Source organism: Pseudoclavibacter helvolus (assembly GCF_014191305.1).
Taxonomy (GTDB): domain Bacteria; phylum Actinomycetota; class Actinomycetes; order Actinomycetales; family Microbacteriaceae; genus Pseudoclavibacter; species Pseudoclavibacter helvolus.
This window is the reverse complement of record NZ_JACHWJ010000005.1, coordinates 336,890-392,188: the sequence shown is the minus strand read 5'-3', so window position 1 is coordinate 392,188 and position 55,299 is coordinate 336,890. Positions and strand designations below refer to the sequence as shown.

Below are 55,299 nucleotides of genomic sequence, written 5' to 3'. Positions count from 1 at the left end.
CCACGAGCACAAGATCGACCACGTCGCGCACCTCGGCCCGTCGGCCGCGGCCGGCATCGGCACACTCCTCGGCCTCGACGCCGAGACGATCTTCCAGGCGGTCGGGCAGGCGCTCCACACGACCACCGCGACTCGGCAGTCGCGCAAGGGCGAGATCTCCACGTGGAAGGCGCACGCGCCGGCCTTCGCGGGCAAGATGGCGGTCGAGGCCGTCGACCGCGCCATGCGCGGACAGACGAGCCCGACCCCGATCTACGAGGGTGAGGACGGCGTCATCGCCTGGCTCCTCGGCGGCGTGGATGCTCGCTACCAGGTTCCGCTCCCCGCGGCCGGCGAGGCGAAGACCGCCATCCTCGACAGCTACACGAAGGAGCACTCGGCCGAGTACCAGGCGCAGGCCTGGATCGACCTCGCCCGCAAGCTCCACAACGCCCACCCTCAGCTCGTCACGGCCCCCGACCAGATCGAGCGCATCCTCATCCGCACCTCCCACCACACGCACTTCGTGATCGGCTCGGGGGCCAACGACCCGCAGAAGTACGACCCGACTGCGAGCAGGGAGACGCTCGACCACTCGATCCCGTACATCTTCACGGTCGCTCTGCAGGACGGTGCCTGGCACCACGTCGGCTCGTACGCGCCGGAGCGCGCGGCGAGACCGGACACGGTCGAGCTGTGGAAGCGGGTCGTGACCGAGGAGGACCCGGAGTGGACCCGCCGGTACCACTCGCTCGACATCGCCGAGAAGGCGTTCGGCGGGAGCGTCGAGATCCGTCTCACCGACGGGACCGTCATCCGCGACGAGATCGCGGTCGCCGACGCCCATCCGCTCGGCGCCAGGCCGTTCGCCCGGGCTGAGTACATCAGCAAGTTCCGCACCCTCGCGGAGGGGGTCGTGGACGACCACGAGATCGAGCGCTTCCTCGACACCGCACAGCGCCTCCCCGAGCTCGCGCCGGGCGAGCTCGGCCAGCTCGGCTTCGTCGCGCTGCCCGGCGTCGTCGAGTTCAACGAGGGCGGAGGAATCTTCTGATGCTGTACGCCAAGACCAACCCAGCCCACAAGCGCGCCGCCTTCCGCGCGAGCCTCGCGAGCGGCGAGTTGCTGCGGTTCCCCGGCGCCTTCAACCCGCTCTCGGCCCGCCTCATCGAGCAGAAGGGCTTCGAGGGGGTCTACATCTCAGGCGCCGTGCTCTCGGCCGACCTCGGTCTGCCGGACATCGGCCTCACGACGCTCACCGAGGTCGCCGGCCGCGGCAAGCAGATCGCCCGCATGACGGAGTTGCCCGCCATCATCGACGCCGACACGGGCTTTGGCGAGCCCATGAACGTGGCCCGCACGGTGCAGGAGCTCGAAGACGCGGGCCTCGCCGGAATGCACATCGAAGACCAGGTCAACCCGAAGCGTTGCGGGCACCTCGACGGCAAGCAGGTCGTCGACGAGGAGACGGCGCTCAAGCGCATCAGGGCGGCGGTGGATGCGCGGCGCGATCCGAACTTCCTCGTCATGGCCCGCACCGACATCCGCGCCGTCGAGGGCCTCGGCGCCTCCATCGACCGCGCGAAGAAGCTCGTGGACGCCGGCGCCGACGCGATCTTCCCCGAGGCGATGGCGACGCTCGAGGAGTTCGCCGCGATGCGCGCCGCCGTTGACGTGCCGCTGCTCGCCAACATGACCGAGTTCGGCAAGAGCGAGCTCTTCACGGTGCAGCAGCTCGCCGATGTCGGCATGAACCTCGTCATCTGGCCCGTCTCGACCCTCCGCATCTCCATGGGGGCGACGGCCGGCGCGCTCGACGAACTCATCGAGCACGGAACCCTCACCGGCAAGCTCGACGAGATGCAGCACCGCTCTGAGCTGTACGAACTTGTCGACTACGAGGGGTATAACCACTTCGACAGCGGAGTGTTCAACTTCACCGTCAAACGCTGACAACCGCAGCACCCGTCTCACCAGGACACATCACAGTCCCACCAGGACACATCACAGGAAGACCAGGTCAACGATGACTGAGCAGGAGATCTACAAGGGGCTCGCAGGGGTGCCCGTCGACTACAGCGCCATCTCGAAGGTCAACCCGGAGACAAACTCCTTGCTCTACCGGGGCTACCCGGTGCAGGAGCTCGCGGGGCAGAAGAGCTTCGAGGAGGTCGCCCTGCTGCTGTGGGGCGGCGAGCTGCCGAGCGAAGACGAGCTCGCGGCGTTCGTGACGCAGGAGCGGGCTGGCCGTGCGCTCGCGGGCAACGTGCGTGCCGTCATCGACGCGCTGCCGACCAGCGCGCATCCCATGGACGTCGTGCGGACGGCGGTGAGCGTCATCGGCGCCAACGACCCGGACGCCGAGGACCCCTCTCCCGAGGCTGAACTCGCGAAGGCCAAGGCCCTCTTCGCGGCGCTGCCCGCCATCGTCGCGTACGACCAGCGTCGCCGGCACGGGCTCGAGCTCGTCGAGCCCCGCGACGACCTCGACTACTCGCAGAACTTCCTCTGGATGACCTTCGGGGAGGAGGCGGCCCCCGAGGTCGTCGACGCGTTCCGCGTCTCGATGGTGCTCTACGCCGAGCACTCCTTCAACGCCTCGACGTTCACGGCCCGCGTGATCACCTCGACAACGGCCGACCTCTACTCGGCCGTTGTCGGCGCGATCGGCGCGCTCAAGGGCGCCCTGCACGGTGGCGCGAACGAGGCCGTCATGCACACGTTCGACGAGATCGGCGAGGCCGCGAACGTCGAGGCGTGGCTCGACGATGCGCTCGCCAGCAAGAAGAAGATCATGGGGTTCGGGCACCGGGTCTACAAGAACGGCGATTCACGAGTCCCGACCATGCACGCCGCCCTCGAGCGCCTCGTCGAGCACTACGACCGGCACGACCTGCTCGAACTCTCGGAGGTGCTGCAGAAGAGCTTCGGCGAGCGCAAGGGCATCAAGCCGAACCTCGACTACCCGGCCGGCCCCGTCTATCACCTCATGGGCTTCGACACCTTGACCTTCACGCCGCTCTTCGCTGCGGCCCGAATCACCGGGTGGACGGCTCACATCATGGAGCAGGCGGCGGCCAACTCGCTCATCCGCCCGCTCGCCGTCTACAACGGCGTCGACGAGCGTCACCTGGAGGGCTGAGGGTCGGAGCGACTCAGCGGGGGCGGATACTGGCGGCCGTCTCGAGGAGCTTCTGCGCTTCGAGGCGGTACAGCCCCCACGTTCCGCTGCGCTCGTAGCTCAGGTAACCGCCGTCGACGAGGATCCGCAGGTGGTGCGAGGCCGTGGACTGCGCGCATCCGAGTGCAGAGACGAGCTCGGTCACGGTCGTCGGCCGGTCGGGGTTCGCCGCGACGAGCGAGAGGATGCGCAGCCGCGTCGGGTCGGCGAGGACCTGGAGGCCGTGTGCGAGCCCGTTCGCGGCGGCCGCGTCGAGCGGGGCCTGGGAGGGGTCACCGGCCCACGCGAACTCAGGCGTCGTGGTCACGCCCACGCCCGCCAGCCTGCCCGAGGCGGAGCTTCGTGCAGAGGTATTGCAGGGTGCGCAGCTCGTCGGGATCGAGTGCGCCGGTCATCCGCTCCTGGATGTTGCGCATGTGGGTGCGCGCCGCACGCGTGAACTCAGCGCGGCCGTCCGGTGTGATCTCGATGAGCGTCGAGCGGAGGTCGAGCCGATCGTCGATCTTCACGAGGAACCCTCGCTGCACGAGCCGGTCGACGAGCCTCGACACGGAAGACTGGGTGATGAGCACGTTCCGGTTCAAGTCGCGCAGGCGGATGCGTCCCTGCGGTTCGCGGATGACGTTGAAGAGCACGTCGTACTCGTTCATCGACATCGAGTTGCTGGAGAACCCGCCGCGCAATTCGCGCATGATCGAGACCTGCGCGCGGAAGAGCGACTCCCAAGCTTCCACTGGGTTGCTCGTCGGCATCATCGGGCCTCCAACTTCTTCGTCTCGGCAGCTTCCGTCGAGTGTACTGGCCAGTACATCCAGCAACGGAATCCGGCGCGACGAACGGGCAGGACTGCCCGAATCGCTGGAGATCTATGCGGAGAACAGTCCCCGTGATGCGATTCCAGCGGCTCAGAGGCGGTCGGGAGACTGCGCGTTCGGGTAGAGGACGTCGACGTCAGCGTGACGGTCGAAACGGTAGCCGGTGCCACGTACCGTGCGCACGATATCGCCGTACGCACCGAGCTTCGAGCGGAGGCGACGCACGTGCACGTCGATGGTGCGCTCGTTCGGGCGCTCCTCGTCGCTGTCTCGCCAGAGGATGTCGATGATCTCCGTGCGGTCGACGGTGCGGCCCTCACGCAGCACCAGTGCCTGCAGCAGCTCGAACTCCTTGTAGGTGAGGCCGGCGTTCTCGCCAGACACGCTCACGCGCTTGCGGGTCGTGTCGATCGTGACACCCTCGGCGGAGTCTGGCTGGTCGTCCTCCTCGACACCTCGGGCGGCGAGCGCTTGCGGGTCCTGGAGAGCGAGGCGGACGACTTCCACGTCGCGGCCTCCTGCGCCCTTCGGGGCGAGCGCGACGGCAGCGTGCGTCTCGGCGTGCGGGGCCACTTCGGCGGTGACGCGCTTGAGCGCTTCGACGAGCTCGGTGAGCGTCGTCCCGTCGAGGTTCGCCTTGGCTTCATCGAGGCCGACGTAGAGGACAAAGCCGCGCGCTTCAGGCGCGGCGGGGACCGCCTGGACGTAGGCGGGGCGGGGGGTTTCAGGAATCTGAGTCACGGCATTCAGGGTGCGGGGGCGGCGGAAGTCGGTTGCGAGAGACATGGGTGGAAGTCCTTTGAGGTGATGATGCTCATGACACCCGACTGTGAGCGGGTGCGGTTCGCGACGGTTCGCGAACGGTGCCGAGGGGCTGGAGCCCCGGCGGGATGCGGTGAAGCGCAGTGCTTGGGAAAGCAGAGGGCGCTTCGACCACGCTGGCCCAAGGGGCGCAGGCGTCCTTCTTCACGAGAGAGAGCTTCACGAGAGAAGGGGGCGAAGAATGCGGCGACTCGACGGAGGAGATCCGGAGTCAGCGGCACATTCGACAGCACATCGCGTTGCTGGGCATCATCACGCCAGCTGTTCCCGTCGCCGAAAAGGCGGTCAGGGTTCGCGAGTGGTTCGTCATGCCGCCAGTATGTTTCCTCGTGACGGCACATGTCAACAGGTGACGCGAAGTTTATTCCGCGACGCCGTACAGACGATCGCCCGCGTCACCGAGGCCCGGCACGATGAAGCCTTCCTCGTTGAGGCCCTCGTCGAGTGCCCCGACAACGACCGTGACGTTCTTGTCGGCGAAGGCCTCGCGCATCCGCTCGATGCCCTCAGGGGAAGCGACGATGCAGATGGCCGTGACGTCGACGGCACCCGCGTCGAAGAGGAAGTCGATTGCAGCTACAAGTGAACCCCCTGTCGCCAGCATGGGGTCGAGCGCGAAGCACTGGCGGTTGGCCAGGTTCTCCGGAAGACGCTTCGCGTAGGTCTCCGGCTGCAGTGTCTCCTCGTTGCGGCGCATGCCGAGGAAGCCGACCTCGACGTTCGGGACGAGCTTCAGGAAGCCGTCGAGCATGCCGAGTCCGGCGCGGATGATCGGCACGACGAGCGGGACCGGGTCGGTCATGCGGAGGCCGGTCGTCTTCGCGACGGGGGTCTGCAGTTCGTACGACTCCGTGCGGACGTCGCGCGTCGCCTCGTAGCTGAGCAGCGTCACCAGTTCCTCGACGAGCGAGCGGAACTGCTGCGACGAAGTCTTCTCATCCCGCAACACCGAGAGCTTGTGGGTGATGAGCGGGTGGTCGGCTACGTGCAGGCGCATGAAATACAGAGTAACGAAGCCGGAGGCATCCCGGTGACATTCGGACAGCCCGATGCGGTCGCAGTGGGAAGATGGCAGCGTGTCACTCCACGTCGACGATCGCTTCAGCGAGCTGATGGGCATCGCCCTCGGCGAGGCCGAGCTGGCGCTCGCGAGTGACGACGTGCCCATCGGGGCGGTCGTGACCGACGCATCCGGTGTTGTCATAGCCACCGCGCACAACGAGCGTGAGCTGACGGGTGACCCCACGGGCCACGCAGAGGTGCTTGCCCTGAGGCGCGCCGCCGAGCGGCTCGGCACTTGGCGACTCGACGGATGCACGCTTGTGGTCACCCTTGAGCCGTGCGCGATGTGCGCGGGAGCGATCCTCTCCTCCCGCATCGCGACGCTCGTCTACGGGGCCTGGGACGACAAGGCCGGCGCAGTCGGGTCTCGCTACGACCTCGTGCGTGACCGGCGGCTGCCGGAGCGCGCCGTTGTCATCGCGGGCGTGCGCGAAGCCGAGTGCGCGGCGCTTGTGCGCGGGTTCTTCCGGGACTGAGGCTCGCTCGCCTCCTCGTCGACGGAGCTTGCCTCGTCGACCGAGCTGGCCTCGTCGACCGAGCTGGCCTCGTCGACCGAGCTGGCCTCGTCGTCGGTGCTGGCCTAGTCGACCGAGCGGATGACGATCGACTCAGTGCTCACGTGCACGTTGTGTCGCTCCGTCACATCTGGCTCGACGAAGATCGCCTCGGCGTGCGGGGCGGCCTCGCGTACAAGAGCGCGGAGCTGCGCGAGCACGGGAGGAAGGTCGAGGACCTGGGGGAGGTTCAGCACCGAGACACGTACGCCGACGAGCGTGACCCGGTCGTCGACTTCCACGCTGCGCACTTGGAGCACTTCACCCACGTGCTGGTTTTCGAGCAGCAGTTCGCGAATGTGTGCGGCGAGTTCCGGATTCGGCACGAGTTCCCCTTCGACGGCGACGAGTAAGGGCCAGCATACCGAGGTCACCCTGACGGCTCTCAGAGCAGATGGTGCATTCGGAGACTGTCGGTGGTGCATCCGTACAATCCGGGTATGACGGCACTGACATACGCGTTCCTTGGCGGCGGCAACATGAACGGCGCGATCCTGCGCGGGCTGCTGGCTGCGCCCCTCGGCGAGGGGGCACGCGTGCGTGTCACGACGAGGTCGGCAGCTTCGGCCGCCGCGGCGGAGACCGACGACAGAGTCACGACGACGGCGCTCGAGAACGACCCGCGCGCGAACCTGGTCGCGGTCGAAGACGCAGACGTGATTGTCCTCGGCGTCAAGCCCTACCTCATCGGCGAACTGCTCGACGAGATCGCCGCTTCGATCAAGCCGGACGCCGTGGTCATCTCGGTGGCTGCCGGCGTGCGCCTCGAGAGCCTGGCGGCCCGGCTGCCAGGCGGCGCCCAGATCGTCCGGTCAATGCCGAACACCCCCGCGAGCATCGGGCTCGGCGTCACGGGCCTCGCCGCCAACGATTCGACAAGCGAGGCGTCCCTCGCCGTCGCGGTTGCGCTCTTCGAGAGCGTCGGTCGCGTCGCGACCATCGACGAGGACCGCATCGACGCGCTCGCGGCAGTTTCGGGTTCTGGGCCAGCGCACGTCTTCCTGCTCATCGAGCAGTACCTCGACGCGACGAAGCGGCTGGGCTTCGACGACGACCTCGCGAGGCAGCTTGTTGTCGGCACGTTCGAGGGGGCCGTTGGCATGGTCGTCCGCGACCCGGAGACGGAGCCGTCCGAGTTGCGCCGCCGAGTGACGAGCCCGAAGGGCACAACTGAGCGTTCCGTCGCTGTGCTGCAGGACGCGGATCTCGCGGGACTCTTCGAGCGGGCGTTCGACGCCAACCAGCGCCGCTCGGCGGAACTCGCGGCCGAGAACTCCTGAACGCACGCTCGGCTTCTCCCGCACGGCGACGGGTGACGGTGCGATCGGTGCGTAGTCTTGGGAACTTGAACCAGCAGCGGGAGGGGCGGCCATGAGCGGTCGGAGGCACGTCTTCACGGAAGACCTGTACCTCGTGCTTGGCATCTCCCGCACCGCGTCCCTCGAAGAGATCCGCAGGGTCGGGCGTGCGAGGCAACGCGAGTCGCACCCAGACCTCGGCGGAAGCTCGGACGACTTCGTCCGAGTGCGCCTCGCGGTCGAAGTGCTCACGGACGAGACCACCCGCCGAGAGCACGACGCTTGGCTCGCCGGTGGCGGCTCGCGCCGCGTGCGCTCGCAGCAGCGAACCCAGTGGGCGCCGACCAGCAGACGCTCGGCCGGAGGTGGCGGTCGCTTCCGAACGCCCCCTCGTTCCGGTGCGTCGAAAGACTCCACAGCCTCCGCGCCGCGCCGCAGCGCCCACGCCGAGCCGGCCACGCGTGACGCCCCGCCACCCGCTCGCATTCCGGCGCAGGTCTTCGACGTCCGGCGCATGGCCTGGTTCCGTACCCGCTGGCAAGAGCAGCCCGTCTATTGGCCGCCCGCTGTCGCGGCGAAGCGCGCCTTCACCCGCCGCGAATTGACGGCGGTCTCCGTGCACGCCGCGATCGTCCTCATCGGCGCGCTCCTGCTGCTGCTCGACTTCTCGTTCGCCCGCCTCACCGTGCCGACCTTCGGCACGGGAACAGAGCCCACGATGTGGCCCGCCGTCCTCTTCTACGTGGCATTGAGCGCAGCCTGGCTGACGCTCCGGCTGAGGGTGCGCGCGCAGCGTTGGGCTCTCGTGCTCTGGCTCGCGACGCTTGTGATCGCCATCGTGGCCGGCGTCCTGTCGGCGACCCTCGGCGTCATGTCGTTGTTCGCGACGACGGCGGGCATGCAGAACCCGGCCTTCGCGAGCCTCCTGACCCAGGCCGCCATCTACCTCACCGCGGCCGTGTCCGGTTACTTCGCGTGGTCGAGCCTCACGCAGCGCCGCGTCGCGGTCACGCGCGAGCGGCTGCTTGTGCAGCTCGCGAATGAGTCTGCCCCGCCCGCGGGCGACGGCAAGCGGGTCTGGGGCGAGCCCGGTCAGACCGCGATGGATGCAGGCGGCACGGCCGGCGGCACGAATCCCATGCGCGCGTTCCTCGCCCAGCGATCGGTCGGCGAACCGCTCGCCCAGCTCCTCCGGATCCCCGGCGTGCGCATCCTGCACGGGCTGCGCCTGCCAGGTCAGAGCTCAGGCACGATCGCGCACGCCGTCATCAGCGGACGAAGGGTTGCGCTGATCAACGACGAGCTCTGGGCGCCAGGCACGTACGGCATCTCGCGCGACGGCGAGCTCACCCACGACGGCGTCGCCTTCTCGTCGCCGGCCGCCGAGTTCCCGCACGCCGTCGAACGGTTCCACGAGCTGTTCGGCGAGATGTCCGCCGTTCGAGGCTGGATGACGGTCGTCGCGGAACGAGAGGGCCCCCTCGAGGTCGACAACGCGCTCACCTGGCAGCGAGTCCGCCTCGCCACCACGGAGTCCCTGCTGCGCGAGGTCGGCGATTGGCTGGCCGGCGACGGCAACCGAGTCGACCGCCTCCTCCTGCGCGACCTCGTCGCCCACAAGCGCTGACGCATCCCGCAGCAGCCCGGCTCCAGCTCCGGCCTCGGCTCTGGGCTCGCCTCCGCCGCGCAGCCGAGCGGCGCAGGGGCGGAATCATTCCTGCGGCCGATCCCCGGGCATCCCCCGCTGAGTAGCGTCGAGGCATGAGCAACCACAGCATGACTCCGACCCCGACCGGCAGTGCTCCGCTCACCGCGCAGCCAACCGGCAGCAGCAGACTCACCTACGACCACGCACTCAGCCCGATCGGGCGTGGGAAGGGATGGTGGAGGGGCCTCCTCTTCATCGTGTTCCTCATCGCCGGGTTCTTCGTCACGTCCATGACGATCGGCGCCGCGGGCATCCTCATCTCCACGCTCACCGGCGAGCTCACCCAGGAAGCGCTCGGCGAAGCCGTCGAGACCGGCGTGATCCCCATGACGCCCGCCATCTTCGTCACCAACAACCTCGCGCTCGCGGCGCTCCTGCCGCTTGCGTACCTCGGCCAGCGCATGCTCTTCGGCGTGAAGCCGGGCACCATCTCGTCGGTCGCCGGCAGGTTCCGCTGGGCGTGGTTCCGCAAGCTCGCGCTGGTCATCGTCCCGGTCTTCGCGGTTTACTCGGCGGCGCTCTTCCTGCTCGAGCCCGCCGAGGTCAACGTCGACGGCACGGCCATCCTCATGCTCGTCTTCGTGCTGCTTACGACCCCGTTCCAGGCGGCGTCCGAGGAGTACGTGGCGCGCGGCGGCTTCCAGCGGGCGGCCGGCTCCTGGGTGTCATCGCCGCAGTTGTCGTTTGTCATCGGCACTGCCGTCTCGGCGACACTGTTCTGCCTCGCACACGGCGCAGGCGACTGGTGGCTCATCGGCTACTACTTCTTCTTCGGCGTCATCATGTCGGTCACCGTCAAGTACACGGGTGGCCTCGAGAGCGCCGTGCTCATCCACGCCTCGAACAACGTCATGCTGTTCATCCCCTCCGTGCTGACGGGCCAGCTCAGCGAGGGCATCGACCGCTCCGCAGGTGCTGGCGGGCCGATCATGCTCATCCCCGCCGTGTTCCTCGCGGTCGTCGCAGCGTTTGTCATCTGGCGCGCGAAGAAGGAAGGCATCGAGACCACGACGGCCCCGCTCGTTACCGCGAAGCAGCGTCGCGAGGAGGAGGCCCGAGCTGCATACGAGGTGTATGCGCAGCAGCAGGCGCAGCTCGCCCAGCAGGCGGCGCAGCAGCCCATGCAGACCTACGGCCAGGCTCCCGGCCAGCCCTACGGTCAGGTGCCGAGCCAGACCCACGGCCAGCCTTACGGCCAGACCCAGGTGCAGCAATACTCCCAGCCCCACCAGCAGGTGCCTGGGCAGCAGTACGGCCAGGGAGCCGGTCAGCCGCAGCAGCCGCCCGTAGCTCCCCAGCAGCCGCCCTACTCGCCGCCGCCCGAACCCCGCGACTAGCGCCGAGCATCCCGAGTGCACAAACGCTGCCTGAGTTTCGAACCCTCCGACAAGCGGGAGGTTCGAAACACAGGCAGCGATGGTGCTTGAGTGGGGAAGAACTACGTGAGCGCGGCGAAGCGCTCCACGTCGGAGGCCGAGCCGGACACGATCACGAGGTCGTGGTTCGAGACCACGGTGTCAGCCATCGCGTAGGTGAACGGCTTCCCGGGGCTCTTCACGCCAACGACCGTCACGCGGTACTTGGTGCGCACGCCAGACTCCATGAGCGGCACTCCGCGGATCGCCTTCGGTGGGTAGAGCTTCACGAGCACGAAGTCGTCGTCGAACTGGATGAAGTCGAGCATCCGCCCCGAGAGCAGGTGCGCGATGCGCTCGCCTGCCTCGCGCTCCGGGTAGATGACGTGGTGCGCGCCGATGCGGCCGAGGATCTTGCCGTGCGTCGCCGACATCGCCTTCGCCCAGATCTGCGGCACCTTCAGGTCGGAGAGGTTGGCCGTGACGAGCACGCTCGACTCGAGCGAGGTGCCGACGGCGACGACGGCGACCGCGAACTCGTGCGCGCCGATCTGCCGCAGGGCCTCGATGTTGCGCGCATCCGCCTGCACGGCGTGCGTCACCCGCTCCGCCCACTTCTGGACGAGCCCCTCGTCGGTGTCTACCGCGAGGACCTCGCGGCCCTGACGCTGCAGCTGGCCAGCAGTCGCAGCGCCAAACCGGCCGAGGCCGATGACAAGCACCGGCGCATTGTGTGGAATCGGCTCACCCAACGATGATCCTTTCTTCAGGCAGCCTGAAGAGCTGCTTGTGCTCGCTGGAAGCGAGGGCTGCGGCCATGGTGACCGTGCCGACGCGGCCGAGCCACATGGTGATGGAGAGAATGTACGCGCCCTGCTCCGGTAAATCACCGGTGAGGCCCGTCGAGAGGCCGCAGGTCGCGAACGCGCTGATCGCCTCGAAGAGCGCCTCGTCGAACGGAACCGAGGCGAAGTGCATGAGGGAGATGGACGAGACGGCAACGATCGTCGCGCCCCAGAGCGTCACGCTGACCGCAAGGCGGAGCACGTCGTTCGGGATGCGGCGGCCGAACGCCTGGATGTCGTTGACGCCCTTCGCCTCGGCGAACGCCGCAAGGAAGAGGATGGCGAGCGTCGTGACCTTGATGCCGCCTGCCGTGGATGCGCTGCCGCCGCCAACGAACATGAGCATCTGCATGGCGAGCATCGTGGCGGGGTCGGCGTCTGCGAGGTCGATCGTCGAGAACCCGCCGGAGCGCGTCATGGCCGACATGAATCCGGCCGTCACGGGCCGGAACCACGGGTTCTGCGCGCCGATCGTCTCTGGGTTATCGCCCTCGAGGAAGTAGATCGCCACCGCGCCCAGGACGAAGAGCAGGACGGTCGTCGACAGGGTCAGCTTCACGTGCACCGAGATGCGCTGCTTCGTCTTCACCCAGCGCGTGAGGGCGAAGATGACGGGGAAGCCGAGGCTGCCGAGGAAGACGGCGGTCGCGAGGCACGTGAGCATCCACGCGTCGGTCGCGAACGGCTCGATGCCGGTGCTCGTCGGCATGAAGCCCGTGTTGGTGAAGGCCGAGGTCGCCCAGAAGAAGCCGTCGAGGATCGCGTCCCACAGGGGCTCGCCCGCGATGAGGAGGCGAGGGATGATGAGGAGGGCAATGCACGTCTCGATGATGACGAGCGAGATCGCGACGGTTGTGAGGATGCCGCCGATGTCGCCGAGCTTCACGGCCTGCGACTCCGAGACGGGGCCAGCGTGCGTGCGCAGGGCGTTGCTGTCGCTCGCCGCGACGAGCTTCTGCCTCAGGCCGAGGCGCCGCGTCACGATCGCGCCCATGATGCTCGCGAGCGTGAGCACGCCGATCGCGCCGACCTGCATGCCCAGGAACACCATGAAGTGGCCGAAGCCGGACCAGTGGGTCGCCATATCGACGACGGAGAGCCCCGTCACGCAGATCGTGGAGACGGCCGTGAAGAGCGCCTCGTGGAACGGCGTCACAGTTCCGTCCGCCGACGAGATCGGCAGCATGTAGATCGTCGTCCAGAGCAGGATGATGCTCGTGAAGATGATCACGGCGAACCGTGAGGGCGTGTGGTGTGCGAAGTCGTCGATCTTCCGACCGACGGCCGAGACGATGCGCCGAAGCAGCCCATCCGTGTCAACGGGTGCGGGGATGCTCGAGGCCCGCGGAGTGCGCATCACATCCCCAATTCACAGCACAGTTGTCGATGCCTCACGTGCGCGAGGCGTCGGTCATGCTACTCCTCGCGGGTGGAATCGCGAATCCGTGGCACAGGATGATTGGCTCTGCACCTTGTTTCTGCAGTGCTCTGGGCCATAAGGTATTCAACTGACACTCACTTCACTTCCGTAACGCGCGGATCATCCGTCACCTTGGAGCTGCAACACATGGCAAACGACCTGTCTGATGTGCGGTTCTTGACCGTTGCCGAGGTGGCAGAACTCATGCGGGTCTCGAAGATGACGGTGTACCGACTTGTGCACTCCGGTGAACTTCCCGCGGTGCGCTTCGGCCGCTCGTTCCGGGTGCCCGAGTCGGCGGTCTCCGAAGCCATCAAGCAGTCCGGCCGCGGAGACGAACTCGGTCAGCACACGGCCTGAGTCTCGTTGGCCCCTGGGTCTTTCGTTGGACACAGGGTTACCGGCGGGTGACGTGTAAGCTGACGCCAGCGATGCCGCAGCCCACCGCTGCGCGCACCTCGTACTTGTAGATAAAGGATGTTCCTATGGGTTCAGTAGTCAAGAAGCGCCGCAAGCGCATGGCGAAGAAGAAGCACCGCAAGCTGCTTCGTAAGACTCGCCACCAGCGTCGCAACAAGAAGTAGTCGCGACGACGCAGAGCGCCGGGCCCTCGGGTCAGGCGTTTTCTGCGTTAAGGCGTGGGTTTGCTGCGGGGCGAGCGGGCTTGTCTTCCTGGGGACGGCTTGGCTCTGGCTAAGAGTGCCCTGGCCCTGGCTTTGGCCGAGAGCGGACTTGTGGTCGCTCCCTGCGCGTTTTGACGACCACTACACCGCTCTCGCTTGCGTGGCGCCTGCGAGAATCGAGGGCATGACGGATGCGAGAGTTCCGAAGGTCACGTTCCTCGGCAAGCCGGGCTGCCACCTGTGTGAGGACGCCGAGCCCGTCGTGCGGGCTGTCGCGGCCCGCCGCGGTGCGGAGTTGACGGTGCTGAGCATCCTCGACGACGAGGCGCTGCAGCGGCAGTATGGCGAGCTCATCCCCGTGGTTCTGGTCGATGGGGTGCAGCATTCGCAGTGGTTCGTGGAGGCTGAGCGGTTGGATGCCGCCGTCGTCGCGGCTGCCTCAGCTCAGGCCTGAGGCGGAGCGATGAGCGTGGTCGGTCGGTCGAGCGGGCCGCTGTGTGACTGGACGGATCAGCTCGCGCGCGCAGGTTCGGTGCTGACGCGGCACACGACGTCGCCAAGCCGCAGCTCCGCGCCGCTTGGCACGCGGTAGACGACACCGGGCGAGAACGTGGAGGTGCGCCTGCCGCTGAGGTGCACGCCGTGCGTCGAGTGGTAGTCCGTGACGAGGATGCGACCGGCATGGTCGAGGTCCACAAGGGCGTGTGTGCGTGAGACCGTGTTGTCCCGGCTGCCGACGCGGACCGGGATGCGGCCGTCGACGGGCGACGGGTTACGGCCGACCGCCGCGCTGCCGGAGAGCACCGCGCGCGACGCGTCCTCGAACTCGATGACCAGAGCACGGGGTGCGTCCGTCGGAGTCTGCTCGCGGCGACGCGATCGTCGTGTGGGTGGGGATGTGGGTGTGGGGGCATGCGTGTGCGTGTGCGCCGGCGTGGAAGCCAGCTGGAGCGCTGGCGATAGCGGGGGCGCGGGATTCGGAGCGAGGTCGGACGTACGTGTAGGCGTCGGCACGGTCGAGGCGGTCTGCTCGGTGCCTTGACGGAGCGCGCGTCGTCCGGAGCGCGGATGCTCGACGACGCCGGCCTTGCTCTGCATGGCTTGTGCTCTCAACTGAGGGCCGCCGCCGCTTCGGCTGAGCGGTTCCACAACGCCGCATCCCTGGCAGTGCACCTCGGCTGCGCTCGCGGGAGCGGAGCAGGCGCGGCACACGCCGGTAACCGGGGCCAGCCAATTCACCTCGGCGAGCGAGGTGGAGGAGGCGGGCTCGGCTCCGTCCAGGGAGGCGTGCTCTGGCACGCCGTCGCCATCGATGGGCTGCACTGCCCCTGACGGAAAGACCGCCAGCTCCCGCATACGGTTGCCGTCCTGCAGCTCGAGCCGGACGGGGCGCCCGATCGTCTGAGCGAGTCGCGTGCATCGCGCGAGGATGGCCGCGTATGCCTCGTCTCTGGAGTCCGCGGAGATCTCATCCGTGACCGAATTCCAGGACAACACCCCTCGCCCGTTGCCTTCGAGGCTTGCCGTGATTCGAGGCCAGGTGGGCACGGCTGTGCCCGGCTCAGGTGCGCCTCGCGTGCGTCGCCTCGCCATCAGTACCCCACCCCGCGAGCCGCGAGGAAAGGAAGCGGATCGACTCTGCCGCCGTCGACAAGCACCTCGAAATGGAGATGGCAGCCCGTCGACTGCCCGCTCGTGCCGGTGACGCCGATCTGCTGGCCCGCGACGACGATCGCCCCCACCCCGACGAGGTAGCCGGCCGCCTCCATGTGCAGATACTTGGTGACGAGGCCCCCGCCGTGATCGATTCGAATCGTCCCGTTGCCTGAGCTGTCGGGTGCCGCCTCGACGACGGTCCCCGCCTGGGCGGCCCAGATCTGACCGCCGCAGCCGCCGGCCGCCAGGTCGATGCCGTTGTGCATCCGCCACTCCAGCTCGGTGGGGTGGAACCGGTTCCCGAAGGTGTCCGTGATTCCGCCCGAACCTGGGGATGCCCAACCGCCTGGGCTCACGGACGCGCTCGCGCCGACCCCGACTGACGCGGAGGCGCTCCCGGGCGCACACCCGTTCCCGGCGCCCGCGGCGACGCCTACGGATGCGACCGCGCCGTCTCCGAGGCCGGTGCTCGAGCCGCTGATGGTCTCGCTCACGGTGACGGCCGCCTGCCAGTACTTCGCGTAGTGCTGCGGGTCGGCGTTGCCCTGCACGCGGTGGGCCGCCTCTGACGGCGTCAGCGCATCGCGTTCGGCCACGGCGAGCAGTGCGGCGAAGAAGTTGTTCGCGCTGATGCGCGGGTCCATCCGGTCGGCGAGGCTTCCCCACGCGCCGTTGTCCCGCTGCTGGAAGAGGCCTCGCGAGTCGGGGCCAGCCGCATCGCCGTGGTCGAGCACGTGCAGCGTTGACTCGCCGATCGCGGTCATCACGCCGATGACCTGATCGCGCACCCCGAAGCCGGCATCCCGTCCGGCAACGAGGATGTGGGCCGCGTTCGTGAGCTGCGCACCGGAGAACTCGACGGGCTCGCCGTCGATGACGGTGCTCGCGGTGAGGCTGCCAACTGTGGCCGGGTCGGCAGGTAGGGAGGCGTCCGCAGCGGACCCCTGGGCCAGCCCAAACGGAGGCGAGGCGAGCGAGAAGCCCGAGGTTGCGCACGCTGCCACACTCGCGAGGGAGCTGCTGGCGAGAGTTGCGGCGACAAGCGCGCCGACGAGCAAGCCGGGTGCGAGCAGGACTACGACCGCGAGGCACCACCAGAGCGCGTGTCGTGAGCTCATGCGCTGCGCTCCTCTGGCGGCACGATCTCGCTGACGAGCCACGGTGCTGACCCCTGGCGTACGAGGACGAGCAGGTAGATGCCCGCCCCCGTCTCCGCCGTCACCCTCGCGAGGTATCCGCTTGCGTCGCGAACCAGCACGAGCTGCTCTGGCCCCGGTGCCCCTGGCCCAGACACCGCTGGGATCGACGCCGGGTCGACCGAGCTCAGGGCCACGATTGCTGCCGGAGTGAGGTGGGGTTCCAACCCCTCGAGCCAGGTCCGCTGGGGCAGATCGCGTTGAAGGTAAGCCGTCAGGGCGGCGGATGCGACGGTCAGGGCCTCGGCGTCTGACTCGGCGTCGTGTGTCGGCGAGGGCTCCGGGGCCTCCGCCTCGATGTGCTCGTCCCGCGAGCCCTGAGCGAGCAGCGGCGAGTCTGCTTGGGGCTGCGATTCGGCGTTCGGTACTCGCGACGGGCCATCGTCCGGCGTGCATCCGCACAGCAAAAGGGCAAGCGCAGCAACCGCGATCGCGGTGGTCATCCGGCGCACAGGCACCCCCTTCCCGCCGCAGTTCGGCCGCGGCGAGCCCCAATCTAGGTCGCTCGGGACGGCGTGGATCAAGGCTGTGGATAACTCTCTGAGGCCACCTTCGTCGTGCGTAGAGTCCATTCCTGAGCCGAGCTGGTGTGCAGCGAAGACGACCGATCTGAGGGAGTCAGCACACCGGTTCACGCCACTGCCCGGCTCACGGCACGCCACGGCGCACCGCGAGCTGACTCGAGCGCTCGCGGTTCGACGCCGGTAGCGGCCCGACCTCGCGCTGCGCGGGGCCGCTCTCCGGCGCGCGCTCTCACGCCATCATCTCGACAGGAGACCACTGAACATGACGACCGCCGCACTCGCTGAACTGCTTCTCGACGCCTCACTTCGTTTGTCGACGCTGCCCGACCCCGACCCCGTGCAACCTCCGGGTACCGAGGGGCTGACGACGCTGCTCGGCTGGGTGAAGTGGATCGGGCTCGCCGTGTGCGTGCTCGGTCTCATCGCCGCCGGCACCATGATGGCGATCCAATCGCGCAGGGGCGAGGGAGGCGAGCACGCAGGGAAGATCGGCATGGCGCTCGGTGGCGTCATCATCATCTCTGCCGCGACGAGCCTCGTCGGCTTCTTCGTCTGACGGCGTTGGCGAGCACCATGCAATTCAGATTGAGGCGACACGCGCCTCGTCGGCATGTGTCCAGCCTCCGCGGCTCGGGGGCTCCCTTCGAGCGCCCCGGCTTCGTCGCGGCCTCCCTTGGGGTCGCACTCCTGGTCGTGGCCGGCATCGTCATTTCGATCCTCGTCGCCGTCGATGGGGACACCCCAAGCAGCGTGGATGCGGGAGACCAACTTCCGACACCGGCACCGGCCACAGCGTCGCCGGGAGGTCCGGTTCCGGTCGGCGAGGAGGCCCCTCCGCCCGTGTCGCTGAGCAGCTGCGGGCTCTCAGAACCCGCACCAGACTCCGCCGCGGACCCGTCGCGCTGGCTGCTCGCGATCGCACCGGAAACCAGCTGGAGAGATGTCGACGTGAACCTTGCCCCGAGCGCGCAGGAGGTTGGCCCTGGGGCCATGCACGAGGCCGGCTTCGCGTACTGCTTCCAGCGCTCGCCCGAAGGCGCGTTGCTCGCTGCCGCGAACTTCCTCGTGCAGTCCAACACCCCGGGACTCCGTGCCCCACTGCTCGAGTACGCGCTTGCGCCCGGAAGTCACCGAGATGTACTGCTGTCCGATGCGGACTCGGCGGGTGCCGTCGTGCGACTCCAGATCGTGGGCTACCGGATGCTCGCCTTCGACGGCGAGACAGCGCGCGTCGACGTCGCCCAGCGCGTCACCGTCGAGGGGGCAACGAACTTCATCGCCGCGGTCGTCGACCTCGAATGGGTGGACGGTGACTGGCGGATCCCGACAGACGGGCCGCATCCGGTGCGGATGCAGGCGCTCAGCGACGTCGGCGGCTACACGAGGTGGAGCGCCTGATGGCCGACTGCGGACTTGGCGACTTCGACTGCTACTCGAAGGAGATCGCCTCGACGGTGTGGACCAGAACGAGGGAGGCGCTCCAGAACGACGTCAACGAGTGGGTTGCGGAGCAGCTCTCGACCCTCGGGACGATGTGGGTCGATGTGCCGACGCCCGATCTCGGGACGACGGGAGCACCAGCGGGGTCGGCGGCGGCCGCGCCGACGAGCGACGTCGAAGCACAGCTCACCACGGTGCTCGGCTACGTGAGCTGGATCTCCGGCACCGTCGCCGTCATCGGGCTCGTGTTCCTGGCCCTCATGGTTGGGCTACGTATCCGTTCGGGCGACGGGATCCCGTTCCACGGGAAGCTGTTCGCGGTGCTCGCGGGCGGGGTGCTCATCGCGGGCGCTTCCTCGCTGGTCTCCGCGCTCATCCCGACGGCTCCTGCCGCGTCGACGAACACCGCGACGTTCCTGCAGTCGTCGACGTGGTGGCTCGCGGGGGTGTGCGCCATCGTGTCCGTCATGATCGGCGGTGCCCGCATGGCGTGGGAGCAGCGTGCCAGGCCAGGTCAGGATCTGCTGAAGAGCCTCCTCACGCTCGTCGTCGTCGCGAGCGTCGGCCTGACGATCGTGTGGCTGCTTGTGCGAGCGGGGGACTCGTTCTCGACCTGGATCATCGACGAGTCGCTCGAATGCGACCTCGATTCGACGCCGAACTGCTTCAAGGACAACGTCGGCGTGATGCTCGGCACATCTGGGAGTCTCTCGGCCGCGACCGGCGGTGGCTCCGGGGCGGCAGCCGCTTCCGGGATAGGGCACGGCTTGTTCATCGGCGCGATCGTCGGTCTCATCTCCGTCGTGCAGGTGTTCCTCATGATCGTGCGCGGCGGGATGCTCGTCATCCTCGCCGGTATTCTCCCGCTCGCTGCCTCGGCGACGAACACTGAGCTCGGCAAGGGCTGGTTCCAGCGCTGCGTCGCCTGGCTCACCGCATTCATCCTCTACAAACCCGCCGCCGCGATCGTCTACGCCGCGGGATTCCACATGAGCGGTGCGGCTCCGAGTACGGAGGGCAGCGCCGTGCTGACCACGTACACGGGACTTGTTGTCCTCGCGTTGGCCATCGTCGCGCTGCCCGCGCTGATGCGCTTCGTGACGCCCATGGTCGGTGCACTCGCCTCAAGCGGGGGAGGTGCAATCATCGCCAACTCGGTCGCCGATCGAGTGCCGGAGGGCGCACGCCCACGGGCGGATGCTGGCCCGCAGGGGAGCAGCGGCTCGCCGGGTGCGGCGAGGTCAGGGCGACGCCCGCCGGGTGCCTCGACGTCGCGCCAGCAACCGGCACCGGCATCCGGGCCGTCTCCAACGTCAGGGTCGGCGGCCGCCACCTCGTCGAGTGTGCGCGCCACCGGTGCGGCTGGCGCGGCCGTTGGAGCTGGAGCCGGAGCCGCCGGAGCGGGAGCTGGAGCCGCTGCCGCCGGAGCCGGCGCGGCCATCGGCGGGCCCTACGTCGCGGCCGCCGTCGCGGCAGTGCAGCCACTGAAGAAGGGCATCCAGTACGGAACAGACGCCGCGATCGCGGTCGCTGAGCGGACAACAGGAGAGGACCCGAGCGGTGGTCGATAGCGCGATGGCACGACAGGTGCGCACTTACGGAAACTGGCGGAAGCCGACCTCGGCAGGGCTGCTCGGCCTCGGGTCAGTCGGCACAGCGCTCCTGCTGGTGGGGCTGGTGCTTGTCGTCGTCGCCGCCATGATCTCCGGCATCGTCGCGGCCCTCGTCGTTGCCGCCGTGATCGGCATCTCGCTCCTGCTCCTCGTCGTGCGAGACGCGCACGGGAAGAACGCGCTCTCGCGCCTCGGGGCGCGTTCAGGGTGGGCCTTGTCCCGCGTCAGGGGTGAGGCGAGCTACCGATCCGGCCCGATCGGCCGGGTGCCTTGGGCGACGTTTCAACTGCCAGGAATCGCGGCACCGACCAGGCTCAGCGAGCACATCGACTCGCACGGTCGATCGTTCGCACTCCTGCTCACGCCAGCGGTCGGCAGTTACACCGTCGTCTTCGGCACGGAACCGGATGGCGCCGCCCTCGTGGACCAGGAGCAGATCGACTCGTGGGTGGCCGAATGGGGCCACTGGCTCTCCAGCCTCGGCGACGAGCAGGGGATCGAAGCGGCGTCCGTGACGATCGAGACCGCGCCAGACTCCGGCACGCGCCTCAGGCGAGAGGTGGCCATGAACCTGGACCCGAACGCACCAGCCTTCGCGCGCGCCGTGCTCGAGGAGACCGTCGCCGACTACCCGGAGGGCTCCTCGACAGTGAAAGCCTTCGTCGCGCTTACCTTCCAAGGAGCCCTCAGGGTCGGCGGCCGGCGTCGAGCACCCGAAGAGATGGCGCGCGAGCTGGCAGCGCGGCTCCCAGGCCTCAGCGCCGGGCTCCAGGCGACGGGTGCTGGAGCCGCCCAGCCGCTCACGGCGCAGGAGGTCTGCGAGATCGTTCGGGTCGCCTACGACCCGGCCGTCGCCGTGCTCATCGACGAGGCCCATGCCGCAGGTGAGACCCCGGAGCTCAGCTGGAGCGACGTGGGCCCGGCTGCTGCCCGCGCGAGCTGGGACGGCTACCGACACGACTCGGCCTACTCGACGACCTGGGCGATGACCGTCGCGCCACGAGGCAGCGTGCAGTCGAGCGTGCTCGCCCGGTTGCTCGCCCCGCACCGCGACATCGCCCGCAAGCGGGTGACGCTGCTGTACAGGCCCATCGATGCCGCTCGGGCGGCCGCACTTGTCGAAGCAGACCTCAGCGCAGCCCAGTTCAGGCAGACCTCGAGTTCGAAGCCCGCAGCGCGCGACACCCTCGCCGTGCGCGCAGCTGCAGCGACCGCGAGCGAAGAGGCCTCCGGCGCCGGCCTCATCAACTTCGGGGCGCTCGTCACAGCGACCGTGCTCGACGCGGAGCACGAGCTCGACGCGCGTGCCGCCGTCGACAACCTCGCTGCGACGGCACGGCTCCGCCTGAGGCCCGTCTACGGATCCCAGGACTCGGCCTTTGCCGCGGCGCTGCCGCTCGGCCTGGTCCTCAGCAAGCACCTTCGGGTGCCAAGCGAACTGCGAGAGAAGCTATGAAACGAGCACGCCGAGAGTCCTCAAGACAGCCCGGGCAGGCACGTGCGCGGCCCCCTGAACGGCCAGGGATGCGCGGGTGGATCGGGACCGGACGCGGCGCATCCACCTACGTCCAAGCGCCTGACGAGTGGCGCGGAACCACCGTCCAGGTGTGCGGGCTCTGGCCGTTCGCGGTCGGGACGGGAACGCCCATGATCGGCGTGCCACTCGGCCGGCACACGCAGACTGGCGCGACGCTCTGCTGCGACCCCATCTCGTGGTTCCAGCGGGCGAAACTCATCAGCAACCCATCGGCGTTCATCCTCGGCAAGCCGGGGCTCGGCAAGTCGTCGCTTGTGCGACGAATGGCGACGGGCCTCGCGGGTTACGGGGTCATGCCGCTGGTGCTCGGTGACCTCAAACCGGACCACGTCGACATGATCACGGCGCTCGGCGGGCAGGTCATCTCGCTCGGGCGGGGACGCGGGTACCTCAACGTGCTCGACCCGGGCGAGGCGACTGCCGCCGCGAAGACCCTCAGAGCGCACGGCTTCGATGCCGAGGCCGGCCAGGTGCTCGCCGACGCGCACGGCCGCAGGCACACGATGGTGTCAGCCCTCCTCACGATCATGCGCCTCCAACCGCCGAGCGACCGCGAGGAGACCATCATCGACCGCGCACTCAAATGGCTCGATGAGCACTACGACGGTGTGCCGGTGCTCGGTGACCTTCTCGAAGTCGTGCAGGCGGGACCACCGGAAGTGCGCGCCGCCGCGCTCGATCGCGGCGACGACAGCAGGTACAAAGCCATCACGGAAGAACTCGAGGCGTCGCTCATCGGGCTCGTCGGAGGCGGTCGGCTCGGCGAGACCTTCTCCAGGCACACCACGAACCCCATGCGGCGCGACGCACCCGTCGTCTACGACGTCTCCTCGATCGACGACTCCGACGTCGACCTGCAGGCTGCAGCGCTCCTCGCATGCTGGTCCGCCGGGTTCGGCACCGTCAACGTCGCGAACGCGCTCGCGGATGCAGGGCTCGAACCCCGGCGGCACTACTTCGTGATCCTCGACGAGCTCTGGCGAGCGCTGCGCGCTGGCAAAGGCATGGTCGACCGAGTCGACGCCCTCACCCGTCTCAACCGGCAGCGAGGCGTCGGCATGGCCATGATCTCGCACACCATGAGCGACCTGCTCGCCCTGCCAACCGAATCAGAGCGGATGAAGGCAAAAGGATTCGTGGAACGCGCCGGTATGGTCATCTGCGGCGGGCTACCAGGGGCCGAGATGCCGCGCCTCACCTCCGCTGTCCCGCTGTCGCTCGCGGAGCAGGAGCTGCTCATCGGCTGGCAGGACCCGCCGGCCTGGGACCCCACGAGCGGCCGAGAGGCCGAGCCGCCTGGGCGGGGCAAGTTCCTCGTCAAAGTCGGCGGAAGGCCAGGCATCCCGGTCGACGTGCAACTCACCGCTGCCGAAGCGAGCATCAACGACACCAACAAGCTCTGGCACGAGGCGAGCCGCGTCTCCGCTCACGCGCCGGAGCCTGAGCCTGCGTTGGAATTGGCGCCGGCGCCGGACACCGGCACCGGCGCTCGGCGGGGGAGACCATGAGCGCCGCACGGAAGCGTGGACCAGGCGGCCTGGCAGTCGAAGCGGTGCTGCTCTGGGTGGGGCTCGGCGCCGCCGTCATCGGCATCGGCGGGGTCAACCTGTGCGTGCGGGGCGCTGCCGAGTTGGATGGGGTGGGCTTGCCGTTGCCTGCCGATGCCTTCGCGCTGTTCTTCGGGGTGCTGCGGGGGAGCATCCACTGGAGCCGGACCGCGACGGCACTCGCGATAGCGCTTGGTGTCGGTCTCGTGTTCGTGGCCCTAGCAACCGTCCTGAGCATCCGCGGGCGTCGAGCAGGAAACCGCCGGCTCGACCGCGCCGCGACGCTGCTTGGCCGCGGGAAGGAGATCGCCGCCATCAGCGCTCGCGGGGCCCGGGCCAGCAGCCTTCGCCTCGGCGTCGAGGGGTCGATAGGTGTGCAGCTCGGCACGACCCTCCCGGGCGGATCACCCGTCTACGGCGGGTGGGAGGACATGCAGATCAACGTCAGCGGCCCGCGCACCGGCAAGTCGACCGCCTTCGCTATCCCCGCCATCGTCGAGGCGCCCGGGGCAGTTGTCGTCACCTCAAACAAGCGCGACGTCCTCGATGCGACCCGTGGTGTGCGCGCAGCTTCCGGTCGCGTCTGGGTGTTCGACCCGCAGGCGGTGGCGGGAGAGGCGACCGCCTGGTGGTGGGACCCACTGAGCTACGTCACCGACGAGGTGCAGGCGGGCAAGCTTGCCGACCACTTCGCGAGCGGTTCGAGAGAACCAGGCGCCAGGTCCGATGCGTTCTTCGACCCCGCGGCCAAGGACCTCCTCGCGGCGCTCCTCCTCGCCGGCGCGCTCGCGGGCAAGCCCATCACCGAGGTGTACCGGTGGGTGACTCGACCGGGTGACGATGAGGCCGTCGGCATTCTGCAGGACGCCGGATACCGCCTCGTCGCCGACCAGCTCGAGGGAGTCATAGGCGCCCCGGACCGGCAACGCGGCGGCATCTACGGCACCGCCCAGCAAATGGCCTCGTGCTTGACCAGCAGAGCACTCGCGCCGTGGATCACCCCGGCGGCGGACCGTGACGCTCGGCCGCGGTTCGACCCCCACAAGTTCGTACGCGGCACGGACACCCTCTACTCGCTCTCGCGCGAGGGGCAGGGGACGGCAGGCCCGCTCGTCACCGCACTCACGGTCGCCGTTGCCGAGGCTGCGGAGGAGCTGGCGTCCGCCTCGCCGTCCGGCCGGCTCACCACTCCGTTGCTCGGCGTCCTCGACGAGGCCGCGAACGTCTGCCGCTGGCGCAACCTCCCGGACCTCTACAGCCACTACGGCTCACGAGGCATCGTGCTCATCACCATCCTCCAGTCCTGGTCGCAGGGCGTCGAGGTCTGGGGTGAGGGCGGCATGCGAAAGCTGTGGTCGGCGGCGAACATCAAGGTCTACGGCGGCGGCGTGAGCGAAGCCGGCTTCCTCGACGAGCTCTCGAAGCTCGTCGGCGACCACGACAGGGAGCTCTCCTCGCTGAGTTACGGGCGAGGCCACAGAACCGTCTCGAAGCAGTTGCACCGGGAACGGATCCTCGAGGTCGCCGAACTCGCGGCGCTGCCTCGGGGGCGTGCGCTTGTGCTCGCATCCGGAAGCCGCCCGACCCTCATCAAGACGAGGGCATGGATGCAGGGACCACACGCCTCCCGCATCCGCGCGTCCCTCGCGAAACATGGCCCTGGCGGGGACAGCGCCGTGGCACGCGAGCAGGCACCATGACGGGCGGGCGAGACGCTCCGCAGGGAGCAGAAAGCGCGCCCGGGCGGCAGTTCGCGACCCTCGACGACTTCGTCCGCGAGTTCATCGGCCGCTCGTGTGCGCGCCGAGTGGATGGACGCACGCGCGTCTGGTCTGCCCGGTGGTGGGACTCGCCAGAAGCCGTGCTCCGTCTCCGTGGGCTCTGGCAGGCGTGGGAAGCGTTGAAGGACGTGCCAGGCGGAGCGTCGCTCTGGTTCAGAGATCACGCCGACTATCACCTCGGCGTGCTCTTCAGCCCGGATGGTCCCTTCGAGTCGAGCCCCGACGTGCGCGACAGCACGAGTCGTCGCGGCGACGACCTGCCCTGCGCGCCGCCCCCGCCCGGCCACGAGGTGACGGGGCTCACGTGCTCCACGGACGCAGCAGAGCCGCCCGCGAGAGATCGCGGACGGCTCTGAGGTCGCTGCCGGTTGGCGGCAGCGCGATGAAACCTACGGCTGCAGGCGGTTCGGACCGCGGAACAGGTACGTCACCTCGCGGAGCGTCGTCTGGTGCAGCATCAGCATCAGGATCCGACCGAAGCCCATGCCGAACCCACCGTGGGGCGGTGCGCCGTAGCGGAAGAAGTCGAGGTAGAAGCCGACCTCGTCGAGCTCCATGCCCTTCTGGGTCGCCTGACCTTCGAGGACCTCGACACGGTGCTCGCGCTGCGCGCCCGTCGAGATCTCCACACCGTTCCAGATGAGGTCGTAGCTCTTCGTGAGCGACTCGTCGCCCTCGTGACGCATGTGGTAGAACGGCCGGATCGACGCCGGGTAGTCCGTGAGGAACACAAACTCGTGGCCGAACGTCTCCTGCACGTGGGCCGCGACCTGGCGCTCGCCCTCGGGGTCGAGGTCCAGGTCGTTGCGCTCCAGCTTGTGGCCACGCGCCTCGACGATCTCGCGCGCCTCAAGCAGCGGGATGCGCGGGAACGGCAGCGTCGGCACGGCGATGTCGACGTCGAAGAGCGCTTTGATTTCCTCGCCGTGCGCATCCTTCACAGCCTGCAGGCCGGAGACGAGCAGCTGCTCCTGCATCTGCATGACGTCCTCGTGGCTGTTGACCCAGCTCATCTCGGCGTCGATGCTCGTGAACTCGGTCGCGTGACGCGACGTGAACGACGGGTCGGCGCGGAACACCGGCCCGATCTCGAAGATCTTCCCGAGGCCGGAGCTCATGGCCATCTGCTTGAAGAACTGCGGGCTCTGCGCGAGGTACGCGGTCGTCTCGAAGTAGTCCATCTGGAACAGCTCAGCGCGCGACTCGGACGCCGACGCCATGAGCTTGGGTGTGAAGAGCTCGACGAAGCCGTTCTCGACCCAGTAGGTGCGCAGGGCGTGCGCGAACGTCGTCTGGATACGGAAGATGAGGGCGTTGCGCGGGATGCGCAGGTCGAGGAAGCGCCAGTCGAGGCGCTTGTCGATCGACGTGTCCTCGGCGATGGGCGTCTCTGGAAGCGCCGCGGTCTCGACGACGATCTCGTCGACCTTGACCTCGAGCCCGCCGAGCTTCACGCGCTCGTCGGCCTTCTTCTGGCCGCGCACGGAGATGAAGCTGCCCTGCGCGAGCGCGGAGATCGTGTCGGAGATCGCCTCACGGCCCTCGGCGCGCGGGTTCACGAGCTGGACGGCGCCGCTCTCGTCGCGAAGGACAACGAACTGCACCTTCTTCTGGTCTCGAACCGTATCGACCCACCCCTGCACAAGCACGGGGCCGTCTTCGAGCGTGGAAAGGGAGGAGATGAGGGTGCGATCAGTCACCGGTCAAGGGTACCCGAGCGATCGCAACGCGCGGTGGCACATCTCGCGCTGCATCCCTTTGCGCGAGAGACTGGGCCTGATGTTCTTCGAATTCGATTCCGCCGCCGTTGAGGCGTTCACTTCAGTCCCCGCGGCACGCGAGGGGTTGGAGCTTCTGCGAGACTCCGGTCTCGTGGTGCTGGGCGTCGAGGACATCCCCTATGGTGTGGCCGTCGAAGCCGCCGCCGTCGATTTCGAATCTCTTACCTCAGTTCAGATCGCTGTGCGCTTGACGGAACTTGGCGACAGGCTGCGCTGCACCGCTGATTGCTCGTGCCGGAATGTGCAGCCGTGCGCGCACCTTGCGGCTGTGCTGCTGTCGCAGACAACTGACTTTGGCCGGCCGGAGCTCTACTCGGACGCGATCCGTGCAAGGGGTTCGACGCCTCAGCCCGGCAACACCGACCGCTTGGGCAGCGCCTTCGGTCGCGCATCCACCCGCACGGCCACGAACGGCATCACCTCCTCCAAACCCCCTTGGCAGAAGGCGCTCGACGCGGCGCTCGAAGGGGACGCGGAACTCGGACACGCGACCCCGCACGTCGCGCTCTTCGTGGAGCTTCACCAGGAGAGGCGGCGCCGCAACACGTGGCAGTATGCGCCCGTCCGCAAGGACACGTACGTCGCGGCGCGGCCAGCCGTTCGAGGCGCCCGCGACAAGTGGATAAAAGGAAACGCGTCGTGGGATCGACTGAACGGGCTGCCGCTCAGCGGAAAGCAGGCGGCTCTCATGGCGGAGTTGCTCTCTGCCTACAGCCAGTCTCGGCAGGGGGACTACTACTACGTCCCCCCGGAGTGGTTGCCGCTCGACGGGGCCGCATCGCGCACACTTTGGAGTTTGCTCCACGAGTTGAGAGCATCCGGTATCGAGCTGATATCGACGGCGAAGCAGCAGCGATCCATTGAGTTGTCCGACAGCGTCGCTATTGCACGGTTCGACATCGTCGAAGCGCGCAAACGCCTCCGGGTCCTCGGTGAGATTGAGCACGCTGGTGAGACGCTCGCGAGTGATGCGGTCCGATTCATCGGGGACCCGCCGGTCGGGTTCGCGCAGGTGCTCAAACCGGGAACGGCGGAAGAAACGCTGTGCTTCGCTCGCTTCGAGGGTGCGCTCTCAAGCGAAGCGAAGACGCTCTTCACCCGAAACGAGCCGCTGTCGATAGCTTCCGCTGACCGTGATCTTTTCGAGCGGGACTACCTGCCGCTCCTCCGTGGCATCGCGGAGGTGCACTCCTCCGACCGGACGTATGCGGTTCCGAAACCGCAAACTCCGACACTGGAGTTGCTGCTCGACTATGACGGTGACGCGGCGCACCTGCGCTGGCGTTGGAACCGGGGCAGGCTGGGCGCGTTGCGCGACGAGACCATGGAAGCGCAGACGCACGAAGCGGTCCGCGCCGCGGCTAGTGCACATCCGCACCTCCTCTTCGGCCCCAGCGGGAGCCTGCGCTGGGAGTCGGTCCTCGGCCGAGTGGATGCGGTGGTGTTCACCGGCGAGGTGCTCCCAGCTCTGAGGAAGATAGCCGGGCTGCGCATCGAGGAGTCAGAGGCCGCCCCCACGTACCGGGTCGCGCTCGAACGACCGGTTGTCGACGTCACTGCGCAGGCCAACGGCACGGACTGGTTTGACCTGAACTTCACGGTCACCGTTGAGGGCGAGGAGGTCATCTTCAGTGACGTCTTCGCCGCGCTCTCACTCGAGGAACCGATCTTCGTGCTGCCGAGCGGCATCTACTTCTCGCTCGATGGCGCCGAGTTCGACCGGCTTCGAGAGGTCATCGAAGAAGCGCGGGTGCTGGGCGACCGCCCCGTTGAGCGGCTCCGGGTGAGCAGGTATCAGGTTGATCTTTGGCAGGAGCTCGTCGAGCTCGGGGTCGTCGCGGCCAGTGAAGCCGCTTGGCGGGAAACCGTCGCCGCACTTTCAGACACGGCGGTGCTGGAACTTGTCGAACCTCCGACGACGCTGGACGCCACGCTTCGCGACTACCAGCGACTCGGCATGTCGTGGATGCACTTCCTCCGCACCAACGGACTCGGCGGGATCCTCGCCGACGAGATGGGGCTTGGCAAGACAGTGCAGTCGATCGCGATGATGGAACTTGCTCGAGCCGAGCTCGGCGATGCGATGCCGCCATTCCTGGTCGTCGCACCCACCAGCGTTGTGTCGAACTGGGCCAGCGAATGCGCGAAGTTCGCCCCCGGCCTCCGCGCGGTCACCATCTCAGCCACTGAAGCGCGCAGGAAATCGACGCTCGATGAAGCCATCGGTGACGCTCACGTTGTCGTCACCAGCTATGCGCTCTTCCGGCTCGAGTTTGACAGCTACCAGGAACGTCACTGGTCGGGTCTGCTGCTCGACGAAGCGCAGATGATCAAGAACCACACGTCTCGCGGGTACAAGTGCGCCAAGCTCCTCGATACTCCATTCAAGCTGGCCATCACGGGGACCCCACTCGAAAACAATGTGCTTGAACTCTGGTCGCTTGTCTCCCTGGTCTGCCCAGGGCTCCTCGGTGGCCTCACCCATTTCACGGAGTTCTTCCGTCAGCCCATCGAACGAGACCGCGACAGTGCGAAGCTCGCGACGCTCAAACGGCGACTGAGACCGTTCCTGTTGCGGCGCACGAAAGAACTCGTCGCAGGCGACCTCCCGCCCAAGCGCGAACAGGTGCTAGAACTCGATCTGCTCCCCGCCCATCGTCGCCTCTACGACCGCAGGCTTCAGCGGGAGCGGCAGAAGGTGCTTGGCCTGGTCGACGATGTTGATTCGAACCGATTCCAGATCTTCCGTTCGCTGACGATGCTCCGCCAACTGGCCCTCGACGCGGAGCTGGTGGAAGAGACGAGCGCCCCGTCGGCGAAGCTCGAGGCGCTTGCCGTGCTCCTCGGCGACGCCGTCTCGGAGGGGCACAAGGTCATCGTTTTCAGCCAGTTCACGCGGTTCCTGTCGAAAGCGAAAGACCAGGCGGCGGCGGCCGGCGTGCCCGTCGCCTACCTTGATGGTTCCACCCCCAATCGGGGCAATGTCATCGACGAATTCCGCTCGGGCAGTGCGTCGGTCTTCTTCATTTCGCTGAAGGCTGGCGGCTTCGGGTTGAATCTCACCGAGGCTGACTACGTCATTCTTCTCGATCCGTGGTGGAACCCGGCCACAGAGGCCCAAGCTATCGACCGCACCCACCGCATCGGGCAGACGCGTTCCGTGATGATCTACCGGCTCGTGGCCCGCGACACGATCGAATCCAAGGTCATGGCGCTCAAAGCTCAGAAGTCCGCGCTCTTCGCTGACGTGCTCGACGGTGATTCGAGCGAGACGGGCACAACGCTCTCAGCCGAAGACATTCGGGAACTCCTCGCCTGACGCTCAGCAGAGCGTAGGGGGCCTCTTGGGCCCCGGATGCGCATCCTGTGCCTCAGTGTCGGTGGCGGTTCGTAGACTGGAACGCATGGCGGCACAGCGAATCCACCTCGTCCGCCACGGCGAGGTCGAAAACCCCAACGGGCTCCTCTACGGACGGCTCCCCGGCTTCGGGCTCTCCGAGCTCGGCGCCCGCATGGCCCGCGCTACCGCGGAAGACCTGCACGCTCGCGCGGTGCCGGCGACGCGCCTCGTCGTCTCGCCCCTGCAACGCACTCGTGAGTCCGCGGCCCCGATCGCCGAGCTCTTCGGGCTCGAGCCGGTCATCGACGAGCGCGTCATCGAGCCGACGAACGCCTTCGAGGGGCGGCGGATGACGGGCAAGTACGGCGCCCTGCGCCGCCCGGGATCGTGGCCCAAGCTCGTCAACCCCCTGCGTCCCAGCTGGGGCGAGGCCTACAAGTCCATCGTCGCCCGCATGCGCGAAGCGGTGCTCGACGGGGCAGAGCTCGCCGACGGCGGCGATGTTATCGTGGTCTCTCACCAGCTGCCGATCTGGATGGTGCACCGCGCGCTCTCGAAGGAGCCGCTCGCGCACAACCCGAAGCACAGGAGATGCTCGCTCTCGAGCATCACGACGCTGGAGTACCACCCCGCAACCGGCTTCGTGGAAGCCGACTACCGCGAACCGGCGGCGCACGAACTCGGCGCCGCCACCGATGAGGGAGCCGTGTGACCATCCGCTCAGAGAGCGTGAAGACACCGCGCTTTCCCCGAACCCTTCGCGTCGCCCTCGCATCGGCTGGCGTTGCCACGATGCTGCTGCTGTCTGCGTGCTCGGGAGACGAGCCGCTCCCCGACGTCACGTGGGAAGACGGCGGAGCCGGGACCGTCGCTAGCGACGGCAGCTACGAGATCTTCCCCGAGGGCGAGCGCCAGGCGCCGATCGAGTTCGGCGGCGTCACCGAGTTCGGCGACGAGCTCTCCAGCGAAGACCTCGTGGGCTCGGTCACCGTCGTGAACTTCTGGTACGCCTCCTGCCCGCCGTGCCGGCTCGAGGCGCCGGACTTGCAGGCGGCTTGGGAAGAGCACCAAGACGACGGCGTCGAGTTCGTGGGCGTCAACATCTACGACCAGGCCGCGACGGCCAAGACGTTTGCCGAGAAGCAGGGCATCACGTACCCGTCAATCCTCGACGTCGACGACGCCAGCGTTCGCCTCGCGTTCGCCGACAACGTGCCGCCGCAGGCCATCCCGTCGACACTTGTGCTCGACGCCGAGGGCCGCGTGGCATCCGTCATCCGCGGACCCATTGATCCGTCGATCCTCAGATCGATGATCACCGACACCCTCGCAGAGGGCAGCAAGTGACCACTGCGCTGCTCGCCTCCTCAGCACTGACCTCGATCGCCGCAGGCAACGCGGTCGGCGAGACCATCGTCAGCGGGCAGCTGCTCGTGGCGATCCCGCTCGCGGTCCTCGCGGGCCTCATCTCGTTTGCCTCGCCCTGCGTGCTCCCCGTCGTGCCCGGCTACCTCGGGCTCGTCGGCGCCGTGGCGCAGGATGCGCCGGCGAAGGCGCGATCACGGCAGACGGTGGGGGCTTCCGGTCAGGACTTGGGGACCGTCTCCGCATCAACTGCCCCGTCGGTGGCCCCGAAATCAGGATTCCTCGCTCGTATCACGACCGGGCGCGGCCGGGTCGCCTTCGGCGCGACACTCTTCGTGCTCGGCTTCTCGGTCATTTACGTGCTCTCCGGCGCTGCATTCGGTCAGATCGGCACCTGGCTCCTGCTGAACCAGGGCGTCGTCATGCGCGTGCTCGGCGCGATCGTCATCCTCATGGGCGTTGTGTTCATCGGCCAGGTGTCGTTCATGCAGCGCACCGCTCGCCTGAAATTCGCTCCGTCCGGTCTGCTGGGTGCGCCGCTCCTCGGCGTGGTCTTCGGCGTCGGATGGACACCGTGCCTGGGCCCGACACTCGCCGCGATCATGGCGCTCGGAGTGCAGACGGCCTCCCCGGCGAGAGGCGCCCTGTTGGCGTTCTTCTACTGCATCGGTCTCGGTCTGCCGTTCATCCTCATTGCCCTCGGTCTCGGACGCGTCACCACAGGCGTGAACTGGCTACGCAAGCACATCCGGACCATCAACCTGATCGGCGGAGGCCTGCTCATCATCCTTGGATTCCTGATGCTCATCGGCGTCTGGCAACAGATCATGTTCGCGTTCGCCGCGATGCTACCCGGTTATGTCGCGCCCCTCTGATCACTTCGACGCGGGCAAGGACGGCTTCGAGGCCCGCGATCGCGAAGCGAAGAAGTCCACGTCCGGTGGCGCCCGCGCGACGATGCCGAACAAGCCAGGAGGCGCCCAGAAGCCGGGGCGTGCATCCGCACTCGTCGCCTGGCTGCGCACCGCCTGGCGCCAGCTCACGAGCATGCGCACGGCGCTCCTGCTCCTCCTGCTCCTCGCGATCGCGGCCATACCCGGCTCGCTCGTGCCGCAGCGGTCGAGCGATCCGAACGGCGTCATTGTCTACCAGGACACCTATCCAGACATCGCGCCGTTCCTCGACGAGATCGGCATGTTCGACGTCTACAGCTCGCCGTGGTTCACGGCCATCTACCTGCTGCTGTTCGTCTCGCTCATCGGCTGCATCATCCCGCGCATCAAGCACCACTGGGATGCGCTCCGCTCGAAGCCACCGAAGACCCCCGCCCGCCTCTCGAGGCTCGACGCCTACTCGACTCAGGTGCTCGGAGCCTCGCTCGGCCCGAAGCGTGGCGCCGTCATCGACGAGGCCGCCAAGATCCTCCGCGACAAGAAGTACCGCACCGTCATCTTCGACGACGGGAAGCGCGGCGTCTCCGTCTCGGCAGAGCGTGGCTACATGCGGGAGACCGGCAACCTCGTCTTCCACTCGGCCATGGTCGGCGTCATCGTCGCCGTCGGCATCGGTGGCGGCTTCACCTGGTCGGGGCAGCGCGTGCTCGTCGAGGGGCAGACCTTCGTGAACGGCCTCGTCAGCTACTCCTCCTTCAACCCTGGGCGGTTCTTCACGCCGGATGTGCTCGCGCCGTTCTCCATGCGCCTCGACTCGTTCGACATCACGTACGAGGAAGAGAACCAGAACGCCATCGGGCAGGCCACCGACTACGCGGCGAACGTGACCGTCAACACGCCTGGGGGCGAGCCTCAGACGGAGACGGTCCGCGTCAACGACCCCCTTCGGTTCGCGGGCACCGACAGCTACCTCCTCGGCAACGGCTACGCCCCCGAGATCACGGTGCGCGACCCGCAGGGCAACGCCGTCTTCTCCGACTTCGTGCCGTTCCTCCCGCAGGATTCGTTCCTCACCTCCATGGGAGTTGTGAAGGTTCCGGACGGGCTCGACGAGCAGATCGGGATGCTCGGCTTCTTCTACCCATCGGCCGTCGAACTCGAATCGGGAGCGCTCACCTCGAACCACCCCGACTTGCGAGACCCGATGCTGACGCTCAACGTCTACTCGGGCGATCTCGGCCTAGATGAGGGAGTGCCGAGGTCCGTCTACACGCTCGACACCGACACGCTCACGCCGATCGCGGCGCGCGACCTCGACTTTAAGCCGATTGAGCTGCGGCCCGGCGAGACCGCCGAGCTGCCGAACGGGCTCGGCACCATCGAGCTCGGCGAGGTGCCCCGCTACGCGTCCTTCGACGTGCACGAAGACCCCACGCAGATCCCGGTCCTCATCTTCGCGGTGCTCATCATCGCCGGGCTCTTCACGTCGCTGCTCGTGCCACGGCGACGTCTCTGGGTGAAGGCCACCACGCGCGCGGACGGCACGGTGCTCGTCGAGTACGCCGGCCTCGCCCGCGGAGACGACCCGCAGCTGGCCGCCGCCGTCAACGACCTCCTCGACGTTCACACGAGAAAAATCGTAGGCTTAGCCGAACCTGCGTCGCCGGCCCGCGACTCCGGGGGCGCCAAACGCCCCGAGCCCGCCTCAGGCTCCGGATCCGGCGCCGACAGCCAAGGCGCGTCGCTCGCCTCTTCTCCCACTCAGGAAGCTCCATGATCGAAACGCTGTCCAGCTGGTCGAACCTGCTCCTCTACATCTCCATGGCGGTGTACTCGGTCGCCTTCATCGCGTTCGCCATGGACCTGGCGGGTCGTAGCGCGCGGGCAGCCGAACGCTCGCAGCGCCAGTCGGCTGTCGGCGCGACCGCAGCACGCCGAGGCGCGCTTGTCGGGGCCGGTGCCGCGGCAGGCGGGAGCGCCGCCGACGAGGAGGCCCGCGCCCGAGAGCTCTCCGAGCCGGCGAGCTACACCGTCGAGGACCCCTCGAGCCCCGTCTCGCTCGCATCCACGCGCACTGAGTCGGGCGACGCCTGGCGCGACACGCGCGCGACGCCGTCGCTGCGCATCGCCATGTGGCTCACCATCGCCGCGTTTGTCGTGCAGCTCGCCGCGACCACCCTCCGCGGTATCGCCGCCGAGCGTGTGCCGTGGTCGAACATGTTCGAGTTCTCGATGACCTCGACTCTGCTCATCGTGCTGGTCTTCCTCCTCGCCCGCTTTTGGGCTGACGTGCGCTTCCTCGGCACCTTCATCACCGGTTTCACGGTCATCACGCTCGGCATCGCAACGCTCGGCTTCTACGTCGACGTCGTACCGCTCGCTCCTGCGCTGCAGTCGGTGTGGCTTGTCATCCACGTCTTCGTCGCGTCCCTCGCGACGGGCTGTCTTGCCATCGGAGCCGGACTGAGCGTCGCACAGCTCCTGCAGACGCGTCGAGTCGCCCGCGTGCGCGCCGGCCTTCCGACGAAGCTGAACATGCTGTCGGCGCTCCCCGACGCCGTGCGCCTCGAGAACCTCGCCTACCGCATCAACATCGTCGGCTTCATCCTGTGGACCTTCACCCTCATGGCGGGCGCCGTCTGGGCTGAGCGGGCCTGGGGCCGGTACTGGGGCTGGGACACCAAGGAGGTGTGGACCTTCATCATCTGGGTGGTCTACGCCGGTTACATCCACGCCCGCGCGACCCGCGGCTGGCGCGGCACGCCGTCCGCCTGGCTCGCCGTCGCCGGCTTCGCCACCGTCATGTTCAACTTCGGCGTCGTGAACGTCTTCTTCAAGGGACTGCACGCCTACTCAGGCCTGTAGGCCACTTGGCCGCACCTTCGCCGCAGCTCCGCCGTAACTCCGCCGAACCTTCGGAGTGTGTTGCGGGGTTCAGACCCGGACGTTCGGTTCAGGCCGAAGCGGCGAGCAGCGCGTGGCAGCGTCGGATGCGGTCGCGCCACCACTCCTGACGCTCCGCGGGCGAGGCGAGGCGCTCGAGGGCCGACTCATCAACCGTGACGGGGGCGAGCGGGATGCGACCCGAGCGTGGGCGCAGCGGCTCGACGACCACGTCCTCCGCGAGCAGTGAAGCAGTGCCGAGGCCAGCATCGTGACGTGGCTCGGGCAGCGCCGCCGCCAGCTGCGCCCCCATCGCGATGCCCACCGAGGAGTCGAGGGCGCTCGAGACCGTCGCCGGCAGGCCCGCGGCCTCGACGATCTCGGCCGCGCGGCGCACTCCGCCGAGGGGTTGCATCTTCACGACGATCACATCGGCCGCTCCGAGGCGGGCGACCTCGAGGGGGTCCTCCGCTTTGCGGATGGACTCGTCGGCGGCGATCTCCACCGGGATGCCGGCTTCGACGAGGCGTCGGCGGAGCTCCACGAGCTCTGCCGTCGTGGCGCACGGCTGCTCGGCGTACTCGAGCCCGAAACGCGAGAGCTCGCGGAGCGCTTCGATGGCCTCGTCGACCGACCAGCCGCCGTTCGCGTCGATTCGCAGCCGAGCATCCGCGCCGAGTCGAGCGCGGACGCCGGAAACCCTGGCCACGTCGTCTGCCAGCGTCTGGCCCCGCTCGGCGACCTTGATCTTGGCGGTTCGGCAGCCATCGAAGCGGGCCAGTACGCCGTCGAGTGCGGAGGCGTCAACGGCCGGCACGGTCGCGTTGACCCAGATCTCGCCATCTGTGACCCGCGGAAGGGTCGCGTCGAACCCGAACTCGAGCGCGGCGCGCAGCCAGCTCGCGGCCTCCGCGTCCTCGTACTCGAGGAACGGCGAGAACTCGCTCCAGGCGACGGTGCCTCGGATGATCGCAACCTCGCGCGCCTCAACGCCCCGGAACCTCGTCACGAGGGGAAGCGTCACGATGTGCGTGCGGGCGAGGAGTTCGTCGATCTCGGGCAGCTGCATCCGCCCATTCTCTCGCGCTGCCCTGCTGCCCCGCCTCACCCACTCACCGCGTCGCGTCGTCTAGCCCAGCGTCTCGGGATGGCTTCCTCACTTCGGGATGGCTTGCAACCCATCTCGAGGTGAGGAAGCCATCCCGAGATCTGAGGAACCCATCCCGAGATCAAGGATGAGGCCCGAGGTGAGGCGCGAGTCCCGGGATCAGGAATCGATCTCGAGAGCTCCCAGGAGAGCTGGACGCGTTTCGCCCGGATCGCGCTAGGCTGAGTCATCGATCGGTCACACCGGACGTGAAACCCCTATGTCTACGAATCTCTCCAGCCCCGCACCTCGCTTCAGCCCGCCGCCGGCCGACGAGGACTTCGACGACGGCCTCCTGGGGGCTGCGCCTGAGGCGCGACGGCCCACTCGCCTTGTCTCGGCTGGCGACAGGTCAGGCTTCGACAAGCCGCAGCACCGGCACGGGACGGTTGTCCAGCGCACCTGGTACGAGATCGCGTTCAACCCGCGACGCTGGTCCGCCGGTCACTGGGCGCTGCTCGGAGTGCTCATCACAGTGCTCGCCGACGTGTTCGTGGTCTTCTACGCCTCGAACCTGTTTGGCATCGACCGCAAGTTCGAGATCGAGATGTGGCTGCTGACGGCGGGTATCGCCGGGTTCCTGACGATCGCGCTTGCGCTCTGGGGCATCATCTTCAACAGCGCACGAGGCGCGGCGATCTTCGCCCTCATCCTCGGCCTGCCGTTCGGCGCTCCGCCCGCTTGGCTCGTCGGCAACACGCTTGTGCAGCTCATGGCAAACGGCGGCACGCTGCCCGTCGCACCACCGCTCTGGTAGGTCGCTGTCGGGCGAACCCCAGCGAGTGATCGGCCGCGAGTCGGTTAGCGTTGTGGCATGACTGCCTTTGTCTCCGAACTCTTCGACGCCGAGCGCTGGCGCACCGTCCCCGGCTTCGAGGAGCTCACCGACCTCACCTACCACCAGGACGTGACGGGCCGTATCGCCCGCGTCGCGTTCAACCGTCCCGAGGTTCGCAACGCGTTCCGGCCGCAGACGGTCGACGAGCTCGCGCGCGCCCTCGACGACGCGCGCATGAACCCGCGTATAGGCGTGGTGCTGCTGACGGGGAACGGGCCGAGCCCGAAGGACGGCGGCTGGGCGTTCTGCTCTGGTGGCGACCAGCGCATCCGCGGCCGCGACGGCTACAAGTACGCCGACGGCGAGACGCGAGACACGATCGACTCGGCCCGAAACGGGCGCCTGCACATCCTCGAGGTGCAGCGGCTCATCCGCTTCATGCCGAAGGTTGTCATCGCGGTCGTTCCCGGTTGGGCGGCTGGCGGCGGACACTCGCTGCACGTGGTCTGCGACCTGTCGATCGCGTCGCGTGAGCACGCGAAGTTCAAGCAGACGGATGCGGATGTCGGGTCGTTCGACGCGGGCTACGGTTCTGCCTACTTCGCGAAGCAGGTCGGGCAGAAGTTCGCTCGCGAGGTGTTTTTCCTCGCAGAGGAGTACTCGGCGGATCGGGCCATGGAGATGGGCACCGTGAACCGGGTTGTGCCGCACGCGGAGCTGGAGGTCGAGGCCGTGCGCATGGCCGAGACGATCCTGACGAAGTCCCCGACGGCTATCCGCATGCTGAAGTTCGCGTTCAACGCGGTCGACGACGGCCTCGTGGGGCAGCAGGTGTTCGCCGGCGAGGCCACCCGCCTCGCGTACGGCACGGACGAGGCTGTCGAGGGTCGCGATTCGTTCCTGGAGAAGCGCGAGCCGGACTGGTCGCCGTTCCCGTGGCAGTTCTAGCGCAGTCCCAGCTGCTCGTCGCGTCGGCGAGCGTCGAGCCGTGAACGCGGCCGAGCTGAAGCGCGAGCGTGTTCGTCCGCTGATCCGAGTGGATGCGCGTGACCCGGCTGTCGTCACGGAGGCGCTCGTTCGCGCGCTGAACGGCGGCGGCCCTGCCGTGCTGCCGACGGCGGGCGCCGTGCCGGTTTCTCCCTCTCGGAACTCGGACGAGTCGCTCGGCCTCGTGCCGAGCGATGTGGTGCTGGTGATTGAGACGAGCGGGTCGACTGCGGAGCCGAAGCGCGTCATGCTCAGCGCCGCCGCCCTGCGCGCGTCCGCCGCGGCGACGTACGCCAGGTTCGATGAGCTCTTCAGCGACGGGCAGCCGGCCGACCCCACCCGTCAGTGGCTGCTGACCCTGCCGGCGTCGTACGTCGCCGGCGCTCAGGTGCTGATGCGGTCGATCCTCGCGGACACCGAGCCGGTGGTGCTCGGCGATGAGCACTTCACGGCTGAAGGGTTCGCTCGTGCGGCCAGCGAGCTGACCGCCGACCGGCGCTACGTGTCGCTCGTGCCCGCGCAACTGGCGCGTCTGCTCGACGCGGCCGATTCGGAGGCCGGCACCGGCGACGTCGCACAGGCCGTCGCCCGCTTCGACGCGATCCTCGTCGGCGGGCAGTCGCTGCCGTCAGCGCTTCGGTCGCGGGCCAAGGCCCTCGGCTGGAACCTCGCGACGAGCTACGGCTCGAGCGAGACGAGCGGGGGGAGCCTCTACAACGGGGAGCCGCTCGACGGCGTCAAGGTGCGCATCCGCGCCGGCGAGGTGCAGTTGACGGGGCCGGTGCTCGCCTCCGGCTACTTGGGCGACCCGATCCGGACGGCGGCCTCCTTTATCGAAGAGGGTGGCGAGCGCTGGTATCGCACAAGCGACGGCGGGCGCCTCGAGCTCGACGAGGGCACTGGCCGCGAGCGGCTCGTGGTCACGGGGCGGCTCGACAATGTCATCGTCTCCGGGGGTGAGAAGGTGCTCCTCGACCGAGTCGAGGGCATCGTCCGTCAGCTTCGCGGTCTTGAGGGCGCGGTTGTTGTTGCGGCGCCGTCAGAGAAGTGGGGGCAGGTGCCTGCCCTGGTCGTCGAGAGCGCAGCTTGGGGCCCGAACAAGGGTCAGTCTGGCGCGCCCGCGGCGCAGAGCAGCCGGAACGACCCGACGGAGCAGGGCATTCACGACGACAAGAGCGGCGCGGTGCTCGTGGATGCTCGCGAGCTGACCGCGGACGTGCGCTGGGCAGAGGTGCGCGCGGCGACCGCCGGGGCCGGTCGGGCGGCGCGTCCGGCGGTGCTGGTTCTGGTGTCGCGCATCCCGCACCTCGCGAGCGGCAAGCCAGACCGACGCGCGCTCGAACGCATGGTCCGCACCCTCACCTGACCCTCGGCTCGGCATACCCCGGAGCCGTCGCCGCGGCCGCGCTCGCTGCCCGCGTTTCCAACCTGTGGCGGATGCTCGGGGGTTGGTAACGCAGGCAGCGAGGTGCTCAGCTGCCCGAGCGGCGCCGGAGCAGCATCGTCGTGCCGAGGCCGGCGCCGAGGAGGACAAGCACTCCGGCGATGATGAGCGGCGCGATCGGTTCGCCGCCGGTCGTCGCGAGGGAGCCAGGGGGCGTCTCACCGCCGGCCGCGGGGACCGCGGTTGCAGTAGCTGTTGCTGTTGCCGTCGCGGTTGCAGTCGGCTCACCGGTCGGCCCGGCTGTCCCGGTCGGCGTCGGCGTGCTGGTCTCGGTTGTAGTGGGGTCGGTTGGCGTCGGCTCTGGCGTGCCCGGTTCGAGGATGCCCCGCAGCTCTGCGCCGACGGTCTCGGTGAGGTAGGCGACGCCGGCCTCGTTGGGGTGCAGGGCTCCCAGCTTGAGAGAGGTGCCTGGTGTGCTCGGGGTCCCGGCGCTGGCCTCGAGGGTGATGCCGTTCACGTAGGGCTCGGTCGTCGAGCAGGCCGAGTTGGCCGCGGTCTTCTCGAAGGTTGACACAAAGGTCGCGCCGTTGAGTTCAGCCGCCGTCTTGATGGCTGCGTCGAGGCGAGCCTCGGTCTCGTGCAGGTAGGCGGTGTCGACGTCGGTGAACGGGAACGAGTTCTCGGTGAACCCCGACGGCGTGACAGCGGGAGTGAAGCATCCGCTGGCTGGCGTGTTCGCGGCGTTCGGCGTGATGGCGGGGTAGCCGACGACCACGACGTCGGCGTTCGGCGCCTTCTCGGCGATGAGCGCGAAGGTTGCGTCGAGCGTGAGGCCGAGCGACTCGGCGATGCGGTGCGGGTAGTTGGCGAGCGCCTGGAAGCACCCAGCCGCTGGCTCATCGCTGAACGGCACGAGCCCGAACCCGGCGGAGTAGGAGTCGCCGAGGGCCACGTACTCGGGTGCGACGGCGTCGGCCGAGCCATCGCCTGAGGGTGCGGCGTAGGCGACGGGCGACGCGAGCAAAGTGATGCCCGCAGCGGCTAGGCCGACGGTGACCGCGCGCAGGCGTGATCCAGAGCGAGAAGTCATGGTTCTCCTTTGAAACGGACGTTGCTCGGAGCTGGGGGAGTCGCTGCATTCATATTGCACGCATCCGTTCGTCATGGGAATGGCTTGCCGAGGCCGCTTCTCTGGTTCTCGGCCGTCGTCGCAGGGATGCGCACTCCCGCGGCCCTCTAGAATCGCTCCGTGGCGCAGAAACAGAAGCAGAAGCAGCGGAAGCAGCAGCGAGTGAACCCGACGCAGCGGCCTCGGCCGAAGGCGAGTGAGGTGCGCAAGCTGGATGCGCGCGCCTGGATCTCCGGCGCTCGCCTGCGCACGCTCCCGCTCGCGATCGCCCCCGTGCTGCTCGGCACGGCGGGCGCCATCGTCGACGGGGCGCCCGGCGAGTACCACTGGGTGCGCGCACTCGCGTGCCTCGCGGTTGCCCTGTGCCTGCAGATCGGCGTGAACTACGCCAACGACTACTCCGACGGCATCCGGGGCACCGACACCTATCGCGTGGGACCGGCCCGCCTCACGGGCTCCGGCCTCGTTGACCCGAAGCGCGTGCGACTCGTCGCGTTCATTTTCTTTGGTCTCGGCGCCCTTGCCGGCCTGTTCCTCGTCATCACGTCCGGCCACTGGTGGCTGCTCGCCGTTGGCGCGGCCGCGATCCTCGCCGCCTGGTTCTACACGGGCGGCAAGCGCCCGTACGGCTACGCGGGGCTCGGCGAGGTGTTCGTCTTCGTCTTCTTCGGCCTCGTGGCAACGGCCGGCACGACGTTTGTGCAGATCGGCAGCGTCTCCACGAACGTGTGGATCATGGCGGCAGCCGTCGGCCTCTTCGCCTGCGCCGTGCTCATGGTCAACAACATCCGCGACATCGAGCAGGACCGCCTCGCCGGGAAGCGCACGCTCGCGGTGCTCGTCGGGCCGGTTGTCGCGCGCTGGCTGTTCGGTGTCTTCACGCTGGCACCGTTTGTGCTCGCGATCCTCTTCGCCATCTCGTACCGCAACGCGATCTTCACGTTCTTCGCGCTGCTGCTCGCCGCTCCTGCCGTGCTCATCGCGTCGACGGCCCGCAAGCCCAAGGAGCTCATCCTCGCCCTCATGCTGACGAGCTTCGCGACCCTTGCCTACGCCCTCCTGCTTGGGCTCGGCATCGTCTTCAGCGGGTACGTGCGCTAACGCTGCGGAGCGGAGGGCGCTCCGTCGGCGCTCGGCTCCTCAGAGGGGTCAGCGTCGGTCGCGTCGGCGTCGGCGTCGGCGTCGGTCTTCGTCGCCTCGCTCGGCTCGACCGCGGTCTGTTCCGCTTCGGTCTGTTCCGCTTCGGTCTCTTCCGCTTCGGTCGGCGAGACCTTCTCGGTCGTGTCGAGAGCCGCGTCTTCGTCCTTGTCGTCAGCGGTGCGCGAGTCCTTGCGCTCACTGAGACGCTGCAGGTCCGCCCCCATCTGCTGGCGCGTACCGCGTAGGAAGATCACCGAGATGCAGGCGCTGATGATGGCGCCGACGGCCGCGCCGGCGAGCCAGTTCCACTGCCAATCGGGCAGAGCCAGCATGACAACCGCGAAGGGCACCGCGAACGCGAGCAGTCTGATGACGGTATAGACGAGCCAGGCGCGCTTCGAGTTCATCCCTCAAGTCTACGAGCGGGTGGATGCGCACGGTTCGCAGTCGGTTCGCAATAGGTTCGCGGAGAGCGCAGGCATCACCAGGTCGGGCGGAGGCAAGTCGCGTATCCTCGGGGGACCATGTCTCGCCTCCTCATTACTGCCGCAGTCATCGTCGTCGCGGTGACCATTTTCGCCGTGGTCGATTGCGCGATGACGGACACAAAGCGCACTCGCGCCCTCCCGAAGCCTGTCTGGGTTGTTGTTGTGCTGCTGGTCCCTGTGGTCGGCCCTCTCCTGTGGCTCTTCTTCGGCAAGGTCCGCGGCAACGCGGCGGCATCGAGGCCGATCCAGACCACTCCGGACGACGACGAGACCTTCCTCCGTTCGATTGGCATCGAGTCCGACAGCGAGGAACGCATCCGTAAGCTCGAGGAGGAGCTGAAGGCCCTCGACGACGTCGAGTTCCCTGCCTCGGCGCCGAAGGGTCCCGTCAGCGATGGCGGTGCAGCGACGGCCCTCGAGGACGCCGCTGACGAGCCCGCGAACGGCGACAGGACCTCCAAGGCAGACAAGGCGTCCAAGCCTGAGCCCCGCGGCAAGAAGCCGCGCAAGGGTGAAGCAACCGACGCCGAGCACGACGAAGAGCCGATCGAGCACAAGGACGACAGGACGCAGGGCGACGGGTCGCCTCGTGCCTGAGCGGCACGTCGACTCCGAAGCTCCCAACTCTCACCGCCCAACACCGGGTGCTGAGGCGCCTGTCGTATCGACGGAGCCAGCTCCGCTGCCTCGCACCGGCAATCCGGCTACCGACTACAGCGTGGACTTCCTCGGCGGCCTCGTGCGTTTCGGCGTCACCGATGTTGTGGTCTGCCCTGGCTCCCGCTCGCAGGCGCTCGCGCTCGTGGGGGCCGAGCTGGAGCGCGTCGGCGCGGTACGCCTGCACGTGCGCCTTGACGAGCGCTCCGCCGGATTCTTCGCGCTTGGCCTCGCCGCCGAGACGGGGCGCGCGGTCCCCGTGATCACGACGTCCGGCACTGCCGTCGCGAACCTGCACCCCGCAATGCTCGAGGCCTTCCACGCGGGCCTCCCGCTTGTCGCCGTCACCGCCGACCGGCCCGAGGAACTCCTTGGCATCGGCGCGAACCAGGCGACAACTCAACCCGGCATCTTCGGTCCGAGCATTCCGTTCGAGACGGTGGATGCGCCGATCGGGTCGCCTGCGGAAGCGTCGCTCGCGGAGAACCTCGCGCTGCGTGCCGCCTCGGCCTCGGGCCCGCTGCATCTGAACCTCGCGTTCCGCGACCCGCTGAGCGTTGCGGTGCCGCGGCTGGACGAGTGGGCTGCTGGCGTCGAACCGGTCGGGAGCGCTGGAGCAGAGCAGGTATCGCCGCCGGCCGACGTGCTCGAGATCGATGCGACAGCGTGGCCGCGGACGATCGTCATCGCGGGTGCCGCGGCCGGTCCAGAGGCAGAGAAGGTCGCCCACGAGGGGGGCTGGCCGCTCATCGCCGAGGCGACGAGCGGGTCGCGCTTCGGGCGCAACCTCGTGCTCGCGTACCGTCAGCTGCTCGGCGCAGGTTCCCCGCGCCCCGACCTGCGCGACTCGGTTGAGCGCGTGCTTGTGTTCGGGCACCCGACGCTTAGCCGTGAGGTGCCGCATCTCATCGCGCGCGAGGGGGTGCACGCCGTCGTTGTGGGACCCACGGGCGGCGAAACGTACAACCCCGGGCGTGCGGTCGCGGCGCATGTTGATGCCGTGCTCGTGCATCCGGTGCCTGCTGGGGACTCGGATGCTCGTGCCGAGTCCCGCGCCTGGCTCCGGGAGTGGGTGCTCGCGAGCCGAGACATCGTCGAGGCGGAGGCCGAGCGCACTCCTGCTCCAGACATCGAGGCCTCGCGCTCGAGCGACAAGGCGGTGCGCAGCCGCTTCGCGAGGCAGGAGCTGGCGGTCGCCCGCACGAAGGTCGACAGGCGCATGCTCGTCGACGCCGTGTGGAGCGCCACATGGCCGCACGACCGGCTGGTGCTCGGCGCCTCCACGCTCATCCGCGTGCTGGACGCGCGCGTCGCGGGCAAACCCATCCGCGTGCACTCGAACCGCGGGCTCGCGGGCATCGACGGCACCGTCGCGACGACGCTCGGCATCGCGGTCGGCAGCCAGCTCGCCGGCCCAGTCTCGGCGCAGGGCGGCGTGACGCGCGCGCTCATCGGCGACCTGACGTTCTTGCACGACGCGTCGTCGCTCCTGGTCGGTCAGGGCGGCGAGTGGGCGCCTCGCGTGCAGCTCATCGTTGGCAACGACGGCGGGGGCACAATCTTCGACGATCTCGAGGTCGCTCGCACTGCAAGCGTCGAGGCGCACTCGAGGGTGCTCTACACGCCTGCCGCGGTCGATCTGGAGGCGCTCGCGACGGCGTACGGCTGGAGCTACTGCCGCGCCGCGACGCGCGCAGACCTCGAGCGTGCTCTCGTCTCGCGCGAACACGAGCGCGTGCTCATCGAGGTGCCGCTGCCCCGCGGCTGATCATCGGCGGGCGGTCCCTGCCGTTTGCCTAGACCGGCGGGAGGTCGCCGTCCATGACAACCGATTGCGTTGCCTCGTCCCACGCGTACGTCGCCACGGCCTCGCCTGTCGGAGCCGCGTTGGGTTCGCCGGGGAGCGGGTAGCGGTAGGTCACGGTGATCGCCGTGTCGGAAAGCTGCTGGACTCCGGGGAAGAAGCCATACGCGTCAGCCGTCGCGGTCCCGATGAACTGGCCGCCGTGGAAGAGCAGAATGTGGTTCGGCGTTGATGCCGTTCCACCCTCAAGCGTGGCGACCGCGTAGGACAGGGGCGCGCATGAGTCCCAGGTCTCGCGGTCGGGGTCGGCCGCCACCCACGGCACGTCGGGGAAGTCGGGGTATGCCGCGACTTGGGGAAGGGTGTCTTCGAGGACCGCCGCCTGCGTCGAGTCGGTGCAGGCGGTCCCCGTCTCTGGTGCTGGCGATTCAGGGGCGCTCGGCGTCGTCGCGGCCGTTGCGGTCACGGTCACGGTCGCAGCCGGAGAACTGCCGGTGGCCTCCGGGGCTGCGGCGGCTGCACATCCGCTCAACCCGAGAGCGGCGAGGGCGAGAGCCGCGATGGCCGTGGATGCGCGCGCGGACCGTGAGAATCGCATGACTGGTGCCCCCTCCGTCGACGTCTCTGCAGGCTAGCCACCTGGGCTTGGCGCAGCCCGAGAGAGTGAATGTCAGGACCTAGACTGGCTCGATACGCTGACCACGAGACCGCGGAGGAACGATGGCCCCCTCATCCACCAATCCAGAGACCCTCGCCGCGGCGGAGGGCGACATGAACTTCCACACCCGCAAGTGGGTGCGACCGGAAGATCTGAACGCGAACGGGACGCTCTTCGGCGGCAGCCTGCTGCGCTGGATCGACGAAGAGGCTGCGATCTACGCCATCATCCAGCTCGGTAACTACCGATGCGTGACGAAGTACATCTCGGAGATCAACTTCGAGGCGTCAGCGGAGCAGGGCGACCTCATCGAGATGGGACTCGTCGCCACGCATTTCGGCCGCACCTCTATGACGATGCGGGCCGTCGTGCGCAACATGATCACGCGCCGCACGATCCTCTCTATCGAGAAGATCGTGTTCGTCAGCCTCGGCGACGACGGTGTGCCGGAACCCCACGGTTACTCGAGCATCACGTACGCCAGGGACCGGATGCCCACGACGCACCCGAAGACAGGCACGATCGCCGTTCCTCGAGCAGGCGAATAGCGCACCGCGTCGTGCGAACGACGAAGGGCGCCCGGTCTCCCGAACGCCCTTCGTGAACTGCTGAGGTCGAGCTACTGGTTGCCGACCGCCTTGTCGGCGGCGTCGCGCGCGCCCTGAACCTGGTCGGTGAACTTGTCGCCAGTCGCCTTCTGGACGGCGTCAGCAGCGCCGTCGAGGATCTTGTCGCTGATGTCTTCTGCCTGCTCGCTCTTGAGCGCCTCGGTGACGCGCGGCTCCTTGAGGAACTCCTGCGCCTTGCCGGTGAGATCTTCGATGCCCATGTGGTTCTCCCTCTGTTGAGCGACGCCCCCGCTCCGTCGTGGAAGCCGTTCGCGGAGCCAAAGCCTAGCGTCAGTTTGTGGCGTTAGCCTGTTCTCATGCCTCACTTCACTACCGAAGACGCAGCAGTGCTGCGCGTTACCCCCGACTTCGATCTGAGCTCGGTCGACGCCGGCTCGACTCCCGGTTTCAGCGGGAAGAAGGCCGACGCTGCGGCGCTGTTCACCGAGCACGACGACGAGATCGCGGAACTCCAGGAGCGCATGTTTGCGACATCGCGCGCCGGGCTCGAGGCGCCATCCGTGCTCCTCCTCCTGCAGGGTATGGACACCTCGGGCAAGGGCGGAATCGTCCGTCACGTCATCGGAGGGGTCGACCCCCAGGGAGTGCAGATCGCGTCGTTCAAGGCGCCGACCGCCGAGGAGCGCGAGCAGGACTTCCTCGTTCGCATCCGCAAGCAGCTCCCGTCAGCGGGCAAGATCGGCGTCTTCGACCGCTCTCACTACGAGGATGTGCTCATCCAGCGAGTGCGCTCGTTTGCGCCGCCCCAGGAAATCGAGCGACGCTACGGGGCGATCGTCGATTTCGAGAACGAACTGGCAGCATCCGGGACCAAGCTCATCAAGGTCATGCTGCACATCTCCAAGGAGGAGCAGGGCGCGCGTCTCGCGGAACGGCTCGACCGGCCCGACAAGTACTGGAAGTACAACCCCGGTGACATCGACGAGCGACTGCTCTGGGACCAGTATCAGGAGGCGTACGAGATCGCGCTGCGGCGCACGTCGACGGAGACGTCTCCGTGGTACTGCGTGCCTGCCAACAAGAAGTGGTTCTCGAGGCTCGTCGTGAAGGGTCTGCTGCTGGATGCGCTGCGCGGCTTCGACCTGCAGTGGCCGGCGGCCGACTTCGACGTCGAGGCCGAGAAGAAGCGTCTGGCGGAGAGCGCCTAGTCTGCGAGTTCCGGTGGCCAGACCACGCTGAACCGCTCGAAGACCACCTCGTGCTCCGGCGTGAACTCGCGTCCGACGGCCGCGCGGGTGCGCTCCCAATAGCGCCAGTGCTCCCGGCGCCAGCTCTCGAGGCTGCGGTCGTCTTCGCCCTCGTCGTACGCGAAGGCCGCGTCGACGCTGTCGAAGGTGCCGATGCGGAGCTCGGTGCTGCGGATGACAACCGCGGGCTTCCCCCGCCCGTCACACGCGATCCAGTGCGAGCCGACCCGAGGGAGCAGCTCACCCTCCTCGGCGAACTCCACCACGAGGGCGGCAGTGGCCCGTTTCGGGCCGTAGGTAACAAGCGCAAGCAGTTCGTCAGCAAGCTCGACGCTGTCGCCGAAGAACTCGGCCGTGTACTCGGGTGCCGCTGCGAAGGCCCCCGGGAAGGCCGCGCGGTAGTCCTCCCACAGTGCGGCCGCGGCCGCACGGTCGATTCCGGGGAGCTCGGTGCGTCCGAGCGCTTCGTTACTGTTGGCGTTGCTGGCTTCAGTCACCGCGGAGCGCCTCCACGATCGGGCGGAACTTCAGCTGCGTCTCGCGGTACTCGTCGGACGCGTCGGAGGAGGCGACGATGCCGCCACCCGCAAAGGCCGTGATCGTGCCGCTCGAGTTGATCTCCGCTCCGCGGAGCGCGACGGCCCACTCGCCGTCCCCGCCCGCGCCAACCCAGCCGACGGGGCCCGCGTAGCGCAGGCGGTCGAATGGCTCGAGGGCGAGGATCGCGTCGAGGGCCGCGTCCGTCGGGGTGCCGCCGACCGCTGCCGTCGGGTGCAGTGCGTCCACGAGGTCGAGCACCGTCACGCCCGCGGGGAGGGTGCCGCGGATATCGCTTGCCAGGTGCCAGAGGTTCGGCAGCTTGAGGGTGAAGGGGATGCGGCTGCTCGTGAGCCCCGTGCCGGGATCGTCGTGCGTGTCGAGGGTCTCGAGAGAAGCGAGGGCGCTCTCGACGGCGTAGCGATGCTCGGCGAGGTTCTTCTCGCTGTGGCGGAGCCGCGCCTCTGCGCGAGCGTCGGCCTCCTCGTCGCCGCCTCGAGGCGCGGTTCCCGCGAGCACGCGGGCGGAGACCTGGCGCTCGAGGACCCGAACGAGCGTCTCTGGGCTGGTGCCCGTGAGGCCGTCCACCGCGTAGGTCCAGCATTCGGGATACGCGGCAGCGAGTCGTGCGATCAGGCGGCGGCGGTCGGCGCCAGCGGGGAGGGTCCCGTGCTGCTCGCGTGCCAGAACGACCTTCGAGAGGTGGCCAGTGTGGATGAGGTCGAGCGCTCGGTCGATGGCACGGCGGTGCTCATCGGCCGTCATGATGCCGTCTTCGAGCACCGCGGCCGCGTCGACGCCTCCGAATCCCTGAACCTCGGGTAGGCGGGGCTTCGGCTCGGAGCCGTCCGCGGTGATCGCCGTCACGAAGGCGACAGAGCCACGCCGTCCGATGACAAGCTGTGGAACCTCGAGGACGCTGGGCGCCCCAGACTCTGCCGCGAAGGCGAACGCCCCGAACGCGACGAGGCCGGAGCCAGTCGCCTCGACGGCGTCGTTGATCTCGGCGGCCTCGACGACGCTTCGCCACGCGGCCGCGGAGTCTGGGATGCGCGTCTCGCCCGCGAATTCACCTCGCCAGGCACTTCCCGTCGCGACGAGGCCGTCGCCCTGACGGAGCCAGACGAGGGGAGAGCTCGACGACGCGAAACGGAGGAGATCGCCCGGATCTGGCACCTCGATCGTCCGTGCGCGCAGGCGGGGGGTGTTGGCAGCTGGCACGACCGCAAGCCTAAACCCGGCGAGGAAGGGGCGCCCCTGCGGTCCGCCTGAATGCGGCCAGGGCGAGACGTGCGCCGCAACGTAGGATGATCTGGTGACAAAAGCCGACCTGAACAAGCGACCCGAGCAAGTGTCGTCGATGTTCGACCGTGTTTCCAAGAAATACGACGAGACGAACGACATCTTGAGCATGGGCAACGCGCCGCGTTGGCGCGTGCAGACGCGCCACGCGATCGCCCCGCAGCCGGGTGAGAAGATCCTCGACGTCGCCGCGGGCACCGGAACGGTCAGCAAGGTCCTCGCCGACGCCGGCGCCAAGGTCACGGCCCTCGACTTCTCCGCGGGCATGATCGAAGAGGGCAAGCGCATCCACGGGGCGAACCCGAACATCGAGTTCGTGCAGGGTGACGCCACGAAGCTCCCCTTCGAGGACAACACCTTCGACGCGTCGACCGTGAGCTTCGGACTGCGCAACGTGCAGCAGCCGAAGGTCGCGCTCCAGGAGATGCTGCGCGTCACGAAGCCGGGCGGGCGCCTCGTCATCGCCGAGTTCTCGACGCCTCCGCAGGCCCTCATCCGCACGGGATACCGCGCCTACATGCAGCTCGCGATGCCCAGCATCGTGAAGCTCGTGAGCAGCGACCCCGAGGCCTACACGTACCTGAACGAGTCGATCATCGCGTGGCCGGCTCAGCGCGAACTCGCGTCTTGGCTGCGCGAGGCGGGCTTCGAGCGGGTCAAGTACCGCAACCTCTCCGCCGGTGTTGTTGCGCTGCACAAGGGATTCGTCCCGCTTGCCGAGGCAGGCAGCTCCTCCAGCTAAGGAGAAGCGCACCAGCAGCCACCGGCAAGACGCCGGCCTGAACCCCCAACCCAGTTCGCCCGGAGGCTTCCCTTCGAGCGGGACACCTGAACCACCAGGAGACATGAGCGTGGAGCTCCCCAAGACCGAACAGCGCCGTGAGGCGCGAAGCACCGTGGTGCCTGGCGGAACCGACGACCTCTTCGACGGTCCGAAGTCCGACGTGCTGCGCGAGCGTCTCGACGCTGGATTGGCCGCGGTCGAGACTCGTCTCCGCGCCGAGGTGCAGTACGCCGACGAGATCGCCGACGTGACCGCCCGTTACCTGCTCAACGCCGGCGGCAAGCGCCTGCGCCCCATGCTCACCGTGCTCGCATCGCAGTTCGGTGAGACGCCGGGCTCGGACGACGTCATCACGGCCGCCGCGGCCGTCGAGCTCACTCACCTCGCGTCGCTGTACCACGACGACGTCATGGACGAGGCTGAGCTGCGCCGTGGCGTCGCCGCCGCTCACCTGCAGTGGGGCAACTCCATCGCGATCCTCGCCGGCGACCTGCTCTTCGCGCGCTCGAGCCTGCTCTTCTCGGAGCTCGGCCTTCGCGCCGTTCGTCTGCAGGCGACGATCTTCGAGCGACTTGTGCTCGGTCAGATGCGTGAGACGACGGGGCCGGCGCCGGATGCTGACCGCATCGACCACTACGTCGGTGTTCTCGCAGACAAAACGGGCTCCCTCATCTCCGCCGCTGCCCAGTTCGGCGCGATCATCTCGAACGCGCCGGAAGCGGTCGTCGCGGCGCTTGCCGAGTACGGCGAGCGTGTCGGTGTCGCCTTCCAGCTCGCCGACGACGTCATCGACCTGCAGCAGAACCCAGCCACGACGGGGAAGCTCGCGGGCACCGACCTGCGTGCCGGCGTCGAGACCCTGCCTGTTCTGCTCCTCGAGCGTCAGGCCGCGACCGACGAGGCGAGCCGCGACCTGCTGGAGCGCATCCGTACCCGTGTTGCCGGCGTCAATGAGCAGCCGGAGGAGACTCGCGCGAGCGAGGAAGAGATCTCTGGCATCATCACCGAGCTCCGGGAGCACCGCGTGACGCAGCTCACCGTCGACGAGGCCCAGAACTGGGTGACGCTCGCCGTCGAGGCGCTTCGGCCGCTCAAGGCAGGCCCGGCGAAGAACGCCCTCGAGCGGTTCGCCGCGGAGGTCGTCAGCCGCGATCGCTGACCGAGCCGTCCGCTTGGACAGCTCACCCCCTGATTCCTTTCCGGAGGACAACACCTAGCGCGCCTCCACCCCGAACCCGTCTTGGAGGACATGTGACCACGCTCCGCCTTGCCATCGTCGGTGCAGGACCAGCCGGAATCTACGCTGCGGACATCCTGCAGAAGATGGAGCGCCAGTTCGATCTCTCCATCGACCTGTTCGATAAGCTGCCAGCCCCCTACGGGCTGGTGCGCTACGGGGTCGCTCCCGACCACCCCCGCATCAAGGGCATCATCAACGCCCTGCGCGAGGTGCTCGAGTCCGGCGTCATGCGCGTCTTCGGTGGTGTCGAGTTCGGCAAAGACATCACGCTCGACGACTTGAAGCAGCACTACCACGCGGTGATCTTCTCGACGGGGGCCATCCGGGATGCTTCCCTCGACATCCCTGGTATCGACGCGCAGGGCAGTTACGGCGCTGCCGACTTCGTGAACTGGTACGACGGGCACCCCGATGTGCCGCGCACGTGGCCGCTTGAGGCGCGTGAGATCGCTGTCATCGGCAACGGCAACGTCGCTCTGGATGTCGCGCGCATGCTCGCGAAGCACCCGAAGGATCTCCTGTCGACGGAGGTGCCGCAGAACGTCGTCGAAGGTCTCGAAGCGAGCCCCGTGACCGACGTGCACGTCTTCGGGCGCCGGGGGCCCGCCCAGGTCAAGTTCACGCCGCTCGAGCTGCGGGAGCTGGGCGAGGTGCCAGACGTCGATGTCATCGTCTACGAGGACGACTTCGACCGCGACCCGGCGGCCGCCGAACTCGCGAAGACCAACAAGCAGCTCATGGTCATCGGTCGCATCATGGGCAAGTGGCGCGGCGAGCGGGAGCTCACGGCCTCGCGGCGCCTGCACCTCCACTTCTACTCAAAGCCGGATGCAGTGCTCACGGAAGAGGGCCCGGACGGTGAGCGCGTGCGCGCCATCCGGATCGAGCGCACGGAGCCGGACGCCGAGGGTGGCGTCCGCGGAACCGGTGAGTTCGTCGAGCATCCCGTGCAGGCCGTCTACCGGGCTATCGGGTACTTCGGCTCGCCCCTGCCAGGCGTGCCCTTCGACGAGCACCACGGGGTCATCCCGAACCACGAGGGGCAGGTGTGGGACGACGACAACCAGCAGGTCAACGGCATGTACGCGACCGGGTGGATCAAGCGCGGGCCCATCGGCCTCATCGGTCACACGAAGTCCGATGCGCTGGAGACCGTCACGCACCTCGTCGCCGACCAGGGCAACTGGTGGACGCCGGCCGACGCGAGCGAGGCATCCGTCGTGGAACTGCTCGAATCGCGCGGGGTGCAGTTCACGGACCTCGCCGGCTGGCGTCGACTCGATGCCCATGAGCTCGCGCTCGGTGCGGCGAATGGTCGTGAGCGAATCAAGGTTGTGGATCGCGATGAGATGACGAGGATTTCGCGTGGCGAATAGGGGTTTTGGTCGCGGTTGAGTAAGTGGGGAGTTCTCCCCATCGCGGAACGCTCGTTCACCTCGTACGCTCGGAGTACGCACAGAGAGCGGAAGGGATTTCGGGCCTGAACCGGTCCGAATCAAAGACTTCAGCCGGCGGCTGAGCCGCGTCGCAATGGTCGTTCTGACCGCGGCGCGATACTGGGGGAGCTCGCCGTCGGCTGAAGACCCCTTAGGGCTGGGAGCCCTGCAGCAGGGTCACGCAGGCCAGCGCCAATCGGTGCTGGCCTGCTCAGTGTTGATCGCATGAATTCACTGGATAACGCTGGTCAGGCGGGCGACGTTGTCGAGTGCGCGGGTCAGGATTGGCCGCTGGCGCCACTCCTCGAGGGTGAGCTCGAAGCTGCGCTGCCTGTAGCCGTTCTCGACCTCGCGCATCCGGTTCACGAACTCCTCGCCGTGCACCATGAGCATGAGCTCGGCGTTGAGGGTGAACGAGCGCATGTCCATGTTGCTCGAGCCGATGAGTGTGACGGAGTCGTCGAAGGTGATGTGCTTCGAGTGGAGGATGTAGGGGCGGCGGTAGAGCATGATCTTGACGCCCGCTCGCAGGAGCGCCTCGTAGTACGAGCGCTGGGCGTGGAAGACGAAGAACTGGTCGGCGATCTCGCCCACGAAGAGCTCGACGCTGACTCCTCGCTGCACCGCCGTCGTGATGGCGTACATGAGCGAGTCGTCTGGCACGAAGTAGGGGCTGACGATGACGATGCGCTCTCGGGCCGCGTAGAGGAGCTGGTTGAAGAGGCGCAGGTTGTTCTCGTTCTCGTAGCCCGGCCCGCTCGGCACGAGCTGGCACGGGAACACGTCGTGCTGGTCGCCGGCCTCGACGTCCGCTTCTGCCTCGTCGGGTTCTGGCGTGACCGGGTCGTCCTCGAAGACGCCCGTCAGCAGCTCTTCGGTTTCCGCGTACCAGTCGGAGATGAAGACCGCGTTGACGCCGGTGACCATGGGGCCTTCCATGCGGAGCATGAGGTCTTTCCACTTGAGGGAGTCGCTGCCGGGCTTGGGTCCGCGGTGGTAGTCGCGCGAGATGAGGTTCTGCGAGCCGAGGTACGCGACTCGGCCGTCGACGACAAGTAGCTTGCGGTGGTTGCGGAGGTCGACGCGCTGCAGGCCGCCCTCCCACGGGTACAGCGACAACATGCGATGCCAGTCGGCGCCGATCTCGGTGAGGTGGTGCTTCATCTTCTTGTAGCCGCGGTACCGCATCGACCCGATGTGGTCGAAGAGGACGCGCACGGTCACGCCGCGCTGCACGGCGCGCTCGAGGGCGTCGAAGAATGGGGCGGTGGCGTCGTCGTGGCTCATGGCGTAGAAGAGCACGTTGACGTAGCTCTCGGCCTCGTCGATCTCGTTGGCCATGCGCCGAATGGCGCGGTTGTAGGTGCCGTGCAGCTCGAGCCGGTTGCCGTCGGCGAGCGGGATCGCGGTGAGGTGCTCGCCGAGCTTCGTGACCTGCTCGAACCAGGACGGGCTCGTGATGACGCGATCGGCGGGCGCGATCTGGTCGGTGGCGTCGCGGATGATGCCGTCGACCTGGGCCTGCATGCGTCGCCTGCGGGTCGGCAGCTGGTTGGTGCCGAACAGGAAGAACAGGATGACGCCGAGGTACGGGATGAGGATGATCGTGATGATCCACGCGAGGGCCGTCGTGGGGCGCCGGTTGCGGGGGATGACAACCAGCGCCGTCACGACGATGAGCACGTAGAAGGTCGCGACGGCCGCGAGCCAGAACCCGGTGAGCCCGAGCTCCGGGTACCAGGGCATGAGGGCGCCAGCGGCGGCGCTCGGGTCGTACCCGGTTCGCGCGACCCCCGGGGGCACTAGCGGCGGTTGACGAACTGCAGGTCGACCTCGACGTCGGCGCTCTTGAGCAGGGCCATGGTCGCCTGCAGGTCGTCGCGGCTCTTGGAGGAGACGCGGAGTTCGTCTCCCTGGATCTGCGCCTTCACGGTCTTGGGGCCCTCGTCGCGGATGAGCTTCGTGAGCTTCTTCGCGCTCGGCTGGTCGATGCCCTCCTTGAGGGAGGCCTCGATGCGGTACTCCTTGCCGGAGGCGTACGGCTCGCCCACGTCGAGCGTCTTCAGTGAGAAGCCGCGCTTGATGAACTTGGTCTGCAGGACATCGAGCACCGCCTTCACGCGCTCTTCGCTGGAAGCCTTGAGGAGGAGCTTTTCGCCAGACCAATCGACCGAGGCGCCAACGCCCTTGAAGTCGTAGCGCGTCTCGAGCTCCTTCTGCGCTTGGTTGACGGCGTTGTCCGCCTCCATCTTGTCGACCTTGTTAACGACGTCAAACGAGGAATCTGCCATGTCAACCATGGTAGCGAGGACCGCCGACATTCTCTCGAGCGGAGCCAAGTCCCGGGTCGTTTCGACAAACCGGGTGGAAGTCGGTAGTCTCTAGCCTGCACGTTTGCGCTTCGCGCTGTGCACTGGCGAGTTACCCAAGCGGCCAAAGGGATCTGACTGTAAATCAGACTGCTCAGCATTCGGGGGTTCGAATCCCTCACTCGCCACGAACACAATGACGCGAGACATCCACAAGATGTCTCGCGTCATTGCTCTATCTGCCGCAATCTTGGGCGCGGTGCTGCGCTCAGTTGCTCGTCGGCACCTCGGCGTGGGTGGTGGCCCAGGTGAGCGCGTACTCGGCGACCTCTTCCCATCCGGTCTGGCTGACGATGCGGTGCGTGCGTCTCGCGAACTCGCGGTACTCGACCGTCGCGGGGCTGCCCGTCTGCGTGTACTTCTTGACGATCGCCCGCCCGATGACGGGTGGCACAACGTGGTCGATCTCGCCCGTGATGACGAGC

The 55,299-nt window shown here is 68.0% G+C and carries 55 protein-coding genes and 1 tRNA gene (2 of these 56 only partly in view); 35 read left to right on the top strand and 21 right to left on the bottom strand.

Annotated elements, in window-relative coordinates; translation table 11 throughout:
• From FHX72_RS16590 to FHX72_RS16580, 3 genes are all read left to right on the top strand, one after another.
• Positions 1-1,033 carry the 3' portion of an MmgE/PrpD family protein gene (locus FHX72_RS16590; protein ID WP_068478438.1) on the top strand. 503 nt of this gene lie to the left of the window's left edge, so only the last 1,033 of its 1,536 coding nucleotides appear in the window; the start codon falls outside the window, past its left edge; its stop codon occupies positions 1,031-1,033.
• Positions 1,033-1,932, top strand: coding sequence for a methylisocitrate lyase (prpB, locus tag FHX72_RS16585; protein ID WP_068493829.1), 900 nt, complete (start codon positions 1,033-1,035; stop codon positions 1,930-1,932). Before FHX72_RS16590 ends, prpB begins: the two co-directional genes overlap by 1 nt.
• Before the next feature lie 73 nt (positions 1,933-2,005).
• On the top strand, positions 2,006-3,121 hold the full coding sequence (locus tag FHX72_RS16580) for a bifunctional 2-methylcitrate synthase/citrate synthase (RefSeq protein WP_183626527.1): 1,116 nt from the start codon (positions 2,006-2,008) through the stop codon (positions 3,119-3,121).
• 13 nt (positions 3,122-3,134) lie between these two features.
• Here FHX72_RS16580 and FHX72_RS19495 read toward each other — a convergent pair whose 3' ends face one another.
• The 4 genes from FHX72_RS19495 to upp form a co-directional block, all read right to left on the bottom strand.
• Positions 3,135-3,473, bottom strand: a complete 339-nt coding sequence (locus FHX72_RS19495; protein ID WP_068478433.1) for an ArsR/SmtB family transcription factor — start codon at positions 3,471-3,473, stop codon at positions 3,135-3,137.
• Positions 3,451-3,915: a MarR family winged helix-turn-helix transcriptional regulator gene (locus FHX72_RS16570; RefSeq protein WP_068493836.1), complete on the bottom strand. Its 465-nt coding sequence runs from the start codon at positions 3,913-3,915 to the stop codon at positions 3,451-3,453. The genes FHX72_RS19495 and FHX72_RS16570 overlap by 23 nt, the downstream gene beginning before the upstream one ends.
• Before the next feature lie 150 nt (positions 3,916-4,065).
• Entirely contained in the window at positions 4,066-4,761 is a 696-nt protein-coding gene (locus FHX72_RS16565) for a winged helix-turn-helix domain-containing protein (protein WP_068478429.1), read from the bottom strand.
• Between the two features lie 397 nt (positions 4,762-5,158).
• Entirely contained in the window at positions 5,159-5,794 is a 636-nt protein-coding gene (gene upp, locus FHX72_RS16560) for a uracil phosphoribosyltransferase (RefSeq protein ID WP_068478425.1), read from the bottom strand.
• Between the two features lie 115 nt (positions 5,795-5,909).
• Between upp and FHX72_RS16555 the strand changes: the two genes are divergently transcribed.
• Complete coding sequence (locus tag FHX72_RS16555; protein ID WP_068478559.1) at positions 5,910-6,335, top strand: nucleoside deaminase; 426 nt, start codon at positions 5,910-5,912, stop codon at positions 6,333-6,335.
• Positions 6,336-6,439: 104 nt separating this feature from the next.
• Here FHX72_RS16555 and FHX72_RS16545 read toward each other — a convergent pair whose 3' ends face one another.
• Positions 6,440-6,739, bottom strand: a complete 300-nt coding sequence (locus FHX72_RS16545) for a hypothetical protein (RefSeq protein WP_146077972.1) — start codon at positions 6,737-6,739, stop codon at positions 6,440-6,442.
• A gap of 114 nt (positions 6,740-6,853) precedes the next feature.
• Between FHX72_RS16545 and proC the strand changes: the two genes are divergently transcribed.
• The 3 genes from proC (at position 6,854) to FHX72_RS16530 (ending at position 10,756) form a co-directional block, all read left to right on the top strand.
• Positions 6,854-7,693, top strand: a complete 840-nt coding sequence (gene proC, locus FHX72_RS16540) for a pyrroline-5-carboxylate reductase (protein WP_183626523.1) — start codon at positions 6,854-6,856, stop codon at positions 7,691-7,693.
• A 91-nt stretch (positions 7,694-7,784) separates the two neighbouring features.
• Positions 7,785-9,338 (top strand): J domain-containing protein, encoded by a 1,554-nt coding sequence (locus FHX72_RS16535; RefSeq protein ID WP_183626521.1) that lies wholly within the window; start codon positions 7,785-7,787, stop codon positions 9,336-9,338.
• A gap of 134 nt (positions 9,339-9,472) precedes the next feature.
• A complete protein-coding gene (locus FHX72_RS16530) occupies positions 9,473-10,756 on the top strand; it encodes a CPBP family intramembrane glutamic endopeptidase (RefSeq protein ID WP_183626519.1) in 1,284 nt (427 codons plus the stop codon).
• A 101-nt stretch (positions 10,757-10,857) separates the two neighbouring features.
• Here FHX72_RS16530 and FHX72_RS16525 read toward each other — a convergent pair whose 3' ends face one another.
• A complete protein-coding gene (locus tag FHX72_RS16525; RefSeq protein WP_068478414.1) occupies positions 10,858-11,526 on the bottom strand; it encodes a potassium channel family protein in 669 nt (222 codons plus the stop codon).
• On the bottom strand, positions 11,519-12,976 hold the full coding sequence (locus FHX72_RS16520; RefSeq protein WP_082775157.1) for a TrkH family potassium uptake protein: 1,458 nt from the start codon (positions 12,974-12,976) through the stop codon (positions 11,519-11,521). The genes FHX72_RS16525 and FHX72_RS16520 overlap by 8 nt, the downstream gene beginning before the upstream one ends.
• Before the next feature lie 210 nt (positions 12,977-13,186).
• On the opposite strand from FHX72_RS16520, the gene FHX72_RS16515 reads away from it, so the two are divergent.
• From FHX72_RS16515 to FHX72_RS16505, 3 genes are all read left to right on the top strand, one after another.
• Positions 13,187-13,399: a helix-turn-helix domain-containing protein gene (locus FHX72_RS16515; protein ID WP_068478412.1), complete on the top strand. Its 213-nt coding sequence runs from the start codon at positions 13,187-13,189 to the stop codon at positions 13,397-13,399.
• A gap of 125 nt (positions 13,400-13,524) precedes the next feature.
• Entirely contained in the window at positions 13,525-13,623 is a 99-nt protein-coding gene (locus FHX72_RS16510) for a 30S ribosomal protein bS22 (protein WP_082775156.1), read from the top strand.
• A 223-nt stretch (positions 13,624-13,846) separates the two neighbouring features.
• Positions 13,847-14,116: a glutaredoxin family protein gene (locus FHX72_RS16505; RefSeq protein ID WP_068478410.1), complete on the top strand. Its 270-nt coding sequence runs from the start codon at positions 13,847-13,849 to the stop codon at positions 14,114-14,116.
• A gap of 56 nt (positions 14,117-14,172) precedes the next feature.
• On the opposite strand, the gene FHX72_RS16500 is transcribed toward FHX72_RS16505, so the two are convergent.
• From FHX72_RS16500 to FHX72_RS16490, 3 genes are read right to left on the bottom strand one after another with little or no spacing between them, the layout of a single operon-like run.
• On the bottom strand, positions 14,173-15,255 hold the full coding sequence (locus FHX72_RS16500) for an FHA domain-containing protein (protein ID WP_183626517.1): 1,083 nt from the start codon (positions 15,253-15,255) through the stop codon (positions 14,173-14,175).
• A complete protein-coding gene (locus FHX72_RS16495) occupies positions 15,255-16,436 on the bottom strand; it encodes a M23 family metallopeptidase (RefSeq protein ID WP_183626515.1) in 1,182 nt (393 codons plus the stop codon). Before FHX72_RS16495 ends, FHX72_RS16500 begins: the two co-directional genes overlap by 1 nt.
• Positions 16,433-16,957: a hypothetical protein gene (locus FHX72_RS16490; protein ID WP_068493852.1), complete on the bottom strand. Its 525-nt coding sequence runs from the start codon at positions 16,955-16,957 to the stop codon at positions 16,433-16,435. The genes FHX72_RS16495 and FHX72_RS16490 overlap by 4 nt, the downstream gene beginning before the upstream one ends.
• Positions 16,958-17,300: 343 nt before the next feature.
• Between FHX72_RS16490 and FHX72_RS16485 the strand changes: the two genes are divergently transcribed.
• Genes FHX72_RS16485 through FHX72_RS16455 form a run of 7 tightly spaced genes read left to right on the top strand, consistent with a single transcriptional unit; the run spans position 17,301 to position 25,312 of the window.
• Positions 17,301-17,594 (top strand): hypothetical protein, encoded by a 294-nt coding sequence (locus tag FHX72_RS16485; protein WP_068478403.1) that lies wholly within the window; start codon positions 17,301-17,303, stop codon positions 17,592-17,594.
• 56 nt (positions 17,595-17,650) lie between these two features.
• Complete coding sequence (locus tag FHX72_RS16480) at positions 17,651-18,436, top strand: DUF8175 domain-containg protein (protein WP_068493854.1); 786 nt, start codon at positions 17,651-17,653, stop codon at positions 18,434-18,436.
• Positions 18,436-20,049 (top strand): TrbL/VirB6 family protein, encoded by a 1,614-nt coding sequence (locus FHX72_RS16475; protein ID WP_183626513.1) that lies wholly within the window; start codon positions 18,436-18,438, stop codon positions 20,047-20,049. Before FHX72_RS16480 ends, FHX72_RS16475 begins: the two co-directional genes overlap by 1 nt.
• A 4-nt stretch (positions 20,050-20,053) precedes the next feature.
• A complete protein-coding gene (locus FHX72_RS16470) occupies positions 20,054-21,547 on the top strand; it encodes an SCO6880 family protein (protein WP_183626593.1) in 1,494 nt (497 codons plus the stop codon).
• Positions 21,544-23,136 (top strand): ATP/GTP-binding protein, encoded by a 1,593-nt coding sequence (locus FHX72_RS16465; RefSeq protein WP_377603808.1) that lies wholly within the window; start codon positions 21,544-21,546, stop codon positions 23,134-23,136. The genes FHX72_RS16470 and FHX72_RS16465 overlap by 4 nt, the downstream gene beginning before the upstream one ends.
• Positions 23,133-24,875, top strand: a complete 1,743-nt coding sequence (locus tag FHX72_RS16460; protein WP_183626511.1) for a TraM recognition domain-containing protein — start codon at positions 23,133-23,135, stop codon at positions 24,873-24,875. Before FHX72_RS16465 ends, FHX72_RS16460 begins: the two co-directional genes overlap by 4 nt.
• Complete coding sequence (locus FHX72_RS16455) at positions 24,872-25,312, top strand: DUF4913 domain-containing protein (RefSeq protein ID WP_183626509.1); 441 nt, start codon at positions 24,872-24,874, stop codon at positions 25,310-25,312. The genes FHX72_RS16460 and FHX72_RS16455 overlap by 4 nt, the downstream gene beginning before the upstream one ends.
• A gap of 33 nt (positions 25,313-25,345) precedes the next feature.
• On the opposite strand, the gene aspS is transcribed toward FHX72_RS16455, so the two are convergent.
• Positions 25,346-26,656 (bottom strand): aspartate--tRNA(Asn) ligase, encoded by a 1,311-nt coding sequence (gene aspS / locus FHX72_RS16450; RefSeq protein ID WP_183626507.1) that lies wholly within the window; start codon positions 26,654-26,656, stop codon positions 25,346-25,348.
• Positions 26,657-26,735: 79 nt separating this feature from the next.
• Here aspS and FHX72_RS16445 point away from each other — a divergent pair, with 79 nt between their 5' ends.
• The 6 genes from FHX72_RS16445 to ccsB all read left to right on the top strand — a co-directional run bounded on the left by FHX72_RS16445 (position 26,736) and on the right by ccsB (position 35,200).
• Positions 26,736-30,056, top strand: a complete 3,321-nt coding sequence (locus FHX72_RS16445) for a DEAD/DEAH box helicase (RefSeq protein ID WP_183626505.1) — start codon at positions 26,736-26,738, stop codon at positions 30,054-30,056.
• 85 nt (positions 30,057-30,141) lie between these two features.
• Positions 30,142-30,789 (top strand): histidine phosphatase family protein, encoded by a 648-nt coding sequence (locus FHX72_RS16440; protein ID WP_183626503.1) that lies wholly within the window; start codon positions 30,142-30,144, stop codon positions 30,787-30,789.
• Complete coding sequence (locus FHX72_RS16435) at positions 30,786-31,424, top strand: TlpA family protein disulfide reductase (protein ID WP_235812653.1); 639 nt, start codon at positions 30,786-30,788, stop codon at positions 31,422-31,424. Before FHX72_RS16440 ends, FHX72_RS16435 begins: the two co-directional genes overlap by 4 nt.
• Positions 31,421-32,317 (top strand): cytochrome c biogenesis CcdA family protein, encoded by an 897-nt coding sequence (locus FHX72_RS16430; RefSeq protein WP_338110160.1) that lies wholly within the window; start codon positions 31,421-31,423, stop codon positions 32,315-32,317. The genes FHX72_RS16435 and FHX72_RS16430 overlap by 4 nt, the downstream gene beginning before the upstream one ends.
• Positions 32,301-34,112 (top strand): cytochrome c biogenesis protein ResB, encoded by a 1,812-nt coding sequence (gene resB / locus FHX72_RS16425; protein ID WP_183626502.1) that lies wholly within the window; start codon positions 32,301-32,303, stop codon positions 34,110-34,112. The genes FHX72_RS16430 and resB overlap by 17 nt, the downstream gene beginning before the upstream one ends.
• A complete protein-coding gene (gene ccsB, locus FHX72_RS16420) occupies positions 34,109-35,200 on the top strand; it encodes a c-type cytochrome biogenesis protein CcsB (protein WP_068478386.1) in 1,092 nt (363 codons plus the stop codon). The genes resB and ccsB overlap by 4 nt, the downstream gene beginning before the upstream one ends.
• An 88-nt stretch (positions 35,201-35,288) precedes the next feature.
• On the opposite strand, the gene FHX72_RS16415 is transcribed toward ccsB, so the two are convergent.
• On the bottom strand, positions 35,289-36,287 hold the full coding sequence (locus tag FHX72_RS16415; protein WP_183626501.1) for an o-succinylbenzoate synthase: 999 nt from the start codon (positions 36,285-36,287) through the stop codon (positions 35,289-35,291).
• A gap of 298 nt (positions 36,288-36,585) precedes the next feature.
• On the opposite strand from FHX72_RS16415, the gene FHX72_RS16410 reads away from it, so the two are divergent.
• Genes FHX72_RS16410 through FHX72_RS16400 form a run of 3 tightly spaced genes read left to right on the top strand, consistent with a single transcriptional unit; the run spans position 36,586 to position 39,496 of the window.
• Complete coding sequence (locus FHX72_RS16410; RefSeq protein ID WP_183626500.1) at positions 36,586-37,122, top strand: hypothetical protein; 537 nt, start codon at positions 36,586-36,588, stop codon at positions 37,120-37,122.
• A gap of 57 nt (positions 37,123-37,179) precedes the next feature.
• Positions 37,180-38,091, top strand: coding sequence for a 1,4-dihydroxy-2-naphthoyl-CoA synthase (locus tag FHX72_RS16405; protein WP_068478380.1), 912 nt, complete (start codon positions 37,180-37,182; stop codon positions 38,089-38,091).
• Between the two features lie 40 nt (positions 38,092-38,131).
• A complete protein-coding gene (locus FHX72_RS16400; RefSeq protein WP_338110159.1) occupies positions 38,132-39,496 on the top strand; it encodes an AMP-binding protein in 1,365 nt (454 codons plus the stop codon).
• 106 nt (positions 39,497-39,602) lie between these two features.
• On the opposite strand, the gene FHX72_RS16395 is transcribed toward FHX72_RS16400, so the two are convergent.
• Positions 39,603-40,604 (bottom strand): SGNH/GDSL hydrolase family protein, encoded by a 1,002-nt coding sequence (locus FHX72_RS16395; RefSeq protein ID WP_183626499.1) that lies wholly within the window; start codon positions 40,602-40,604, stop codon positions 39,603-39,605.
• A 159-nt stretch (positions 40,605-40,763) separates the two neighbouring features.
• Here FHX72_RS16395 and FHX72_RS16390 point away from each other — a divergent pair, with 159 nt between their 5' ends.
• Complete coding sequence (locus FHX72_RS16390; protein WP_183626498.1) at positions 40,764-41,744, top strand: 1,4-dihydroxy-2-naphthoate polyprenyltransferase; 981 nt, start codon at positions 40,764-40,766, stop codon at positions 41,742-41,744.
• Here FHX72_RS16390 and FHX72_RS16385 read toward each other — a convergent pair.
• Positions 41,741-42,190, bottom strand: a complete 450-nt coding sequence (locus FHX72_RS16385; protein ID WP_183626497.1) for a DUF4229 domain-containing protein — start codon at positions 42,188-42,190, stop codon at positions 41,741-41,743. The two genes, FHX72_RS16390 and FHX72_RS16385, sit on opposite strands and share 4 nt — an antisense overlap.
• A gap of 117 nt (positions 42,191-42,307) precedes the next feature.
• On the opposite strand from FHX72_RS16385, the gene FHX72_RS19215 reads away from it, so the two are divergent.
• Positions 42,308-42,868: a PLDc N-terminal domain-containing protein gene (locus tag FHX72_RS19215; RefSeq protein ID WP_068478370.1), complete on the top strand. Its 561-nt coding sequence runs from the start codon at positions 42,308-42,310 to the stop codon at positions 42,866-42,868.
• Positions 42,861-44,696 (top strand): 2-succinyl-5-enolpyruvyl-6-hydroxy-3-cyclohexene-1-carboxylic-acid synthase, encoded by a 1,836-nt coding sequence (gene menD, locus FHX72_RS16380; RefSeq protein ID WP_338110158.1) that lies wholly within the window; start codon positions 42,861-42,863, stop codon positions 44,694-44,696. The genes FHX72_RS19215 and menD overlap by 8 nt, the downstream gene beginning before the upstream one ends.
• 28 nt (positions 44,697-44,724) lie before the next feature.
• On the opposite strand, the gene FHX72_RS16375 is transcribed toward menD, so the two are convergent.
• Complete coding sequence (locus tag FHX72_RS16375; RefSeq protein WP_068493872.1) at positions 44,725-45,330, bottom strand: LppP/LprE family lipoprotein; 606 nt, start codon at positions 45,328-45,330, stop codon at positions 44,725-44,727.
• A 122-nt stretch (positions 45,331-45,452) separates the two neighbouring features.
• On the opposite strand from FHX72_RS16375, the gene FHX72_RS16370 reads away from it, so the two are divergent.
• Complete coding sequence (locus FHX72_RS16370; protein WP_183626493.1) at positions 45,453-45,938, top strand: acyl-CoA thioesterase; 486 nt, start codon at positions 45,453-45,455, stop codon at positions 45,936-45,938.
• A 71-nt stretch (positions 45,939-46,009) separates the two neighbouring features.
• Here the strand turns inward: FHX72_RS16370 and FHX72_RS16365 are convergent, their stop codons facing one another.
• Positions 46,010-46,219 (bottom strand): antitoxin, encoded by a 210-nt coding sequence (locus FHX72_RS16365; RefSeq protein ID WP_183626491.1) that lies wholly within the window; start codon positions 46,217-46,219, stop codon positions 46,010-46,012.
• A gap of 96 nt (positions 46,220-46,315) precedes the next feature.
• Between FHX72_RS16365 and FHX72_RS16360 the strand changes: the two genes are divergently transcribed.
• On the top strand, positions 46,316-47,167 hold the full coding sequence (locus FHX72_RS16360; protein ID WP_183626489.1) for a PPK2 family polyphosphate kinase: 852 nt from the start codon (positions 46,316-46,318) through the stop codon (positions 47,165-47,167).
• On the opposite strand, the gene FHX72_RS16355 is transcribed toward FHX72_RS16360, so the two are convergent.
• Together FHX72_RS16355 and FHX72_RS16350 are read right to left on the bottom strand one after the other, a co-directional pair.
• Positions 47,164-47,703: an ASCH domain-containing protein gene (locus FHX72_RS16355; RefSeq protein ID WP_338110157.1), complete on the bottom strand. Its 540-nt coding sequence runs from the start codon at positions 47,701-47,703 to the stop codon at positions 47,164-47,166. The two genes, FHX72_RS16360 and FHX72_RS16355, sit on opposite strands and share 4 nt — an antisense overlap.
• Positions 47,696-48,964: an isochorismate synthase gene (locus tag FHX72_RS16350; RefSeq protein ID WP_235812649.1), complete on the bottom strand. Its 1,269-nt coding sequence runs from the start codon at positions 48,962-48,964 to the stop codon at positions 47,696-47,698. Before FHX72_RS16350 ends, FHX72_RS16355 begins: the two co-directional genes overlap by 8 nt.
• Before the next feature lie 94 nt (positions 48,965-49,058).
• On the opposite strand from FHX72_RS16350, the gene FHX72_RS16345 reads away from it, so the two are divergent.
• From FHX72_RS16345 to FHX72_RS16335, 3 genes are all read left to right on the top strand, one after another.
• Entirely contained in the window at positions 49,059-49,787 is a 729-nt protein-coding gene (locus tag FHX72_RS16345) for a class I SAM-dependent methyltransferase (protein ID WP_068478363.1), read from the top strand.
• Between the two features lie 103 nt (positions 49,788-49,890).
• The gene (locus FHX72_RS16340; protein ID WP_183626487.1) at positions 49,891-50,988 is read left to right on the top strand and encodes a polyprenyl synthetase family protein; all 1,098 of its coding nucleotides are present in this window, start codon (positions 49,891-49,893) and stop codon (positions 50,986-50,988) included.
• 92 nt (positions 50,989-51,080) lie between these two features.
• Complete coding sequence (locus FHX72_RS16335; protein ID WP_183626485.1) at positions 51,081-52,445, top strand: FAD-dependent oxidoreductase; 1,365 nt, start codon at positions 51,081-51,083, stop codon at positions 52,443-52,445.
• A gap of 291 nt (positions 52,446-52,736) precedes the next feature.
• On the opposite strand, the gene cls is transcribed toward FHX72_RS16335, so the two are convergent.
• On the bottom strand, positions 52,737-54,251 hold the full coding sequence (cls, locus tag FHX72_RS16330) for a cardiolipin synthase (protein ID WP_183626585.1): 1,515 nt from the start codon (positions 54,249-54,251) through the stop codon (positions 52,737-52,739).
• Between the two features lie 56 nt (positions 54,252-54,307).
• Positions 54,308-54,796, bottom strand: coding sequence for a YajQ family cyclic di-GMP-binding protein (locus tag FHX72_RS16325; protein WP_068478537.1), 489 nt, complete (start codon positions 54,794-54,796; stop codon positions 54,308-54,310).
• 124 nt (positions 54,797-54,920) lie between these two features.
• Between FHX72_RS16325 and FHX72_RS16320 the strand changes: the two genes are divergently transcribed.
• Positions 54,921-55,002 (top strand) — tRNA-Tyr (locus FHX72_RS16320).
• 80 nt (positions 55,003-55,082) lie between these two features.
• Here FHX72_RS16320 and FHX72_RS16315 read toward each other — a convergent pair.
• On the bottom strand, positions 55,083-55,299 hold the 3' end of the coding sequence (locus FHX72_RS16315; RefSeq protein ID WP_183626483.1) for an alpha/beta hydrolase. 620 nt of this gene lie beyond the right edge of the window; the window shows 217 of its 837 coding nt (coding positions 621-837); its start codon lies beyond the right edge, outside the window — the gene reads right to left on this strand; the stop codon is at positions 55,083-55,085.

Bases quoted from the DNA above. Each gene is read 5' to 3' on its own strand.
- FHX72_RS16515 (WP_068478412.1), top strand. From the start codon at position 13,187: ATGGCAAACGACCTGTCTGATGTGCGGTTCTTGACCGTTGCCGAGGTG.
- upp (WP_068478425.1), bottom strand. From the start codon at position 5,794: ATGCGCCTGCACGTAGCCGACCACCCGCTCATCACCCACAAGCTCTCG.
- FHX72_RS16505 (WP_068478410.1), top strand. From the start codon at position 13,847: ATGACGGATGCGAGAGTTCCGAAGGTCACGTTCCTCGGCAAGCCGGGC.
- FHX72_RS16460 (WP_183626511.1), top strand. From the start codon at position 23,133: ATGAGCGCCGCACGGAAGCGTGGACCAGGCGGCCTGGCAGTCGAAGCG.
- FHX72_RS16475 (WP_183626513.1), top strand. From the start codon at position 18,436: ATGGCCGACTGCGGACTTGGCGACTTCGACTGCTACTCGAAGGAGATC.
- FHX72_RS16360 (WP_183626489.1), top strand. From the start codon at position 46,316: ATGCCTCACTTCACTACCGAAGACGCAGCAGTGCTGCGCGTTACCCCC.
- FHX72_RS16440 (WP_183626503.1), top strand. From the start codon at position 30,142: ATGGCGGCACAGCGAATCCACCTCGTCCGCCACGGCGAGGTCGAAAAC.
- FHX72_RS16410 (WP_183626500.1), top strand. From the start codon at position 36,586: ATGTCTACGAATCTCTCCAGCCCCGCACCTCGCTTCAGCCCGCCGCCG.
- FHX72_RS16530 (WP_183626519.1), top strand. From the start codon at position 9,473: ATGAGCAACCACAGCATGACTCCGACCCCGACCGGCAGTGCTCCGCTC.
- FHX72_RS16325 (WP_068478537.1), bottom strand. From the start codon at position 54,796: ATGGCAGATTCCTCGTTTGACGTCGTTAACAAGGTCGACAAGATGGAG.
- FHX72_RS16580 (WP_183626527.1), top strand. From the start codon at position 2,006: ATGACTGAGCAGGAGATCTACAAGGGGCTCGCAGGGGTGCCCGTCGAC.
- FHX72_RS16520 (WP_082775157.1), bottom strand. From the start codon at position 12,976: ATGCGCACTCCGCGGGCCTCGAGCATCCCCGCACCCGTTGACACGGAT.
- FHX72_RS16510 (WP_082775156.1), top strand. From the start codon at position 13,525: ATGGGTTCAGTAGTCAAGAAGCGCCGCAAGCGCATGGCGAAGAAGAAG.
- FHX72_RS16375 (WP_068493872.1), bottom strand. From the start codon at position 45,330: ATGCGATTCTCACGGTCCGCGCGCGCATCCACGGCCATCGCGGCTCTC.
- prpB (WP_068493829.1), top strand. From the start codon at position 1,033: ATGCTGTACGCCAAGACCAACCCAGCCCACAAGCGCGCCGCCTTCCGC.
- FHX72_RS16495 (WP_183626515.1), bottom strand. From the start codon at position 16,436: ATGAGCTCACGACACGCGCTCTGGTGGTGCCTCGCGGTCGTAGTCCTG.
- ccsB (WP_068478386.1), top strand. From the start codon at position 34,109: ATGATCGAAACGCTGTCCAGCTGGTCGAACCTGCTCCTCTACATCTCC.
- FHX72_RS16555 (WP_068478559.1), top strand. From the start codon at position 5,910: ATGGGCATCGCCCTCGGCGAGGCCGAGCTGGCGCTCGCGAGTGACGAC.
- FHX72_RS16500 (WP_183626517.1), bottom strand. From the start codon at position 15,255: ATGGCGAGGCGACGCACGCGAGGCGCACCTGAGCCGGGCACAGCCGTG.
- FHX72_RS16445 (WP_183626505.1), top strand. From the start codon at position 26,736: ATGTTCTTCGAATTCGATTCCGCCGCCGTTGAGGCGTTCACTTCAGTC.
- FHX72_RS16365 (WP_183626491.1), bottom strand. From the start codon at position 46,219: ATGGGCATCGAAGATCTCACCGGCAAGGCGCAGGAGTTCCTCAAGGAG.
- FHX72_RS16385 (WP_183626497.1), bottom strand. From the start codon at position 42,190: ATGAACTCGAAGCGCGCCTGGCTCGTCTATACCGTCATCAGACTGCTC.
- FHX72_RS16485 (WP_068478403.1), top strand. From the start codon at position 17,301: ATGACGACCGCCGCACTCGCTGAACTGCTTCTCGACGCCTCACTTCGT.
- cls (WP_183626585.1), bottom strand. From the start codon at position 54,251: ATGCCCTGGTACCCGGAGCTCGGGCTCACCGGGTTCTGGCTCGCGGCC.
- FHX72_RS16395 (WP_183626499.1), bottom strand. From the start codon at position 40,604: ATGACTTCTCGCTCTGGATCACGCCTGCGCGCGGTCACCGTCGGCCTA.
- FHX72_RS16340 (WP_183626487.1), top strand. From the start codon at position 49,891: ATGAGCGTGGAGCTCCCCAAGACCGAACAGCGCCGTGAGGCGCGAAGC.
- FHX72_RS16470 (WP_183626593.1), top strand. From the start codon at position 20,054: ATGGCACGACAGGTGCGCACTTACGGAAACTGGCGGAAGCCGACCTCG.
- FHX72_RS16455 (WP_183626509.1), top strand. From the start codon at position 24,872: ATGACGGGCGGGCGAGACGCTCCGCAGGGAGCAGAAAGCGCGCCCGGG.
- resB (WP_183626502.1), top strand. From the start codon at position 32,301: ATGTCGCGCCCCTCTGATCACTTCGACGCGGGCAAGGACGGCTTCGAG.
- FHX72_RS16570 (WP_068493836.1), bottom strand. From the start codon at position 3,915: ATGATGCCGACGAGCAACCCAGTGGAAGCTTGGGAGTCGCTCTTCCGC.
- FHX72_RS16415 (WP_183626501.1), bottom strand. From the start codon at position 36,287: ATGCAGCTGCCCGAGATCGACGAACTCCTCGCCCGCACGCACATCGTG.
- FHX72_RS16465 (WP_377603808.1), top strand. From the start codon at position 21,544: ATGAAACGAGCACGCCGAGAGTCCTCAAGACAGCCCGGGCAGGCACGT.
- FHX72_RS19215 (WP_068478370.1), top strand. From the start codon at position 42,308: ATGTCTCGCCTCCTCATTACTGCCGCAGTCATCGTCGTCGCGGTGACC.
- FHX72_RS16490 (WP_068493852.1), bottom strand. From the start codon at position 16,957: ATGACCACCGCGATCGCGGTTGCTGCGCTTGCCCTTTTGCTGTGCGGA.
- proC (WP_183626523.1), top strand. From the start codon at position 6,854: ATGACGGCACTGACATACGCGTTCCTTGGCGGCGGCAACATGAACGGC.
- FHX72_RS16370 (WP_183626493.1), top strand. From the start codon at position 45,453: ATGGCCCCCTCATCCACCAATCCAGAGACCCTCGCCGCGGCGGAGGGC.
- FHX72_RS16565 (WP_068478429.1), bottom strand. From the start codon at position 4,761: ATGTCTCTCGCAACCGACTTCCGCCGCCCCCGCACCCTGAATGCCGTG.
- FHX72_RS16535 (WP_183626521.1), top strand. From the start codon at position 7,785: ATGAGCGGTCGGAGGCACGTCTTCACGGAAGACCTGTACCTCGTGCTT.
- FHX72_RS16405 (WP_068478380.1), top strand. From the start codon at position 37,180: ATGACTGCCTTTGTCTCCGAACTCTTCGACGCCGAGCGCTGGCGCACC.